Origin of the sequence: Mycolicibacter sinensis (genome assembly GCF_001667375.1) — a bacterium.
Lineage (GTDB): Bacteria > Actinomycetota > Actinomycetes > Mycobacteriales > Mycobacteriaceae > Mycobacterium > Mycobacterium sinense_A.
Map to the genome: position 1 here is coordinate 1 of NZ_LZIN01000025.1, position 45,269 is coordinate 45,269.

Genomic DNA, 45,269 nt, shown 5'->3' on the forward strand with positions numbered 1-45,269 from the left:
ATGTTCACGATGTTGCGAAACGCCGTCTGCATCTGACCCATGGTGTCCATCGAGGTCCGCTCGGCCAGACCACCCCAACCCGCACCCGAGATGTTGGTCGACGACGCCCACATCCGCCGGGCCTCATCCTCCACCGTCTGAGCGTGCACATCGAAACGCCCCGCCATCGCACGCATCGCGTCCGGATCGGTCATAAAACGTGTTGCCACTGTTGTCTCTCCTTGTCTTGAAGTTCGTTGGTCGTTGTTTCTAGTGGTTACCTGGTCGCCGGATAGAGCCCCCGGTCATGTCCGGCTGTGCACAAAAGAACGGCTCTCCTCCCATCAGCCCGCCGACGCCGCGTTGGCGGCCTCGGTGGCGGCGTAGGAGGTGGCACTGCTGTTGAGGGTGGCTACGAACATCTCGTGGATCGCTGCGGCCTGCGCGCTCACCTGCTGGTACATCGTCGCGTGGGCGGCGAACTGTGCAGCGGTCAACGCTGAGACCTCATCGGCGGCGGCCGGAACCACGCCGGTGGTCGGGGCGGCGGCCGCGGCGTTCTGCGCGTTCAGCGCCGCACCGATTCCGCTCAAGTTCCCGGCCGCGGCGGCCAGGGCCTCCGGTTGCGCGTTCACGAACGACATTGGATTTCCTCCTCGGATCGCCGTCAGCAATCTTTCTGCCACTGAGCCTAAGCGCTGAAAACGGCCGATACGGCCCTTGATACTTACTGTTCATCTGGCCGAAGCAACTGTTCACCTGGGGTAACGAAGGGGTAACCCGGGGCCGGTGTCGCCGCCCGCGAAAGAAAGCCGACCTGCTGAAACACAATCTTGCGATTTCCCGCCGTGGACGCTGGCGTGACGCCGCACCGGGGCGCCCGCAACGGACCCCGCGATTAAAATCTGGCCGCGGCGAAATGCCGCCGGCCGCCCCGGCGTGACCCCGCCAGCAACTGCCCGACGCTGTTACAGGCGTCACAGCGGTGACTGACGGGACACGGCTCAGCGAACCGGGGTGGCCGTTCGTTCCTGCGTCGGCGCGCGCCGCAGCTCGGTGGCGGCGACCTGCACGAACACCCCGGTGTCCTCGGCCATCAGCAGGCCGCGGCCGCGGGGCAGCGGGCCGCCCTTCATCTTGCCGCGGATAAAGCCCTCGTCGGGGTCGGCGTCCATCACCAGCAGTGGCGCGTTGGCCTGGTGCAGGGCCCGCAGCAGCGGGTCGCTGCCCGCCGAGGACCAGCCGCCGAAAGTCCGGGTGGCGATCACGTGCAGGCCCACATCCGCCGACCGGGTCACCCAGGGGGCGGCCTTCTGGAAGGGCGAGTCGAAGCCGGGCGGGAACTGCTGGATGTCATCGATGATCAAGAAGATCTCCGGCCCGCTCCACCAGGTGCGGGACAGCAGCTCCTCGGCCGACAGGCCCGGCGGTGGCTCACGGTTGGCCAGCGTGGCGTTCAACTCGGAAATGAGCGCGACTGCGCCATCCAGGTTATAGGCGAACTTCTCCACGTAGTCCGAGCCCAGGGTGGTCAACAGCTGCCGACGGGGGTCGATCAGCCACACCTGCGCAGACGGCTGCCCGGTGGGCGGCGCGGTGCTGGAACCGGGCGCGTACAACCGCTCGATCTCGCTCATGATGGTGGCCAGCGTGGTGGTGCGACCGCTTTCCCGGCGACCGGTCACCATCAGGTGCCCGTTCTCGGCGAAGTTCAGATAGACCGGCTGCAGGTCGAGTTCGGAGATCGCCCAGGCGATGCCGCCCGCGCCCACACCTTCGCGCTTGTCGTTGGCCGCGACCGCCCGCACCTCGTCGAGGCCGAACCGCGCCGGCAGGCGCCGTACCGGGCGCACCCGGCCCACCGCGACCTGGCTGACCGCGGCGCCGACGCTGTCGGACTCGAAGATGTGCTCGTCGGTGCCGGCCATCGCCGGCCGGGCGATCAGCGTGTGCAGACCGGACTGGGGATCGCTGTCCAGTCGCACGTAGTTGACCGCGACCATGCCGCGGCCCGGCTTGACCGGGACGTCCTTGGCGAACCGGGAACGCACCAGCTTGGCGTCCTCCACCGCGGCCAGGCGCAGCTCGACCCGGGATCCGAAGCCGCTGCGGACCGGCGGGCGCAACTCCGACTCGCGGTCGGCGGTCACCACCACGTGCACGCCGAACGACGGTCCCTGGTTGATGATCTGGTTGACCTGCTCGACGAGCACCTCGTTCTCTTCGGACAGCGCCCGGTAGTTGTCGACCACCAGGTAGACGTCGCCGAACCCATCGTTGGGCACTTTGCCGGGGGCACCGTCGAACTTGCGCCGCCGGAACACATCCATCGAGGCGACGTCGTTCTCCAGGAAGCTGCGCTTGCGGGTCCGCACCAGCGCCAGCAGTTCGGCGACCGTGCGACGCACGCCGTCGGGGTCGGTCGGCCCACAGACGCTGCCCACGTGCGGCAGGCTGGCGACCGTGGTCAGCGAGGTACCGCTGTAGGCCAGGCAGTAGAACTGGACCTGTTCGGGGGTGTGGGTCAAGGCCGCCGAGGAGATCAGTGTCTGCAGCGCCGTCGTCTTGCCGGCGCCGCCCGCGCCCAGGATCAGCACATTGGCGCCCGGTCCGGAGGTGTCCACCGTCCACGGCGGCTGGTCGTGCTTGTACGGCCGGTCGATGACCCCGATCGGGAACACCAGGTCGCGCCGGGTGCCGTAGTCCTGCTGCCAGGGGTGGCCCAGGTAACGGTTCACCAACTCGTCGACGGCCACCGGGACGTCCAACGGCGGCTGCCACAGCCGGTAGGGCTCGAAGTCGATCTGGCGCAGCTGGTCGATGATGACGGTGCCGACCTTGGGCGTCCGGATGAAGTCCTCTTCCTCGGCGAGCAGCTCCTCGGCCGGGGTGGCGGTGATGGCCGGGGTTTCCTCGGCCGCCTCGAGCTCAGTCCCGCTGACGCTGACCTCCAGCGGGGTGAACGCGGTGGTGAACAGCTGCGGCCGGATGTAGTCGATGGAGTGCACCTGCGGCAACGCCTCGTCGTCGAGGACCCCGCCGCGGTGGTAGTCCCGCCACAGGAATTCGGCCTGGAAACGGATGACCTCTTCCCCGCTCTTGCGGAAGTAGCCCAGGCCGGCCTTGCCCGGCAGGTTCACCGCGTTCGGCACGCCGGCAGCCTGTGCTGCACCGGCCGTCTGCGCCTTGAGCACCAGCCGATAGCCCATGTTCTCCATCAGCTTCTCGGCGCGGCTCTCGATGGTCTGCGACGCCATCATCAGGTGCACCCAGTAGGCGCGGCCCTGCCGACCGATCGAGTCGAGCACCTCTACCGCCGTCGGCATGATGCGGAACCACTCGTAGAACTCGTCGATCACCACGACGAGCATCGGCAGCGGCGGCAGGCTGTAGTCGCCGCGCGCCCGCATCCGGGACCGAATCTCGTTGTACTCCTTGGCGCCGTCGACGCCCGCGCTGTCGCACATCGACTTGCGGCGGGCGATCTCGCCCCACATCGCCTCCAGGAAGCGTTCCATCAGCGCCTGGTCGTCTTCCAGGTCGGTGATGATGCGCGACACGTGCGGTACCCCGGAGAACGGCTTGACCGCCGAGCCGCCCTTGAGGTCGGCCAACACGAACTGCAGCTCGTCCGGCGGGTGGGCCAGCAGCAGCGATTCGATCACCGTGCGCACCAGCGTCGACTTACCCGAGCCGGTGGTTCCCGACATGACGCCGTGCGGGCCGTCGCCGCCCTCGTCCAGCGACTTCATGTCGAGGAACAACAGCTCACCGTTGTCGGAGCGGTTGCCGAACGGCACCCGCAACCGGGACCGGGTGCCCTCCTGCTGCCGGCTGGTCCACAGCTGGGCGAAGTCGATCCGCCCGGCGTCCTCGATGCCGTAGTAAGACAGGATGTCGCGGGCCCCGATGTGGTGAGTCACCCGCTGACCGATCTCCTCGTAGGCCTCGGCCAGCCGCCAGTGCGCCATCCGCTGCGCGAACTGCTCGGCGTCGGACGGACTGACCTGGTCAGCCAGGGCGAAGAACCACTCGTTGTCGTCGATGACCATCCAGGTGTCACGGTCGCGCGGCAAGGCGTTGATGATGCCCTTGTCGTCCAAGCGCAGCACCCGCTGCGAAACGCCCCGCCACTCGGGTGCGCCGGTCAGGTCGAAGAACGTGACCCCGTCGATGCCCTCGGTGGTGTTGACGTACTCCCACTGCGGATCATCGCCGTCGACGATGATCAGGTGGTGCGGCGTCGGGGTCTCCGCCGACGAGCTGGCGTGCCGCGGCATGAACGAGCCGCGCCCGGAGAACAGCTCGGCGTGTTCGTTGGCGAAGTCGCGCACCGAGCCGTACACCATGCGGGCGTTACCGGCGGCGTCTTGGCGGCGCGGGTCGCCGAAGTGCGGCAGCCACTTCACCCAATCCCATTGCTCCACATCGGAAGTGACGACAATCATGCGGAGGTGGTCAGGTCCGTGCGAGAACGCCAACTGGCAGATGATCGCGCGCATCAGCCCGAGCACGTGCTCGCGATCGCCGACCAGCGAATACCAGGGCTCGACCAGTAGCGAGACCATCTTGGGCAGGTTGTAGACCACACTCTGATAGCGCCCGAACTCCTGCAGCGCCTTGCCGGTCACGGGTTCGAGCTCGATGTCGGTGGGCATGTTCTGCGGCTCGCCCCAGGTGACCTCGGGCCGCGTCATGCCGACCCCGACCCGAGCCAGGCCGAAGTTGAGGTCCTTGCCGTTGGGCTGGCGCTCCCACATCCGCGAAGATCCGACCGCGGCGGTCAGCGTGGACGGCGCCGGGTGGTACCACCGGTAGTTGGCGTCCATGCTGTCGGCGGACTCCGCGGCCGACTCCCGCAGCCGGTCCAGCATGAGCATGAACTGGGCACGCATCGCGTCGAGCTTGGGCCGGCTCAACTGCTGGGCGCCGCCGCCGAAGCGGCCGCCGAACATCATCATCGCGATACCGCCGATCATGAAGATCGGGAAGATGGCACCGGCGCCCAGGAACATCCGGGAGCCATTGGCCACCGTCATCGACACCATGCCGACCAGCAGACCGACGACCAGCACGCCGACCACCACCAGCCACCACGGCTTGCCTTCCGGCGGCGGGACGCTCAGCGGCGTCGGCAAGACGATGTTCTCCGGCTTGACCACCGGAGCGCGTTCCGGCGTCGGCCGGGCGTATCCACGTTTCACTTGGGTACCGCCAATTCTGCAGGGTTCATATCGGTTGGCAGGGTGTCGTGGCGTACCAGCGCATCCTGGCGGGACAGCGTCGGGCCGTGTGCGAGCAGCCGCAATGCCACCGACGGTGCCAAAGCAGGCTCACCGACCAGGCCCAGTGCCTTGCGCTCGTCGTCGCCGGGGACGCCGAATCGCACACCGGAAGCGGACAACCACCACAACGATTCCCGGGTGGAGGCGTCCGGGTCGTTGCCGGTCACCGCGACGAAGTTGCCGTAGCCCGGACCGAAGTAGACCCGGTCGGCCTGCGGCATGCTTTTGTCGTTGGTCTTCACCAGTGACACCACGCGGCTGATCTGCTTCTGCGGCACCGGGATCGTGGGGCCGGACACCACCTGCACCCGGGCCCGGCTTTCGCCGTTGGAGCGCTCCCACCACCAGCAGGTGGAGGGGTTCTCCTTCATGTCCACCACCTTGAGCGGTCCCTCCGGGTAGGCCGACAGGTCCAGCCCGGTGACCACCGGCATCTTCGCCAGCACCGGCGGCGCCACCACGGCCGGCGCACCGCCCGCGGTCGCCCCGGCGTTCTGCAGTATGCGTGCCACCACCGGCGACACGGTCTGGACACCGTTCATCAGGACCACCGAGTACTGCTGCGGACCAGCCAATTGCGGAGTCGTGAAGACGGTTCCCACCGGACCAGGTGCGTTGGGGAAGGCCGGCGGACGACCGGCGTCGGGCACGAACGGCACCGCCAGCTCCGGCCCTACCGGCAAGGCGTCGAACAACGCCTGGCTCATCGGCCGGGCATGCTCGACCTGTTCGGGCGTCAGACCCAGTGGCAGCAACACCGCCCGGTCGGCGGCGTCGATGCGCGAGCGCCGGCCCTGCCGCACGACCCACGAGTCGTCTCCGTAGCGCAGCACCACCGAGTCCGGGCCGTCGAGCACCCGGCGACGGGAATCGGGGTCGAGGTCGGGGCTGCCGTCGATCACGGTGACCGTCACCGGTGACGTCACTCCGACACCCTGGACATTGGCGACGGTGTCGCAGATCAGCCACGACGAGGACGTCGGTGAGGTCGGCTGAATGTCCGACGGCGCCCCGGGGATGCCGACAAGCGGGCCGTGCGGCTGCTCGGCGATCTGCGCGGCGCGCACTTTGTGGGGGTTGTCGGGCCGACCGGCAATCAGCCGGGCCGAGGCCAAATTCAGCGCCGGATATAAGGTGCCACCGACCCGCACGTAGAGGGCACCCGAATCACGGTCGGCGATAATCGGCGATTCGTTCAGCTGGCCCGACGGGCTCAGAAACGACCACAGCAGCGCTCCGAGACAGATGACCGAAGCTGCCGAGACCGAGGCGACCACGGCTAGCGCCTGCCGCCGGCCCGGTTCCACCTCCATCCGAACCTGCCAGCGGGTCAACGCCATCGCGGTGCGTCGCGCCAGGAATTGGTACCCGGTCATCTGGGTGCGTGTCGACAACCCAAGGCCGTAACCGGGCCCCCGCTGTTCGTCAGCCACGGTGCGTCCCAACCCCCGCCCGTTGCACTGCTTTATTGGTGGTCATCTACCCCTGCCTGATCACACGTTTCTTCTCTGCGCATGCTAGCCCTGTTGCGCAGCGCTCGCCTGTTGCGCAGATTGCAATCCGGCGGCGGTGGCGAATTCGGTTCGCCGGTTCTCCCTCGAATTATGGACGCATTAGGTAAACGGTCAGTTACGCGCGAGATTCGGATGAGTGCGCCGGCGCGCCGGCCAGGGTCAGCCCCGGTGCTCGCCGGGAAAAAATCGCGCCGATCCCAAGGCCGCCGCCGCCCGAGACGCGCCGAGGGCTCGACACCGCAATGACGGCAGCTGTTCGGGCCACGATCCGCATCTGCGATATCTGAGCTTCCTGCCAGAAGCCTGTGCATTTGGTGTCAGAGCGGCAGAGCAAGAGGCTCCCGGCTGTACTGTCGCGGCGTGACAACGATCGACGGACAGGGCGCTGAAGGGCAGCTCGACCCACGGGGTCCTGCCACCTCACCAGCAACGAAAGAGACAACCCACCACGTCAAGTACTCCGCCGACGTCGTCGACGTCGAGTTGGAGCTGGAACAGGGCTACCGCACCGAGATTCATAAGAACCACGACGACACCGTCGACGTCGAGACCTATGGCGGCGGCTTCGACCTGTCCCGTCGCGCGATTGCTCCGCGTCTGCGCGTCGGCAAAGACAGGTGGTTCAACCTGCTGTGGTTGATCCCGATCGGCTTCGTCGGGCTGGTGGCGATGATCGCGATCGGCAAGGGCGTTCGCAATATCCCCGGCGTGGAGGACTTCATCGCCCAATACCCGGGCAGCACTCCCTCGTCCGCGGTCGAAGATGGCCTGCCCGCCTGGATCGGCTGGACGCACTTCTTCAACCTGTTCATGATGATTTTCATCATCCGGGCCGGTATTCAGATCCTCTGTGACCACCCGCGCCTGTACTTCAGCCGCAACTCCACCCCCGGTAAAGACGAATGGCTGCGGGTCGGGCCGCCGGTCCCCGACGACCCGTACTGGACCGCCAACGCCGACACCGTCGCGCTGCCGGCGCAGTTCGGCCTGCCCGGCTTCCGGCACTCGATCGGCCTGGCCCGCTGGTGGCACCTGGGCACCGCCGTGCTGTGGCTGCTCAACGGCGCGATCTTCTACGTGCTGCTGTTCACCACCGGGCAGTGGCGGCGTATCGTGCCGACCAGCTGGGACATCATCCCGCACGCCGCCTCGGTGATGATCCAGTACGCCTCGCTGGACTGGCCCGACGACCACACCTGGACCAACTACAACGCGCTGCAGTTGATCTCGTACTTCGTCACGGTGTTCATCGCCGCGCCGGCCGCGTTGATCACCGCGCTGGGCATGTCCCCGGCGCTGTCACAGCGCCTCGGGCTGATCAGCAAGCACATGCGGCTGAACCTGCAGATCGCCCGATCCCTGCACTTCGTGGTGCTGGTCTACTTCCTGATGTTCATCCTGGTGCACGTCACGATGGTGTTCGCCACCGACGCCTTCGACAACCTGAACCACATGTTCGCCGCGCGCGGGTGCGCCCCGGGCGCCGGGCCCGAATGCCACAGCGCCACCGGGTTCTATGTGTTCTGCCTGGCCGCGGTGGTGTGCATCATCGGCTGGGTCGCCGCCACCCCGCTGACGCTCCGCTACCCGCGGGTCGTCCAGAAGGTCGGCTACGCCCTGATCGGACCGTTCCAGCGGACGCTGGAGAAGCTCAACCCGCAGCCCGGCACCTTCACCGAGGACGACATATCACCGTTCCACTGGCGCAACGGCCGGCTGCCGGAGACCGTCGAGTACAAGGAGCTGGAGGCCGGCGACTTCAAGGACTGGCGGCTGAAAGTCTATGGGCTGGTAGAGAATCCGATGGAGTTCTCGCTGGAGGACCTCAAGGCGCTGCCCTACCACGACCAGATCACCCAGCATATGTGTGTGCAGGCCTGGTCCGGTGTGGCCAAGTGGGGCGGCGTGCAGATGTCGACGATCATGAACATCGTCAAGCCGTTGCCGGAGGCGAAGTGGGCCGTGTTCTACTCCATGGGGCTGGGCGCCACCGGCGGGATCTACTACAACGCACACCCGGTCGACCAGATGTGGCATCACATGTCGATGCTGGCCTACAACATGAACGACCAGCCGCTGCCCTACATGCACGGCCGACCGCTGCGACTGCGCAACGAATTGCAGCACGGCTACAAGCTGGTCAAGTGGATCAAGGGCATCGAATTCGTCGCCTCGTACGAGGAGATCGGCAGCGGTCACGGCGGCTACAGCGAAGACCACAAGTTCTTCGGACGCCACCAGACCATCTGACGCACGCTTGACGCGTTGAGGGGCCGGCCCATCAGGGCCGGCCCCTTGCTGCGTTGCAGGCCGTTGCGGAGATGTCCAGCTACCCGGCACCGAATCCGCACGTAGCTGCCAGCCCCGCCGTTTAATATCCCGCATGTTAATCCTTTATATTGCGGATACGGACGGGCGAGGTATCGGGTCATGGCGCACGCCGAGGAGAACCACCGAAACGATCGAACAGCGCTGGCGGACTACCGTGCCGAGCTCAAACCCGCACACCACGTGGTGGATCACGAGACCTGGGCGGGCGGCCTCGGCGAGAAGAGGGCCATCGCCCCGCGGCTGCGCGTCGGACGCGACAGGTGGCTCAACCTGCTGTGGCTGATCCCGATCGGCTTCGCGACGCTGGTCGCCGCCGTCGCCGTGGCGAAGTACCTGGTGGGTTTCCCGGCGGTCGAGGACTTCGTCCACCGCTATCCGGGCACCGTCGCCCCCGCGGGCAGCACCCCCGGGATACCCGCCTGGGCCGGCTGGCAGCACTTCTTCAATCTTTTCCTGATGACGTTCATCATCCGGTCCGGCATCCAGATCCTCGCCGACCATCCGCGGCTGTACTTCAGCCGCAACGCCACCCCGGACACCGACGAGTGGCTTCGCATCGCCGGGCCGGTCCCCGACGACCCGATGTGGACGGCCAAGCAGGACTCGGTGGGTCTCCCCGACCAGCTCGGTCTACCCGGAATCCGTCACGCCATCGGTCTGGCCCGCTGGTGGCATCTGGGCACCGATGTGTTGTGGCTGGCCAACGGGGCGGTGTTCTACGTCCTGCTGTTCAGCACCGGACACTGGCGGCATCTGATGCCCACCAAGGACGTGCTCCCCAATGCAGTCTCGGTGGGCATCCAGTACCTGTCGCTGAACTGGCCCGACGACAACGGCTGGGTGGCCTACAACAGTCTGCAGGTACTGGCCTATTTCACCACGGTGTTCATCGCCGCCCCGGCCGCGGTCATCACCGGGCTCGGAATGAGTCCCGCGGTGTCCATGCGGCTGACGCACATCAGTAAGCGGCTGAGCATCCAGCTGGCCCGCTCGCTGCACTTCCTGGTGATGGCCTACTTCCTGGTGTTCATCGGCGTCCACGTCACGCTGGTGTTCGCCACCGACGCGGTGCGCAATCTCAACCACATGTTCGCCGCCCGCGACGGCTCCGGACTGGCCGGATTCTGGGTGTTCGTCGCGGCGATGACGGTGACAACCGTGGCCTGGGTGTGGGCCACCCCGTTCACCTACCGCCACCCGCGGGTGGTGCAGCGGGTCGGCTACGCGCTGATCGGCCCACTGCAGCGGGTGTTCGAGTACGCCAACCCCAGGCCGGGTGCGTTCACCGAAGAACACATCTCACCGCACTTCTGGCACAACGGCACCTACCCCGAAACCGTCGAGTACAAGGAGCTTCTCGCCGGCGACTTCACCGACTGGCGACTGCATATCCACGGACTGGTCGAGCACCCGAGAGATTTCTCCCTCGATGAGCTGAAAGCCCTGCCCTACCACGAGCAGATCACCCAGCACTTCTGCATTCAAGGTTGGTCGGGGGTGGCCAAGTGGGGTGGCGTCGCGATGACGACGATCCTCGACATCGTCAAACCACTGCCCGAGGCCAAGTGGGTGGTGTTCTACTCGATGGCCCCCGGATCCGACGGCGGTCTCTACTACGACGCCCACGACATCGCGCAGATGGACCACCACCTGACGATGCTGGCCTACCGGATGAACGACGAACCGCTCAGCTACGGCCACGGCGCACCACTGCGACTACGCAACGAACTGCAGCACGGCTTCAAAATGGTCAAGTGGCTCAGGGGAATCGAGTTCGTCGCGCACTTCCGCGAAGTCGGCGGAGGCTACGGCGGCTACAACGAGGATCACGAGTTCTTCGGGTACCGCCAGACGCTGTAACCGGCCCGTCGGCCGGGCCGTCGTAGGGTAAGTCCGAGCAACCGAGCGACGGGAGAATCCATGCGGAATCGCGGTATCGGAAAGTCAGTCCTGTCCATGGTGGTGGCCGGGCTCGCCGTCGGCGCGGTCGCGACCGCCTGCGGTGACTGCGAAGGCGATACCGAGGAGGGCGCGGTCGGCGAGGCCACCGAAGCCCCAGCCGCCCCGCTGGCGCCGATCGCCCCCGGTGAAGCCGCCACCGTGCCGGATCCGACCACCGGCCCCGAAGCGCCGCTCACCAGTGCCGCACCCGCCGTCGAGCGTCCCGCACCGCAGGGTGAAGCCCAGACCGCGCCGGTACCGGCGGCGCCCCGGGTTCCGTCGGCCCCCGCTATCCCCGCTATTCCGGCGATTCCGGCCATTCCGGCGATCCCCGCTATTCCGGCGATTCCGGCGATTCCCGCCATCCCGTAGCCGCGCGGGGGTTTCTGGGGCGCCGGGTCAGATCCCCGTCCAGGCCGAGTCCAGGCGCTCGGCCACATCGATGATCTGGGCCTGCTGAGACTGCGGGCTCTCGATCTCGTCGGCGACGTAACTCGCGATGAACCGCCGGATCTCCGCGTCGACACCGGCGAAGATCCGCAGCAGCTCACCGCGAATGGACGTCGACGACACCTCCACGGTGATGTCGGACGACCGCGGTTTGGGCACGTCGATGATCAGCAGCAACGGCTCGGCGGCCCGCGCCGTGGCCCGCAACGCGATGTCGCCGGCGACGGTGAACCGCTGCTTATCCAGCCGCAGGTCGATGAGCAGGTCGATCTCCAACGGAATGTTGATGGCGAAGGTGAGCAGATTACCGAGACTGCGCGCAACCCGGGGCTGCTGGATGCGCACCTTGGCGCTGACCCGGGCGATCCCGCCCGGTCCCTGACGCATCGGGGGCATCTCGAACTCATCGCCGGCGATCGCGGCGAACGCGGCTGCCACGCGCTCTTCGGTGACCGCGATCTCGAAGAACTTCCGCCCGAACTCTTCGTAAGTCAGGTAGCTGAGGTTCTGCATAGCTTGATACCGTCTCACGTCCACATCGGTTACGGCCGCTGATCGGCGTGCGCGTCGTCGCCATCTTCGCACTTTCTGCTCTGGCCAGGGCGCGGCGTTCGGTCATCGGCACCGCCCCGGCCGGGAGCCGCAGGGCTCCGGCCGGCGCCGTTCTGATCCCGGCACCGGTGAGCATGGACCGGGGTCAGCTGCCCCACACCGCCGGGATAGGTCGCCGGCTCGAGTGCGGCGCACCTGCTGCGATATCGGTCAGAATCGGTAGGACCTCGGTGCACCATGTGCCGAAACCGGTGCGACCCAACGGGAATCGCTGGCCCTGTCAGCCATGGCAACGATACCCGATGCGCAACAGCAGTTTTCGGCGCTGACCCCTGTATCGCATAGCCAGTTATTCCATTTGCCAGGCCTTTTCACTCGCATTTGAAATAGGTTCCATTTCAAGCACTCTCAAATAACGCCGAGACAACGTCTACCTGCACTTCTCGACGTTCTCGACGGTCGAAATGCGGTACAGGCGGCCCATTTTCATCGTTCTACCTGGTGTTTTCTGTTGCGGCGTAATGTCTAACATGTTTCACTTCAAACGTGATGCCTGACACAGATTTTGGTGGGCGCTGAAAGCCATTGTTAATGTGCCTGGTCATGTTTGGTCTCGACGCGCTGATGGCGCTCATCCAGCAGGTTTCCGGCACGCCGTACATCACCGGTGGGGACAGCCCCGCGGGAACGGACTGCTCGGGCCTGGCATCGTGGGTGTCCAATGTGGCCACCGGCCGGCCCGCCTTCGGCGACCGGTTCCACACCGCCAACGAGGAGTCGGCGCTGCTGGCCCGCGGCTTCCAGTACGGCACCGCGCCCGGCGCTCTGGTGGTGGGCTGGAACAGCCACCACACCGCGGTCACGCTGCCCGACGGCACCCCGGTGGCCAGTGGCGAGCCCGGCGGCGTGCGGATCGGCGGCGGCGGCGCCTACCAGCCCCAGTTCACCCACCACATGTACCTGCCGATGAACACTGACGGGCCAGAGGCGCCGCCGATCGAAGCCCCCGTGCAGTTCGCCGCTCTGGAGGAGCCCCCGGCTCCCGAACCGCCCGCGGAGCCGATGGGCTTCGAATTGGCCCCGCCACCGGAGGCCCCGCCCGCCGAGGCGCCGCCGTTCGATGCGCCGCCGTTCGACGCCCCAATGGACCTGCCGCCCGGTGAGGCTCCGCCGATGGACGGCCCGTTTGCGGGCGAGCCGCCTGCCGAGCCGGGCCCCGCGCCGAGCGACCAGGAAGCGCCCGCGCCGGCTTAACCCGCCGACGCCGTTGCCTCGCTGCGGCGTCGTGCCAGCAGCCATGCCAGCCCGCGCCCTTCGCCGTCCGTGATCAACTCAAGATCGGCGAAGGCCACCCGGAGCTCACCGGGTGCGACCCGGAACCGCCCGGCGCTACCGCCGACCTGGCTGAGCGCGGTGATGGCCAACAGTCCGCCCGGCGCCAGGCGCGCGATCATCGACTCGTCCAGCCGCCGGTCGCGGAACCGGGCACAGTAGATGACGTCGGCGGGCGGCCCGTCGGGCAATCCGTCGTCGAGGTCAGCCACCTCGAAGCGGCACCGGTCGCCGAGACCGCTGCGGGCCGCCAGAGCGCGGGCCTGCTCGATCGCCACCGGGGATACGTCGAATCCCCGGACCTGCAACCCCCGCCCGGCCAGCCAGACCGCACCGGTCCCCTGCCCGCAAGCGACGTCGAGTGCATGGCCGGTGGTCGGGAACTCGTCCCAGTAGGCCTCGAACACCGCGGCCCCGCCTGTTGCAGCGGGCGCCGGCGCGTCCAGGTCGGCGTATTTCGCGTCCCAGCGGGCACGGTCGTCGTCACTCATCGCCGTGGACGATACTGCGGTGGTGGAACTACCGGTCACACTCGGCGGCTATCACGCCAAGCGGTGCGCCCGCGTCACCCATAACCTGTTCACCCCCGGTGCCGCAGAGCCGGCCGTTGCCTCGCCGGAGCTGGTGGCGTTGCGTGAGGCCGGGGTCGCCTTCGAGGCCGCGATTCTCGAGAAGTTGCGGGACCGCTACGGCGATTCGGAGCGGCTGGTGGTGCTCGACTCCGGCGCCGGCCGAGCCGAGCAGCGGCGGCGCACCCTGGCGGCGATGGACGCCGGCGTCGAGGTGATCGCCGGTGGGCTCCTGCCACCGGTCAACGGCCGCACCGGCCTGCCCGATGTGCTGATCCGGTATCAACGCGGCTATCTGCCGGTCGACATCAAGAACCACCGCACCCTAAGCACGTCGAAACGCTCCGAGGTGGCGGTGTCGACACTGTCGGCGCCGGATCAACTGCTGACCTGTCCCGGCTACAGCGATCACGGGGCACGCTGGCGTGACGATGTCATGCAGCTGGCGCATTACACCCGGATGCTGCAGGAGCTGGGGTATCACCCCGGCGTGCACCTGGGCGGCATCATCGGCAGCTCGGACCTCACCGAGCTTGTCGGCGAGATAAACGGGATCACCTGGTATGACCTGCAAGCCGAGACGATCATCACCTACTCTGCCCGCGACCCGAACCACCGCAAGAAGCGTTCCGCCCTGCAGCGCTACGACCACGAATTCGCTTTTCGCCTCCAAGTCGCCCAGGCTGCGGCGGCCGGACGGGAATTGGTGCGGCCCTACCGGATCGGCGACTGCGACACCTGCGATTGGTTCGACCACTGCGCCACGGTGGCCGGGGACGAGGACGCATCCTTCGCGATCGAGACCGGCCACCTCAACGTCCGGGAGTGGCAGTATCTGTACCGGCAGTGCGGCGACGGAACGACCTTGACCGTCGCGCAGTTGGCCGAGGTCGACCCCGACGCCCACGCCGAGGCGTTCGGTGTCCAATCGGTCGGCACCCAGAAGCCGGCCGACCGGCTGGCAAAGGCGGTCCGGCGCGCCCGGATGAGTTGCGCCGGAATTGATTACGAGCAGCGCCGGCCAAACCTCCCCGCGGTGCCGTCCGCCGACATCGAGGTCGACTTCGACATCGAGTGGGACAGCGACGCCAGGATCTACCAGTGGGGTCTGCGCATCCGCGACGGGCAGGACGACACCACCGCCTACTACGACCCGGTGGTCTCCTTCGCGCCGCTCGATGCCGGCGGCGAATCCGAGCTCGCCGATGAATTCGCCTTGCGCATGCGGCAATTGCGCGACCGCGCCGAGCGGGAGGGCAAATCCCTACGCGTCTTTCACTGGCATCATCCCGAGCTGTCGAGCACCCGCAGATTCACTGCCGTCGCCGAAGCCCTCGACGGGCTCACCTGCGATCTGCGCCAGTGGTTCGACGCGGAGTACTTCGCGCGCACCTCGTCGTCGATCAAATGCGTCGCCGGGTACTTCGGCTTTCAGTGGGAGGTCGATGACCCCGGCGGTCTGGCATCTCAGCTGGCGATCGACGTCGCCCGCGGCCACGGGCCGGAGGCCGAAGCGGCCCGGCAATGGTGCCTGCGCTACAACGAGTGCGACGTCGCAGCACAAGCCGCGATCCGCGACGGGCTGCGCGCCGACGGCGGGTGAGCCGGTTCAGCCCTGGGGCTGCACCGACGGGCAGATGTTGGCGTGCGCCGAGTCCACCACCTGGCGGGCGATCGGCTTGGGGATCTGCAGGTAGACCGAGACCTGCTCGACGATCAAACTGGTCGGATGCTTGGGGAACTCCAGGCAGGCGGTGCGCCCGGCGGCCAGCCGCGGCGCTTCGCTGCCGGGCGGGAACTGCGGGCGGATGGCGTTGAGGTAGGCCAACTCCCCCGCATTCGGGTACGTCGACTTCTGGGCGGAGCACAGCAGGATGTCCGGGCTGTTGCCGCAGTAGTCGGGGTCCCGGGGATTGACCGGGTCGGCGTGCGCCGCGGACGCAGCACCGATCAGCGCGGCCAGCGCAGTCGCGGCCAGCGTTGTCGCCAGGGCGGTTGATGTCACGTCCAGCGCCTTTCTGTTCTCGGCGCTGACGCTAGCAGCTATCCGGCCTCCATCGAGGGCGCTTGCCGGCCTCGGATCTCCGACCGGTCATCCCGGCCCGGCCGTGCTCGCCGTAGCATCGCCGTTATGAGTTGGGTCGCCTGGTTCACCGCACCGCTGGCCGCCGCCGGCTTCTCGGTGGGTGCCGTTGTGGGCGCTGCCCCGTCCCACGCCGACGACGCCGGGTTCATGAACTACCTCAATGCCCACGGCTACACCGCCCGCTACGCCGGGGACGAGCCGATAACCGAGCCCAGTGTGCGGGCGCTCGGGCACATGATCTGCGAGAACCTGCGCGTGGGCCGCAGCGTGGAAGTTCAGCAGCCGCATTATCCGGCGTGGCCGCAGTTCGCCCTAATCGCGGAGGCCGCACAACACGAGCTGTGCCCCGGCGCGTAGCAGCACCGGGTGTCGGCGGGGTGCGCCGCGGGTAACTCCGTGCCATGAGGCTGCGCAGAAGCAACATCGGGGCCGGCGGGTTCCGCCGGATCGGACGGGGCCGCGGCTTCTCCTACACCGACGGACAACGGCCGGTCGACGACCCGGAGGTGCTCGCCCGGATCAAGGAGCTGGCCATCCCGCCGGCGTGGCGCAACGTGTGGATCTGCCCCTACCCCAACGGACACATCCAGGCCGTCGGAACCGACGCCGCCGGACGCCGGCAGTATCTGTATCACCAGCAGTGGCAGGACGAGCGAGCCGAGGAGAAATACGACCGGGTGCTGACCCTGGCCAAGATGCTGCCGCAGTGGCGCGCCGATGTCCTGGTCGACCTGCGTGGCCGCGGGCTGAAACGCGATCGGGTGCTCGCGGTCGCCCAGCAGCTGATCGACCGGGGCTATTTCCGGGCCGGCGGCGAGGAGTACGCCCAGGAGAACGGCAGCTTCGGGCTGGCGACCCTGCTGCGTGACCACGTCCGGATCCGCAGCGGCTGCGTGAACTTTGACTATCCGGCCAAAAGCGGGGTGCGGCGGACGGTTTCGGTGGACGATCCGCTGGTGGTCCGGGCGGTGCGGTCGTTGTTGCGTGCGCCGACCGATATCCCCCGGCTGCTGGTGTACCGCACGCCCGAGGGCTGGTGCGAGGTGCGCGCCGACGATCTCAACGAACGGTTCCGGGCACTGACCGGTGAGCAGTTCAGCGTCAAGGACCTGCGGACCTGGCATGGCACCGTGCTGGCGGCCGAGAGTTTCGCCGCTGCCCGTGAGCCGACCTCGAAAACCGTTCGGCGCCGGGAGATCGCCGCGGTGATGCGTGCGGTCTCCGAGGAATTGGGCAACACGCCGGCGGTGGCCCGCAGCTCCTACGTGGATCCACGGGTAGTGGAGGCCTACGAGCGGGGGGTCACCATCCGCGCGGCGCTGGACCGGGCGAGAAAGCGCGCGAAGACGTCCGGGGCCGGGCTCGTCGCCGAGGATGCGACGGCGCGGTTGATCAGGCGCATCGATCGGGCACGGCGCTGAGCGTGCGCATCCACCGCGGCAACATCGTCTTCACCCCGACGCCGCGGGACTTCGTCAGCTGCTGCCCGGTTTCACCGACGCGCACGTGCACGCCTGCCAACTGCCGATCACCGGATTGCAGTCCGGCACCGAGCTGATCGACTGGCTGGACACGCTGGCCCTGCCCCAGGAGGCCGCCCTGGCCGACACGGCCTACGCCGACTCGGTATACCGCCAGTTCGGCGAATCCCTGTTGCGCAACGGCATCACCGGCTCGATCGTTGTGGCCCATGCTATTTATCTCAACGATCGCGAGAAGAAGGTGATCCGTGACACCGGCATGCTGGTCGCGCATTGTCCGCACTCGAATCTGAACCTGCTCAGCGGTGTGATACCCCTCGCGCAGTACCACGACCTGGGCATCCGCGTCGGTCTCGGCAGCGACGTCGGGGCCGGCCACACACTCAACATGTTCGACAACATCGTCGGCGCGGTCCAATCCGGCGCGATGAGCTACCTGACCGGCCAGGCGTCGCGCCCGGTACCGGCAGCCGAGGCGTTCTACTGCGCCACCAAGGGCGGCGGCAGCTTCTTCGGCAAGACCGGCAGTTTCGAGCCGGGCTATGCGTTCGACGCGCTCGTCGTCGACGGCTCAAGGTGGACGCAGCACCGGCAGATGAGCCTGCCGCAGCGTGTGGAGAAGCTCATCTACTGCGGCGATGACCGCAACATCGAACACGTCTACCTCAACGACCGGCGGTTGAGATGACACAGATGACGCGGTAACGCACCGGTCCCGGCGCTCACGCTGACCTATGCGACTCGGTAGCCGTCCTGGCCCACTGTCCTGCGATATCCGAGGTCAGTTCACTAAAGTGCAGGTGGTGGACAGACGGAAGATCGCCCGGCATTGCGGCCGCGGCCTCGCCATCGTGGCGTCGCTGGCGGTCTCCGCCGCCCTGATCTACGCCCAGAGCACCCACCCGCCGGCGCCGGAGCCCACCGAGACGGCTGACGCCGCAGCACCGCCCGCACCGCCCCCCGCCGGAAAAATTCGCATGGCCGACCCCGCCGAGGCCGCCGCACTAGCCGCGAACGTGCCGATACCGAGCGAAGGCCAGCAATTCACCTTCCCGCTGCCGGCCGGGGTAGCACCCGAGAACGGCCTGCAGGTCAAGACCATCTGGGCGGCCCGCACCATCGGTGTGCTGTTTCAGGAGATCAAGACGATCTACGGGTACCGCCAAGATCCGTTGCGCTGGCATCCGGACGGACTGGCGATCGACGTGATGATTCCCGATTACCACAGCGAGGCCGGCATCCTGCTCGGCGACCAGATCGCGGGCTATGCGCTGGCCAACGCCAAGCGCTGGGGCGTCAATCACGTGATCTGGCGGCAGAAGCTCTACCCCGGCGTCGGTGGCGGCAATTGGACGTCCGACTACGGCAATGAGACCGCCAACCACTACGACCACGTCCACATCGCCACCAACGGCGGCGGCTACCCGACCGGGCACGAGACGTACTTCGTCACCTCGATGACCCCGGCACCCCCGGACTGAGCGGCGCGGCGCAACTCACCCAGCCACGTGGTACGTCGAACGTGTGTTCTAATAGGTGTCCAGGTCCGGCCCGCTCGTCGCGCGGGCGACGATGAGAAGGAGTTCGCCGCAACCATGACCGCATCGACTTTCGCCGTAGCCGCCCCGACCGTCACCGACTACGCCCCCCGCGTGGATCTACCTGCGGAGAGCGCATCGGCCCCGGACGCTCCTGTTGCGGCTTCCGAAGCAAAAGCACCGACCAGGAAGACAGCCGGCAAGAAGGCCAAGACCTTCGAGTTGACGCTCACCGTGACGGGTACCGCCGACGGCGAGTGGCGCGCCGAGATCAAGCAGGGCAGCACCTACGTGGTCCGCAATGTGGTGGTTGCGGCGGCCGCCGTCTCCCGCGCCGCCAAGGAACTGCACGAGGAGCTGTACACGCCGATCGAGGCATTGATGGACGAGGCGCGTTCCCAGCAGGCCGCCCGGGTCGCCGCCCTCGAGGCCGAACTCGAAGCAGCGCGCAAGGCCCTTGCCGACTTGGACTGAGGGTTGGCTGCATCGAACGATCGGCGTCAGTCGACCTTTGGGCAGTAGAAGTGCGGGCTGTCGCGGTATTCGACCGGCGGCAGGTTGCGCGCCGGGGTCTGCACCAGGGGTGCGTCCACCGGAAGGCGGCCCGAGGCACGATCCAGCGCCGACCGCTTGCGCGGATGCATCAACGCGCGCTTGGGACCGTACTTCGAGACGAACGTGATCGCCTTGCAGAGGTAGCCGTGCACCCGCTCCTGGCGCGCCGACCAGGTGTAGCCCATGAGTTCACGCACCGGCGGGTCGTAGAGCGCCACCGTCATGAACGTCAGGAAGCGCTGCATCACCTTCAGATTCAGCGCCCACAACCAATCCGGAATCCACTCCAGCGACGGGTGTTTGGGCATGGTCGATAAGTCCATGACCTCGCGGGCAGCCCAGGTGTTCTCCAAGACGTTGCGGCACATGTGGTCCCAGTACTCCTGGAAGTCTTCCCAGGTCTTGGGCACCGGCCGCATGCTCATGCCGTACATGCGGTACCAGGTGATGTGCTCGTCGAAGAGTTGTCGCTTGTCGTCCTCGCTCAGGCCGCCGGCGAATTTCTCGGCGGCCAGCAGGGTGGATTTGAAGAACGTCGCGTGCGCCCAGTAGAAGACGTCGGGGTTCAGCGCGCTGTAGCGGCGTCCCTGGTCGTCGACGCCGTTGAGGCCGATGTGGTAGTCGCGGACCTCGGCGCCGGTCTGGGGGGCGCGGTAGCCGTCGAACACTACCCCGCCGATCGGGTAGATCGACCGCATCAGCCGCGGGATGCGCTCCATGAAGAAGATCGAGTGATCTTTGACTGCGGCGCCCAGTTGCGGGTGCATGTTCTGCATCGAGCCCGCCCAGGTTCCCTGGAACAGGCCCGTCCATTGACCAAAATACTTCCAGGTCAGCGAGTCGGGACCGAGAGGAACCGGTGGCGCGTCGTAGCCACCGCTGCTCACTGGACAGCCCGACGCCATCTCCGCATCGCTGGCCGCCGGGCAGCTATCCGTCATTTCGTGAGTCACGAGCGCGCACTCCCAGTCTCTGTTGGCCCTTTTTGGACAACACATGTTGTCAATATGGGGACCAGCTTAGGAGCACTAGGTGACTCCGGTCAACGATGGGGCCGACGATGCTGCGCGTCTGGACGACGCGCGGTGCGCTGAGCGGCATGGGCGCCCTCAGTCGCCGGCGCCATTCAGGCCGCCCCGCCGTGATTACCGGCGCACGGCGACCATCCTGGCGCGGCGCGCTTATCTCCCGAAACGCAGATAGATCAGCCGGGAATGCCAGATGCCACGGCAATGTTGGGTGTCTATGTTGAACGACACCAATTGAGGGGCTGGAGGATTCATGCCCGGTGACAACCCCGCAGGAGACTATTCCGCGCCAACAACGGGGCGATCGTCAAGGGAATGTTTGCCGGCATGCGTGGGCTGTTGCTCCACACCGTCGGGGCGAGATCGGGAGCGCCCCGAGTAACACCTCTCTATCGCTTTGATTTCGAGCACGGCGGTATGTCATCGGCGCGGACGGCGGAAGCCCGAAAGCGCCTGCCTGGGTACAAGACCTGAAAGCGGCGACGCAGGCCAGCGTAGAGGTCGGCTCAGACACGGGCACCGGTACGACCATCCACAAAGTGCGAGTGCATGAGTTGCCCGAGCCCGCGTCTGGGACGCGCTACGGCAAGAAATCCCCCATGTCGATCGCTTCCCGGCCAACACCGAACGAGTGATACCGATATTTGAGCTTTCCAGAGCATGATCGCCACGACGAATTTGAACGTGATGCCGATGGCTGAAGTCGGCTCTCGCCTTGTCGGCCTGACCGAGTGTCGATGTTCCCGGCGCCCCTACCGTGAGGTTAATTCCCAAGCGGGACAGTGCAATACGCGGTAGAGGAAAGCCCGCCGTACCAGAGGCAGTATGAACTATTTTGAGCTAGTCGCGTATCGCCGGAACCGTTGGTCGGCCCAGTGGTTCGGATTTGAAACGTAGCGCCGAGATGTCGCCTGGGCATCTGGGTGGGACTCCCAAGGCTGTGCGCGTGCGGCCCGGTAGGAGTGAGCGCGTCGCCGAGCCGGCCGGGCACGGTCCAGCTGCCCGGGACAGGCTGTTAACCGCCGCTGCCAGAGCTTGAAACGACGAGCCGATCATGGCCGAAGAGCCACCGCACCGGCCCGTAAACGATCTGTGGGCCGGCAAGGGGTTACCCCTGCCGGCCCACAGCTTCGTAAGATCAGACCGCGGTCACTCCGGTGGCCTGGGGGCCCTTGGCACCCTGCCCTACCTCGAACTGAACTCGCTGGTTCTCCTCCAGTGAGCGGTAGCCACCGCCCTGGATCTCGGAGTAGTGGACGAAGACGTCCGCACTGCCGTCATCGGGAGCGATGAAGCCGAAGCCCTTTTCGCCGTTGAACCATTTCACGGTTCCTTGCGTCATATTTCCTGTACTTCTTCCGTTTATCTTCGCGAATGCAGAACACATTCGCCTGCCAGCGTAATCCATAATTAGGGATTTCGGCAATCCATCTTCGGCGGTCGCGCTGCGACGAGGGCACCCACCGGACGAGCAGTCCGCGGTGATCGAAGGTGCCATCCGCGAGTGATGTCTCCGATTGGGACGGGAGGCCGCGTGCGACGACAGGCGGGACTTGGCCACCGCGATCTCGAGCGCGATGGCCGGGAGGTGGTCGTGTACCGCTTGTGCGGCGATCCGGTGCGCCCCGCTGGACGGTCTAGCAGACGAGCTCAATAGCCCTCTGACCTGCAAAACTCTGTCGGGCTGACAGGATTTGAACCTGCGACCACTTGACCCCCAGTCAAGTGCGCTACCAAACTGCGCCACAGCCCGCCACCGCCGGACAAGCCCGGCAGCAGGTCGAAAGCCTACCGCAAGCAACCGGACGGCCCGAACCCGCGTGAGGGCATCGGCCGCGGATTAGAAACGCGTAGGCTCGCCACGCGAGCTGCTCTCTCGGCAGCGCCACAACCCCAGGAACCGCGACTGATGCAGATCCCCTTTGTCGAAGCCTTGCTCGGCATGGTCGATCGCCGCCCGGACCCGATGCACATCCCCGGGACCACCCAAGACTCCGTGACCGACGACGTCGTCGACGCCGTCGACATCGGCGATACCCTGCTGCTCCTGGAGAAGATGGAGAACCGGCTGGTCCGGCACACCTTGCGCCATCCGGACGTGCTGAGCAGCGAACAGCTGCGCAGGCTGCGCTACCTGCTCAATTTCGCCCGGCTCGAGGACTTCGAGCCCGGCGCGGCGGGCCCGGGCGGCACCCGGGGCCGCGGCGACGTCTCCGTCGGCGCGGAGCTGGCCCCGTGGCGAGCCAAGGTAGCCGACGCGCTGTACGGCCCGCTGCGCGAGGAACGCGACCCGGTGATCGCACTGACCGCAGCCCGCGATGCGCTGGGCGGCCTCGCCGCCGGCCAGGACGAGCAGCGCGGCCTGCTGATCGAGCACCACGGCAATGACTTCTCCCAGGCCGAGCTCGACGCCGAGGTGGGCCACAAGAAGCTGGTCACCGTCCTCGGCGGCGGCGGGGGCGCGGGCTTCGTCTATATCGGCGGCATGAATGCGCTGTTGGAGGCCGGACCGGTCCCCGACTACCTGATCGGCTCGTCGTTCGGTTCGATCCTGGGATCGGTGGTCAGCCGCGCGTTGCCGATTCCCATCGAGGAATACGTCGCATGGGCCAAGACGGTGTCGTTCCGCGCCATCCTGGGGCCCGAGCGGCTGCGCCGCCGCCACGGCCTGACCGGGGTGTTCTCGCTGAACTTCGATCAGTTCGCCGACGCGATGTTCCGCCGCGAGGACGGCGAGCCGATGCGGATGTCAGATCTGGCCATCCCCTTCGATGCGGTGGTGGCCGGGGTGCGCCGCCAGCCCTTCGCCGCCCTGCCGGCGCGGTATCGAAATCAGCGACTCGCCGCCCTGCAGCTGCGGTCTTTCTCCCACCTTCCGATCGGCCTCGGCCCGCAGCTGGCGACCCGCCTGTGGCAGACGGCCGCCTTCATCGACCCGCGGGTGGTGAAACCGCTCATCATCAGTGGCGATAATCCGGACTACGACGTCAACGTCGTCGACGCCGCCTCGTTCTCGTCGGCGATCCCCGGGGTGCTGCACCATGAGACCAAGGACCCGGCCATGCAACCGCTGTTCGACGCGCTGCTGGCCGACAACGACGTCGGGGCGCTGGTGGACGGCGGTGCGGCCAGCAACGTTCCGGTCGAGCTGGCCTGGAAGCGGGTGCGCGACGGCCGGCTGGGCACCCGCAACGCCTGTTACTTGGCCTTCGACTGCTTCCATCCGCAATGGGATCCGCGCAACCTGTGGCTGGTGCCGATCACCCAGGCCATCCAGCTGCAGATGGTGCGCAACGCCCCCTACGCCGACCATCTGGTCCGGTTCTCCCCCACGCTGTCGCCGGTGAACCTGGCGCCCTCGGCGGCCACCATCGAGCGGGCCTGCCAATGGGGGCGCAAAAGCGTCGAACGCGCGATCCCGGTGATCTCGGCACTGCTGGAGCCCATCTGGTGGGAAGGCGAGAAGCCCGCGGTGGCGCCCGCCGCGGCGGTGCACCAGAAGGCCGCGCCGATGACCACGGTCATGTCCGCGATCCGCGCACCGCGGACCCGCTTTCAGCGGTGGCGCAACCGCGACGCGATCTGATCCGCTCAGACCGCCAGCAGCCGATACAGCCCGATCAGGCCGACCACGATGATCACCGCCCGGAGCGCATTCGGTGACAACCGGCGCCCGTAATGCCCGCCCAGATATCCCCCGATCAATGAGCCGACCGCGATCAAACCGGCTGCCGGCCAACTGATCCGGTCGAATGCGGTGAAGATGTAAGCCAGTGCGGCGACGACGTTGACCAACAGCGTCAGCAGCACCTTCGCCGCGTTCATCCGCTGCATCGACTCGTGCAGCAGCACCCCCATCACGCCGATCAGCAGAATGCCCTGTGCGGCAGAGAAATAGCCGCCGTAGACCGCAACCGCGAACGTCCCGATCGTCAGCGCCGCCAACCGGCCGCGGCTCAACTGCTCCACCGAGCGGCCGGCCTCCTGCGCACGGCGCTGGGCCACGTTTTGGATCTTCGGGCCGACCACCACCAGGACCAGCGCCGCGATCAGCAGCACCGGAACCACCCGGTTGAACACGCTCTCGGGCAGATGCAACAACAGATAGGCGCCGCAGATCGCACCGATCACCGATCCGGGGATCTGCCAGCGCAGCCGGTCCCACTGCCCGCGCAGTTCCCGACGGTAGGCCCAGGTGCCCGATATCCCGCCGGCCACCAACCCGATCGAGTTGGAGATCGTCGCGGTCAACGGCGGAAACCCCAGCGTCACCAGCGTCGGGAAGGTGATCAGTGTCCCGGAGCCGACCAGCGAGTTGATCGCCCCCGCCCCTACCCCGGCCAGCATGATCAACACCATCTGCGAGACCGACACCCGCAGCACCCTACGCTGATCGTGCGAAGGATTTCGGGCAGCCGCGGTGGAAGGTGAGGCGATGATGCGCACGTGGGGAAAGCTGGCCGCCGGTGCGGCTTGCGGGGTGCTGGTCGCCGGCGGGGCGATGCCGGCGGCCCACGCCGGGCCGGAGGTGCCGTCGGGCCAGTACGCTTTCAGCGCCCAGCACGGGCCGTCGCAGCGGTCGGCAACCTGGACGTTCACCCCGTGCGGGCCGACTTGCACCACCGTCGACGGCGAACGCTGGCTGCAGAACGCGGACTTTCACCTCAACGGTGGCCGGTGGGAGTACAGCGGCCGGGGCAGTATGGACTGCCCGGTGGATCACACTCCGCTGCCGGTCTCGAAAACCGTCAGCTTCGATGCGGTGACCCTCGCCGGCCAGTGGACCACCGCCACGCTGGAGCAGTGCGGTCGAGGACCGGCCGGCGGCGTGGTCGGACAGTGGGAATTCCAGCTCACCAAAACCGGATGATCCCAGTCAGCGAGAACGCTTGGCGCCCCGCTTCTCTCGCACCCGCACGTTGACCCGGATCGGACTGCCCTCGAATCCGAAGGTTTCCCGCAGCCGTCGTTCCAGGAACCGGCGGTAACCGGCCTCCAAGAACCCTGAGGTGAACAGCACGAATGTCGGCGGACGCGCCGTGGCCTGGGTGGCGAACAGGATCCGCGGCGCGCGGCCGCCCCGCGCCGGCGGCGGTGTCGCCGCGACCACTTCCTTGAGCCAGGAGTTGAGCTGTCCGGTCGAGATCCGGGTGTCCCAGGACGCCAGTGCGGTCTCTAACGCGGGCACCAACTTCTGCACGGCCCGACCGGTTTTCGCCGAGATGTTCACCCGCGGCGCCCACGCCAGCCGGGCCATGTCCCGGTCGATCTCCTTGTCCAGCAGGTAACGGCGATCCTCGTCCACCAGGTCCCACTTGTTGTAGGCCAGCACCACCGCCCGGCCGGCCTCGACCACCATCGAGATCACCCGCTGGTCCTGTTCGGTCAGCGGCTGCGACGAATCGACCAGCACGATCACCACTTCGGCGGCGTCGATGGCGCCGTGGGTGCGTACCGAGGCGTAGAATTCGTGTCCGCTGGCCTGCCCGACTTTGCGGCGCAGCCCGGCGGTGTCGACGAAACGCCAGATCTTGCCGTCCATTTCGATCAGCGAGTCGACCGGGTCGACGGTGGTTCCGGCGACGTCGTGCACCACGGAGCGCTCGTCGCCGGCCAGTCGGTTCAGCAACGAACTCTTGCCGACGTTGGGCTTGCCCACCAGCGCCACCCGGCGCGGGCCACCCCCGCCGCCGGCGGTCTCGGCGACCTCGGGCAGCTTGGCGATCACCTCGTCGAGCAGGTCGGCGACGCCGCGCCCGTGCAGGGCGCTGACCGCGTACGGTTCACCCAGCCCCAGCGACCACAGTGCCGCCGCGTCGGCCTCGCCGCGCTCACCGTCAACCTTGTTGGCGGCCAAGAACACCGGCTTGCCGGAGCGGCGCAGGATCCTCGCCGCGGCCTCGTCGCCGGCGGTGGCGCCCACCACTGAATCCACCACCAAGATCACCGCATCGGCGGTGCGCATCGCCACCGCGGCCTGCTCGGCCACCAACTGCTGCAAGCCTTTGGCGTCGGGTTCCCAGCCGCCGGTGTCCTGCACCACGAAGCGGCGCCCGGTCCACAGCGCGTCGTAGGACACCCGGTCGCGGGTCACCCCGGGCAGGTCCTGCACCACCGCCTCGCGCCGGCCCAGGATGCGGTTGACCAACGTCGACTTGCCGACGTTCGGGCGGCCCACCACCGCCACCACCGGCGGGGGGCCGGCGTCCTCGACGAGATCGTCGAAGCCACCGTCTTCGCCGATCTCCCAGTCGCTTTCGTCGGACCAGGTGCCGTCGGATTCACTCATCGGATCGCCCCGCAGCGCTGCTCGACCAATTCCCGCAGGTGGTCGACCACCTGCGCCTGCGTCATCTCCCCGGTGTCGACGATCACCGCGTCGTCGGCGGGCCGCAGCGGCGACACCGCCCGGGTCGAATCCAGTTCATCGCGGCGAAGCACGTCGGCCAGCACGGCCGGATAGTCATCGCCCAGCCCGGCGGCCACGTTCTGGTCATTACGCCGCCGGGCCCGTGTCTCGGCGGAGGCGGTGAGGAAGATCTTGACGTCGGCGTCGGGCAGCACCACGGTGCCGATGTCACGGCCTTCGACCACCACACCGCCGGCTTCGCCGGCCAACTGCCGTTGCAGGTCGACCAGCCTGGAGCGCACCGCGGGAATCGCCGAGACCCCCGAGACCGCCCGCGTCACCTCGTCACCTCGAATCTCACGCGAAACGTCTTCTCCGCCAAGGTAAGCGCGGTCACCATCGGGGTGGGAGTCCACCGCGACGTCGACGCCGTCGGCGACCCGGGAGACCCCCTCGGCGTCGTCCAGGGCGACCCCGGAGCGCAGCACCGCCAGCGTGACGACGCGGTACATCGCACCGGTGTCCAGATAGCTTTCGCCCAGCGCCCGCGCCAATCCCCGTGCCACCGAAGACTTTCCGGTTCCGGCGGGGCCGTCGATAGCCACCACGACCCCGCCGCCCCTGTTCAGCGCATCCCGGTTCGTGTCACTCCCGTCAGTCGCTGCGCTCCCTCCGCGGGTTCCGCTCACAGTCCGACCGCCCTGTACAGTTCGCCGATCTCTTTGCGGCCCAATTTCCGGATGGTGCCGGGCCGCTGCTCCCCCAGCGCAACCGCGCCGATATCGGTGCGCACCAACTCCTGTACCGGGAATCCGACCGCCGCCAGCATCCGGCGCACGATGCGCTTGCGGCCCTCGTGCAGGGTCACCCGCACCAATGTCTTCCCCGGAACGGCGTCGACCACCGCGAAGTCGTCGACCTTCGCCGGCCCGTCGTCGAGTTCCACCCCCTCGCGCAGCTTCTTGCCGAGCCCGCGCGGCACCGTCCCGAGCACGGTGGCCACATAGGTTTTGGGGATCTCGTAGGACGGGTGCATTAACCGGTGCGCCAGCTCGCCGTCGTTGGTCAGCAACATCAGCCCCTCGGTGTCGGCGTCGAGGCGCCCCACATGAAACAGCTTGGCATCACCGCGAACCCGGTGCTCGACGTAGTCGCCGATGCACGGCCTGCCGCGGTCGTCCGACATCGTCGAATGCACACCGCGCGGCTTGTTCAGCGCCAGATACACCCGGGTGTCATCAACGGTCACCCGCGCCCCGTCGACCCGGATCACCGCCGCGCCCGGATCCACCCGGGTGCCCAGCTCGGTCACGATCTGGCCGTCCACCTCGACCCGGCCGTCGCGGATCATCTTCTCGGCGACCCGGCGCGAGGCGACACCGGCCTGCGACAGCACTTTCTGCAGGCGCACACCTTCGGTGTCGGGCTCGAAATCGGAGAACGTCATCAGTCGTGGTCCACATCGAAAGTCAGCGGCTGATCAGCCGCCGGCGCACCGCCGAGCTTCATGAAACGCGGTTCGCTGTCCAGAGTTTCGCTCAGATCGTCGATCACGTCGACGTCGGGCAGCAGCGGCGCGATGTCGGGCAGGTCGGACAGCGAGGACAGACCCAGCCGCTCCAGGAATAGTTCGGTGGTCGCGAACGTCACCGCGCCGGTGTCGGCGTCCGCGCCGGCTTCGGTGATCAGGCCGCGAGCCAGCAGCGTCCGCATCACCGCGTCCACGTTGACGCCGCGCACCGCACTGACCCGAGCCCGCGTCACCGGTTGCCGGTAGGCGACCACCGCCAGGGTCTCCAAGGCGGCGCGGGTCAGTTTGGATCGGGCGCCGTCGAGCAGCAGGCGCTCCACATACGGGGCGTACCGGGCCCGGGTGTAGAGACGCCAGCCACCGCCGGCCTCGCGCAGGTCGATGCCGCTGTCACGTTCGGCGAGCTCGTCGGCGATCGCCCGCAACTTGGCGGTGATCCGGTACACCGGCTGTTCGGTGGCGGCCGCCAGGGACTCGACGGTCACCGGGGTGTCCACCACCAGCAGCAAGGCCTCGAGCACCCCGCCCAGCTCGGAGTCCTCGAGTTCGGGGGCCAGCGCGACATCGATGCCCAGGTCGGAGCCGGCGGGACCGGCAGGCTCGGACGGTTCCGAGATCTCGGGCAGGTGGTCAGTCATCAATTCGTCTCGCACTACTCGGCCGATTCTGCTTTCACCAGGTCTACTAACTCTTCCGCGGCCGGAGATTCACCGGTCCACGACACCTGGAGCACACCAAGTGGTTCTGACTGCTCGAATGCTACCGCCCGCGCCCGATACAGTTCGAGCAGCGCCAGGAAGCGGCCAACGATCTCGATCGGCGCCCGGCAGTCGGCCACCAGTTCGGCGAACGACGCCCACTGACCGGAGCCGCGCGCCTCCAGCAACCTCAGCAGCACCCCCGCCTGCTCGGGCACCGACACCATCACCTGATGCAGGTGCTCGGTACCCACCGTCGGGACCGGCCGCGGCGTGAAGGCGGCCGCCGCAATCTGGGCGAACGACTCGGCGTCGACGCCCAGCATCACCTCGGGCAGCAGGTTGGCGAAGCCGTCCTCCAGCGACACCGCGCGCGGATAGCTGCGCAGCGCGGCGGCCTCGAGCTCGGCGAACATCTGCGCGACGTGCTTGAACGCCCGGTACTGCAGCAGCCGCGCGAACAGCAGGTCGCGGACCTCCAGCAGGGCCAGGTCCTCTTCGTCGTCGACCTGGCCGGCGGGCAGCAGCCGGGCCGCCTTGAGATCGAGCAGGGTGGCCGCGATGACCAGAAACGCCGTCGTCTCCTCCAACTCCAGTTGCGCGCCGACCTCGCGGGTGTAGGCGATGAAATCATCGGTGACCTGGTGCAACGCCACCTCGGTGACGTCGAGGCGGTGCGCGAAGATCAGCTGCAGCAGCAGGTCAAAGGGACCCTCGAAGTTGGTCAGTCGAACGCGAAAACCGGTGGCAGCCGTTTCGGTGTCGGTCTCGGCGTCGGTACTCACGCGCCGAATCGGTCGATGACTTCGCGGGCCAGCGCGCGGTAAGCCAGCGCACCGCTGGATTTCGGGGCCCAGGTGGTGATGGGCTCGCCCGCCACGGTGGTTTCGGGGAACCGGACGGTGCGGGTGATCACCGTGTCGAACACCAGGTCGCCGAAGCGCTCCACCACCCGCGCCATCACCTCCCGGGAGTTGACCGTGCGCGGGTCATAGCGGGTCAGCAGGATGCCGCTGATCTCCAGCTTCGGGTTCAACCGGTCGCGGACCTTCTCGACGGTGTCGGTCAGCAACGCCAGGCCGCGCAGCGAGAAGTACTCGCACTCGGTCGGGATCAGCACCCCGTCGGCACAGGCGAGGCCGTTAACGGTGAGCAGCCCCAGCGACGGCTGGCAGTCCACCAGCAGGTAGTCGTAGCGGTCGAGCACCGGACGCAGCGCACGGGCCAGCGAATGCTCCCGGCCCACCTCGTTGACGAGCTGGATCTCGGCCGCCGACAGGTCGATGTTGGAGGGCACCAGGTCCAGGTTCTCGACGCGGGTCTGCATCAGCACGTCGTCGATGTCGACCCGCGGCTCGACCAGCAGGTTGTGGACGGTGTGCGCCAGCTCGTAGTGCGGCACGCCGAGCCCGGCCGACAGCGCGCCCTGCGGGTCCAAATCGACCAGCAGCACCTTGCGGCCGTATTCGGCCAGCGCCGCGCCGAGATTGATGGTCGAGGTGGTCTTGCCGACGCCGCCCTTCTGGTTGCACATCGCGATGACCTTGGCGGGGCCATGTGTCGAGCGGGGCTGCGGCTCGGGGATGTTCCGCGGTGGACGCCCGGTCAAGCCGACGGCGGAGCTGTCGTCGTCGCTCATGGCCGGTACGGCGAGGTGGTGGCGGACATCCGCAGAAGTCTAACGGGTGACCGGCGCCCATACCTGCTACATGAGCAGTCCTCAGGCGTGCCGATCGCCATAGGATCGCACTCATGAGCCTCAAACGACGCATCCCCTTCCTGCGGTGGTCGTTCCTGCGGATGGCGACCGGTGCCCGCAACATCACCACGACCGGCCAGATCGGCGACGGCCGCGAAGCTGCCGCCGTCGACTACGTGCTGTCGAAGGCCCGGCCCGGCGACATCGACGACGTGCTGGCCCGCATCGACGAGTTCGCCTACGAGAAGTCGCTGCTGATCAATGTCGGCGACGAGAAGGGCGCCCTGCTCGATGCCGCGGTGCAACGGGTCAACCCCGCACTGGCCCTCGAGCTGGGCACCTACTGCGGCTACAGCGCCCTGCGCATCGCGCGCGCCGCACCGGCGGCCCGGATCTATTCGATCGAGCTGGCCGAGGCCAACGCCGACAACGCCCGCCAGATCTGGGCGCACGCCGGGGTCGCCGACCGGATCACCTGTGTGGTGGGCACCCTCGGCGACGGCGGGCGCACCCTGGATGCCTTGACCGCACGGCACGGCTTCACCGCCGGTGCGTTGGATTTCTTGTTCCTCGACCACGACAAGGACGCCTACCTGCCGGACCTGCAGAGCATTCTGGACCGGGGCTGGCTGCACCCGGGCTCGGTGGTGGTCGCCGACAACGTCAAAGTGCCGGGCGCGCCGCGCTACCGCGAATACATGCGGGCCCAGCAGGGGTCGCACTGGGACACCACCGAGCACAAGACGCATGTCGAGTATCAGCGTCTGCTGCACGATCTGGTGCTGGAGTCGACGTATCTGGGGTAGGCCTCACCGTTCCGGGAACATCAGGCCCAGAAACAGCAAAACAGTCCAGGAAGTGATCGTTCCAGCACCGCGCCGCGTGCCAGGCGCCGTGCACGAAAAGCAGCGGTCCCGGATGGGCCTCGCCGTGCGGCCCCCCGCTCGATCACCTCAAGCATGGGTCGGCTCCTGCGCTGTCGGGACAGCGATGTGGGGTCTACGACGTTGCTGGGCAGCGACGGCTCGGAACATGACCTTGGGGCGTAGCAGCCGGCTCGGCGGGTCGATCAGGTTCATGACCCGGAAGAATGCCTCGGTGATGACGATGTCGGATTCCGCCGCGGCTAACAGGCGTTGGGTATAGCGGTTCGCCAGCCGGGTCCGCACCGAACGTCGGCCCTGGACCTGGGGCAACGCGAGGTCGGCTCCCGAGGCCATCTGCCATGCCGCATCGACCGCCTTGGCGGATGCCTGAAAGAACCGACGGGCTAGGTCATCGCTGCCGTAAGAAAGGCAGTCGCGCAACGTGACCGCCTCCAACGCGGCCACCGACATGCCTTGCCCGTAAACCGGGTTGAAACTGCACATGGCATCACCGCACACCAACAGGCCGGCCGGAAACCGGGCCATCGTGTGGTAGCGGCGACGGACACTGGCCGGATAGCGGTAGCGCGACACCTCGGTCAGCGGTTCGCCGGCTTGCAGTGCGGCGAGCATCGGAGGCGGGGCGAATTCTGCTGCGTAACGGAGCATTCCGGCGCGGTCAGTGGGCGGTTCGTGGCCGGCCAGCCCGGCCAGGGTGAGCATCCAGGTGTCCTGCTCGCATGCGAACAATGCCCCACCGGTCGGCCGCTCCGGCACCGCGCCGACCAGAATCAGTTTCTCAGTGAGGGTGCCCGGCGGTATCCGCAACAACTGGCTGGCATAGGCGACCGCCACAGTGATGTGTTCCTCCGCTGGGCGCCCATAGCCGTGGGCGCCCAGAAATGCCGGTGTGCGCCCGGCGCGGCCCATCGCGTCGATCACCAGATCCGCGGCCAGCTCCCGTTCACCACGTGTAGCACGCTCTGCGATCCGCACGCCGCTGACCCGGTCGGTGGTGGCCGCAACCAGTTCCACCACATCGTGGCCGTCCAGAATAGACACATTGCCCAGAGAACGCACCCGCTGGCGGACGTGGGCCTCCAGGAACGGACGGCTGGCCAGATAGGACACGAGCGGCTTGCCGAACGCGCCCGTCCGGTTCAGGTCGTGTCCGCCGAGCCGCAGCCAGACCTGGGACAGGTCACCGCCGTCGAGCAAATGCCCGCCGGCAGCGACAAGCTCGTCGAGCATGCCGGGAAACAGCGTGTTCAAGGCGGCCGCGCCGCCGGCCAACAGTCCGTGCACATGCCGCCCCTGCGGCACGCCGCGCCGCTGTGCGGATCCGTCGGGTAACTCGTCTCGTTCGACCACGACCACGCTGCGGTAGAACTCGGCCAGGACGCGAGCCGCCAACAGTCCGCCCATACTGGCGCCTAGCACGACTGCGCGCTCACCTAAGGGTGCCATCTCGAATCCTCCGCGACCCGACCCGGCAGCCTATGCCGGGCTGTGTTGAGGATTACGTCGCGGAGGTCGCGCCGCCTAGAGTAGGCGCCTACTCGATTTCTCCGCTTAGCTGCCCCTCCCAAGCGGGCGGTACCCCGCCGAAAGCCGCCTAACTCGCGGGAAACTACCGGGCGCGGGGGTGGGCGCCGGCCCACACTTCGCGCAGCGCGTTCACCGTGACCAGGGTGTAGATCTGGGTGGTCGACACCGAGGCATGCCCGAGCAACTCCTGCACCACCCGCACGTCGGCGCCGCCGTCGAGCAGATGCGTCGCAAACGAATGCCGCAGGGTGTGTGGTGACACCTTCGCGGTGATCCCGGCCCGCTCGGCGGCATCCTGCAGCACCTGCCAGGCGCTTTGCCGCGACAGCCGGCCCCCGCGGGCGTTGAGGAACACCGCCGCGGTGCCCCGTCCGCGCCCGGCCAGGCCCGGGCGGCCCCGCACCAGGTAGGCGTCCAGCGCCGCCACCGCGGGCCGCCCCACCGGCACCAGCCGCTGCTTGCCGCCCTTGCCCCGCAACAACACCGACCGGTCGCGCACGTCGATGTCGTCGAGGTCCAGCCCGACCGCCTCCGAGATGCGAGATCCGGTGGAATACAGCATTTCCAGCAGCGCCCGGTTGCGCAGCGTCAGCGGTCCGTCCGAGGCGCTGTCGCCGCCGGCCCCGGCCAGCAGCGCCAACACCTCGTCGATGGTCAGGCTTTTGGGCAGTCGCCGTCCCGGCGGTGGCGGCTTGACGCCGCGGGCCACGTCCACCGACGCCATGCCCTCGGCGGCGGCGAACCGGTGCAGGCCGCGCACCGCGATCAGCGCACGCCCGGCCGAGACCGCCGACAGCGCCGGCACGCCGTTCTCCGGGTCACCGCGCTGCAGCGCCACCAAGAATTCGGTGACGTCGCCCTCGCGCACGTCGGCCAGGTCGTCGATGCCGCGGGCCAGCAGATGCTCGCTGTAGCGCCGCAGGTCGCGCCGATAGGAACTCAACGTGTTGGCCGCGACCCCGCGCTCGATCGTCAGATGATCCAGGTACCCCTGGAGCTGCCCGGTCAGCGGGCCTACCGGCCGGGCCGCCGCGGTCATGACCGGCTCTGCCTGGCGGCGAATGCGGTCGGCCGGTCGACCCATTCGGCATCCACCGGACGTGGGGTCCCGAAACCCTGGCGGTACGCGTAAGCGGCCAGAATTCCCGCTACCGCAATCGCATTGACGATTTCGCCGCTGAACACCATCGCGGCCGCCTCGGCGATCGGATACCAGCGCAGCGTCAGATCGGCCTCCTCGTCGTGCGCTTCCGGGCGCTCGACCTCGGTAAGGCCGGTGGCCAGATACACCCGCACCGACTCGTCGGAAAAGCCCGGCGTGGAGTCCAAATCGACCAGCACCTGCCAGGTCGTCGCCGTCAAGCCGGCTTCCTCGACGAGTTCGCGCCCGGCGGTCAGGTGCGCCGGCTCACCATGGACATCGAGCAGCCCGGCGGGCAACTCCCACAGCCGTCGGCCGAAGGCATGGCGGTATTGGTAGATCAGCGGGATATTGCCTGACTCATCCATGGCGACCACCCCGACGGCGCCGTAGTGCTCCACCACATCGCGGGTGGCAGTCTTGCCGCCCGGCATCCGCACCTCGTCGCGGCGCAGCGCGAAGATCTTGCCGCTGTGCAGCAGTTGCGATGACGCGGTCTCGAAGACGTGCTCAGCCACGGGTTACGTGTTCTGGCAGGGGTTCTTGCCGCGGATCGGTCAACGGCCGGGCGCTGCCGCCGTGTGTGTCGGCTCCGTTCTGCGCATCGGGAGCGTCGTGAGGTTCGTGATGGGGCTCGGGGATCTCCACCGGCAGCCGCTCGGCGGCCTTGTAGTCGATGGCCGCGCCGACGAACGCGGCGAACAGCGGGTGCGGCCGGGTGGGTCTGCTCTTGAGCTCTGGGTGCGCCTGAGTGCCCACCAGGAACGGGTGCATCTCTCGCGGGTACTCGACGAACTCCACCAGCTTCCCGTCCGGGGAGGTGCCGGAGAACCGCAGCCCGCTCTCGGCGATCCGGTCCCGGTAGGCGTTGTTGACCTCGTAGCGATGCCGGTGCCGTTCGGAGACCTCGGTCGTCTGGTAGGCCTCGGCCACAATCGAATCCGGTTCCAGCACAGCAGGATAGGCGCCGAGCCGCATAGTGCCACCGAGGTCGGCGGTTCCGGCGACGGCATCCTGCTGGTCGGCCATGGTCGCGATCACCGGATCGGGCGTGTCCGGATCGAACTCCGCCGAGCTGGCTTGCGCGATCCCTGCGGTGCGGGCCGCGTCGATCACGATGCACTGCAGGCCCAGACACAATCCCAGCACCGGCAACGCGTGGGTGCGGGCATAGGCGATGGCGCCGATCTTGCCCTCGATGCCCCGGATCCCGAATCCGCCCGGGATCAGCACCCCGTGCATCTCCCCGAGCGCGGCGGACGCCCCGGCGGGGGTTTCGCACGCATCGGAGGCAACCCAGTTGATCTCGACCCGCGCGTAATGGCTGAACCCGGCGGCTCGCAACGCCTCGGTCACCGATAGGTAGGCGTCGGATAGGTCGATGTACTTGCCCACCAGCGCGATTCGCACCGTCTCGTGAGGTTCGTGGACCCGGCGCAGCAGTTCATCCCACTCGGTCCAGTCGACATCCTTGAACGGCAGGTTGAGCCGGCGCACCACGTAGGCATCCAGTTCCTCGCGGTGCAGCACCTTGGGGATGTCGTAGATCGACGCGGCGTCCGGCGTGGAGATCACCCCGTCGATGTCGACGTCGCACATCAGCGCGATCTTGTTCTTCAGCGGCTCGGGTACGTCGCGATCGCAGCGCAGGATCAGCGCGTCCGGGGTGATGCCGATGCTGCGCAGTGCGGCCACCGAGTGCTGGGTCGGCTTGGTCTTGAGCTCCCCCGACGGGGCCAGGTAGGGCACCAGCGACACGTGCAGGAAGAACACGTTGTCCCGGCCCACGTCGTGGCGGACCTGGCGGGCGGCTTCCAGGAACGGTTGCGACTCGATGTCGCCGACGGTGCCACCGATCTCGGTGATGACGACGTCGGGGCGCCGGCCGTCGGCGTCCGGCTCGGACATGGCCAGGATGCGGCGCTTGATCTCGTCGGTGATGTGCGGGATCACCTGCACGGTGTCACCGAGGTACTCGCCGCGGCGCTCCTTGGCGATGACCGTCGAATACACCTGCCCGGTGGTCACATTCGCCGACCCGGACAGGTCGCGGTCCAAGAATCGCTCGTAGTGGCCGACGTCGAGGTCGGTCTCGGCGCCGTCTTCAGTGACGAAGACCTCCCCGTGCTGGAACGGATTCATCGTTCCGGGGTCGACGTTGAGGTAGGGGTCCAGCTTCTGCATGGTGACCTGCAGACCCCGGGCGATCAGCAACTGGCCCAGGCTGCTTGCGGTCAAACCCTTACCGAGCGAGGACGCAACTCCACCGGTGACGAAGAGGTGCTTCGGCTCGGTTTGCGGGTGCTTTCGCAATGGTGGCAAAACCAACCTCCGTGACGACGGCGCAGGATTGAGGGCCTGCCGACCCACGGAATCTCACCCTAACATCGATAGCGGCCCCCGGCCGCTGACACGCCCAGCCACGCCCGGCCACGCCCAGTCACGCCGCCCGGCAGCGGTCACCGGGCCTATTGCGCGAGGGTGACCGATCCGGCGCCGTGACCGATGCCGTACTGCCCCGGATGTCCGCCGTTGATCAGGCTGCTCACCGCCATGACGGTGGTGATTCGCCCCGCCTCGAGGTCGACGTCATCGACCGTGCTCACCGCGTCGGCAACCGCGGAATCGGTGCGGGCCATCGCGACGGCCGCGGTGCCCGAGGCGCAGCCGTCCCGACCGGCCAGCACCGTCGCCGAACCGTGCGGGGCCAGGGCCGCTGCGAACCGGGCGACGCTCACCCCGCTGCTGCCGGCGTCCTCGGGCAGCGCTCCCCCGGTGATGACCACCGCCGAGTTGGCCGCTGCGAACCGTTGTTCGCGGTAGGTGATGAAGCCGGTATCGCGCAGCGCCGCCAGTACGGTGTCGCGCTGGGTGTCATCCGCGGGCTGGACGGCCGAGTTGCGATTGATCAGCAGCGCGATGCCGAGCAGGTCGCCGGCCTGGGCGCCCTGGTCGATCAGGTGGGTGCTCAGTTGGGCACCGGCGGGCACGATCCCGGACTCCACCACCGCCCGCAGCTTCTCCTCGGCATTGCCCTCGACGAACTGGGGCGTCAGCGCGACCGTTCCGGTGACGGCCCCGCCGGCCTGACCGATGATCCGCGCCACCGCCTCGACGTCGTCGTCAGCGGCGTCCGGAGTCCGGAAGATCACCGTGGACTTGCCGTTGAGCGCCTCGCGCACGATCCGGGGCGCCATCTGGGCGTCGAAATCGTTTGCGTTGCCGAGCCGTTCGCTCAGCGCGTTGTGCTGTTCGCGCTGCGCGTCGATCTGCGCGCGCAGCTCCTGCTTATCGGACTGCAGGCTGCCCAGCACCGGTCCCGACAGCAGCCCGGATCCCAGCACCACGCCGAACACCAATGCCAGCAGCACCGCGGTCAGCGACATCGCATGGTATCGAGGGGTGATCATCGCCGTGTCGGCCCGGTTCGCTTAGGTCACCCAGTGCTGCAGCCACTGCGTCAGGTGATGCCAGTAGTTGCTGAGCCAGTCGAGGACCACGGCGTCGGTCTGCGAGACCCACAGCGCGACGATGATCGCGACCAGCATGCTGAGCACCAGCAGTGCGATCGCGCCCGCGGAGACCCGGCTGCGGTACAGCGTGGCGACGGCCCGGGCATCCACCAGCTTCTCGCCGACCTTGAGCCGGGTCAAAAACATCGACGGGTTCGTCAGCTGACGGGTCCGGTCGAAGAACGTCTCGATGTTGGCCGTCTGCCCGGCCGTCACCAGCAGGGCCGCACCGTGGTGGTCGGCCAGCAGCAGTGCCAGGTCCATCGGGGAACCTGCCGCCGGGAACGTCATCGCCCCTATCCCGAGGTCCTGGATGCGCTCCAGGCCGGGCGCGTGGCCGTCGGCGTCGGCGGGCAGCACCACCTGCGATCCGCACCGCAGCACCTCGGCGCTCATCTGGTCGGGGTCGCCGATGATCAGCTGCGGGCGGTAGCCCGCCTTGCGCAGTACGTCAGCGCCGGCGCCGATCCCGATCAGCACGGGCTGGTATTCCTTGATGAACGGCTTGAGGCACTTCAGGTCGTCGGCGGCGTCGGGCTCGTCACCGACCAGCACCACATGCCGGCGGCGCAGGTCGACGTCGATCTCGGGGATCCCGATCCCGTCGATCAGCAGCGGGCTCTCGCTGCGGATGAACTCAATGGTGTTGCCGGCGAAGGATTCCAGGTGCGCCACCAACCCGGTCTTGGCCTCGAGCATCAGGTCGGCGATCTCGACGTCGCTGCGTTCGACGCCCAGGGCCAGGCGCCGGTCACCGGAGTAGACGCCGCCGTTGTGCAGCCGGACTTTGGCGCCGTCGCGGATCTTCTTGAACACCGTGGGGCCGGCCTCGTCGATCAGCGTGACGCCGTTGGCCACCAGCACCTCAGGCCCGAGGTTGGGGTAGCGCCCGGAGATGGACGCCGAGGCATTGACGACGCCGGCGATCTCGGCTTCCACCAGTGCGTCGGCGGTGATCCGGTCCAGGTCGAGAATGTCGAGGACGACGATGTCGCCGGGACCGACCCGCCGCAGCAACCGGTCGATGTCGTGATCGACCCGGGCGGTACCGATGACGCCGGGCCGGGAGGTGTTACGAGACAACAGCGCAGACATCTTCATGGGCGCGATTGTGTCGGGGAAAGCGCGGGAAAGCAGGGAGGCGCGCCGTAACACTGGCCTCACAAGTTCCGTTACGTCACACCAGTCACAGGGTCTTCGGGCTACTCGTGGGCGTCTGCACGCCGGTCATCCTGCGCGGCGTCCAGCAGTTCTCGGGCGTGCGCGCGGGCGGTGTCGGTCTCTCCCAGCCCGGCCAGCATCCGGGCCAGTTCGGCCACCCGGTCCTCGCCGTCCAGGCGCCGCACCCCGCTGGCGCCGTTACGCCCGCTGGCCTCCACCATCAGATGCACATCCGCATAAGCCGCCACCTGCGGCAAGTGGGTCACCACGATGACCTGGTGGGTGCGGGCCAGCCGGGCCAGCCGCCGCCCGATTTGTACCGCGGCGCGGCCGCCCACCCCGGCGTCGACTTCGTCGAACACCATCGTGGTGCCGGCCGAGCTGCGTGCCGACGACAACGACGAGGTGGCCAGCACCACCTCCAGCGCCAGCATCACCCGGGACAGCTCGCCCCCCGAGGCGCTCTTGGCCAGCGGCAGCACCGTCATACCCCGGTGCGCGGCCAGCCCGAACTCGACCTCGTCGATGCCGTCGGCGCCGGCATGCACGAGCTGCCCCGAGGGCAACCGCAGGGCGGCCGGGTCGTCGTCGACGGCCGGGCTGTGGCTGACACCGATGCTGAACTCGGCGTCGGCCATCGCCAGCCCGGACAGCTCGGCGCTCACCGCCTTGGCCAGCCCGCGAGCCGCCTTGCCGCGCGCGGCGCTGAGGTCGGTGGCGGTCTTCACCACCTGCTCGGCGAGGTCCTCGACGCGAGCCGACAGCGCCACCATCGTTTCTTCGGAGACGTCGAGCTGGGCCAGCCGGTCGCGGGACTGCGCCGCCCAGGCCAGCACCCCGTCGATGTCGGCGGCGTACTTGCGGGTCAGGGAACGCAGCTCGGCCTGCCGCGCCAGCTTGGCGTCCAGCGCGTCGGCGCCGGTAGGCAGCTCGTCGAGGTACCCGCCGAGTTCGCGGGCCACATCGTCGACCACCGTGAGCGCCTCGCCGAGTTGTTCGCCGAGGGCCTGTAGGGCGGCGTCGTCGGTGGCGGTCAGCGCCGCCTTCGCCTGCCCGAGCCGGTAGGTGGCCGACGTCGCCGCGTCGGCCGCGTCCACTGCGTCGTCTAAGCCCCCGGCCAGCGCCGCGCGCGCCCCGGACGCCGCGGCGCGCAGTGCGTCGAGTTCGGAGAGCCGGCGGATCTCCACCGTCAGCGCGTCGTCCTCCCCGGCCTGCGGGTCGACGGCATCGATCTCGCGCAGCGCGAAGGTGAGCCGGTCGGCTTCCTGGGCCAGTTCCCGGGCCCGGTTGTTGCGGTCGAGCAGTTCGCGTCGCGCCGACAGCCAGGCCTCCCGTGCGCTGCGGTAGCGCTGCAGCCGGGTGTCGACCGCGGCGAATCGGTCCAGTGCCCCGCGCTGTTCGTCCGGGCGCATCAACCGCAGCTGGTCGTTCTGACCGTGCAGGGTCAGCAGCCCGCCGGTGAACCCGCTCAGCGATTTGGCGGGCACCCCGCGGCCCCCGAGGTAGGCCCGCGACGGCCCGTCGGCGCTGACCGAGCGGGCCGCGATCACGCTGCCGTCTTCGTCGCGCTCGGCGCCGGAGACCTCCAGGATCTCGTCGATCTGCCCGGCCGCCGCCGGTGCCAGATCGGCGGTGCAGAACCGGCCTTCGACCACCGCGCGGGCCGCACCCGAGCGCACCCGGGTGGCGTCGGCGCGGGCGCCGCCGAGCAGGTGCAGCCCGGTGACCACCATCGTCTTGCCGGTGCCGGTCTCCCCGGTCAACACGGTCAGGCCGCGGTCGAATTCGGCGGTCGCCGCGTGGATCGCGCCCAGCGACTCGATGCGGATCTCAGTGAGCACTGAAACTACTGTCCGCGCCAGCCGGTCACCGGCAGCCGGAATTTGCGCACCAGCCGGTCGGTGAACGGCGAGGTGCCCAGCCGCGCCCACTTGACCGGGGTGACGCCGCGTTGCACCTCGAGCCGTCCGCCGGCCGGCACCAGCATCTTGCGGCGGCCGTCGCAGAACACCAGCGCATTGTGTCCCTCGCTCTCGACTTCGATCGCGATCGTCGAGTCGGGACTGGTCACCATCGGCCGGGCGAACAGGGCGTGAGCGTTGTTGGTCACCACCAGGATTGCATCCAGGTCAGGCCAGAGCACCGGCCCGCCCGCGGAGAACGCGTAGGCGGTCGATCCGGTCGGTGTCGACACCAGCACGCCGTCGCAGCCGAACGTCGACACCGGCCTGCCGTCCACCTCCACGACGACACCCAGGACCCCCAACCTCGGGCCCTTCTCCATGCTGGCCTCGTTGAGCGCCCAACCGCTGCCGATGATCTCCCCGTCGGCACGCACCACCACATCCAGCGTCATCCGGTCCTCCACCCGGTAGTCGCGGGCGATGATGTGATCGAGGACCCGGTCGATGTGATCGGCTTCGGCCTCGGCCAGAAAACCGATCCGGCCCAGGTTGACCCCCAGCACCGGGATGTCGGCGGCGCGGGCCAGTTCGGCGGCCCGCAGGAAGGTGCCGTCACCCCCGAGGACCAGCACCAGTTCGCAACCCTCGGCGGCCTGGGTGTCGGGATCCACCACGTCGATCTGGACGCCGAGTTCACGCATGTCGTCGGGCGCCAGGTGCAGCGAGCCCTTGTCGACAGCCTCGGCGGTCAGCACCCGCATCGTGATGCCGTGGTCGCCCAACACCTTCTCCACGCGGCGGGCGGTGTCGGTGGCCTCTTCACGCCCGGTGTGCACCACCAGCAAAACGGTGCGCTCTCCGTGCCCGGTATTCACTGGGGTCCCTTCGCAACGGCATCCTGGACGGCTGCATCCAACGCCGCACCGGTCAGCGGTGCGGCGGCGGCACGCAGATGCAGAAAGTACTCGACGTTGCCCGACGGGCCCGGCAGCGGACTGGCGGTCACCGCGACGGTGCCCCAGCCGAATTCGGCTGCCCGGTGCGCCACCGACCGCACCGCGTCGGCGCGCAGGCCCGGGTCCGAAACCACCCCGCCGGCGCCGACCTGCTCTCGGCCCACCTCGAACTGCGGCTTCACCATCGGAACGATATCGGCGTCGGGTGACGCGCAACCAGTCAGTGCGGGTAACACGGTGGCCAGCGAGATGAACGACAAGTCGGCGACGATCAGCTCGGCGGGCCCGCCGATGACCTCCGGGGTCAACCCGCGGACGTTGGTGCGTTCGACGACGACGACGCGCGGGTCGGTGCGCAACGACCAGGCCAACTGGCCGTAGCCGACGTCGACGGCGACCACCCGGGCCGCGCCCCGGTCGAGCAGTACCTCGGTGAAACCGCCGGTCGAGGCCCCCGCATCCAGACACGCTCGGTCGGCGACGGTGATCTCGAAGGTGTCCAGTGCGCCGATCAACTTGTGCGCTCCACGCGACACCCAGTTGCGTTCGCCGTCTTCGGCGACGGCCAGGGCGGCGGTGAGAGTCACGGCGGTGGCCGGTTTGACGGCCGGGATGCCGTCAATGGTGACTTTGCCGGCACCGATCAACTCCGCGGCCTGCTGCCGGGAACGCGCGAGTCCGCGCCGGACCAGCTCGGCGTCAACGCGAGTGCGCCGCGACATGTGCCCTCAGCCCTTCTCCACCGACTCCAGTGCCCGCACCAGGACCTCGTGGGCTTCTTCGAGCCGCTGCGCCAACGCGTTGAGATCGCTGTGCGCGGGCAGTTCGGCCAGCTCGGCTTCCCCGGGCAGCGCGGCCAGCAACGCCGCGATGCGCTCCCGGACATCATCAATCTCACTGTTCATGGCTGCCACCAACGCTAGACCATGCCAGTTGGGGCCCCTTAGGGCCAGGCCCCGAGCAGGGACCAACGTTGCAGAGCCTGCCCGGCGGTGTCGTCGGCGGACTCGACGGTGAACGGGCGCCCGGCCAGGTCGGCGTCGGCCACGGCGCAGGCGAGCGCACGCACGATCGACAGGCCGTCCGCGTCGTTCTCTTCGGGCTGCGACGTGGCGACGGTGACCGTGGCGCCGTCCAGGGTGACCTGCCACTGCGGCTGCGGGCCGATCGCCAGCCGGTCGGCGTCGAGATGCAGCGCCCGCAGGTCGTGGCCGATGTAGGTCGGTCGCTGCTCGGCGACGGCGCCGACGGCATCGCGTGCCGAATTGACGCCGGTGAGCACCATCAGGCTCGGCAGCGCGGCGGCGTTGGCCGCGGCGATGTCGGTGTCCAGCCGGTCACCGACGACCAGCGGCGCGTAGAACTCACCGCGGGTCAGCGCCTCGGCGAGCAAACCCGGGCCCGGCTTGCCGGCCACCTGCGGTTCGGCGTCGGTCGCGGCCCGCAACGCGGCCACCATCGACCCGTTGCCGGGCAGTAGGCCACGCTCCGACGGCAGGGTCTTGTCGACGTTGGTCGTCATCCACTTCGCGCCGGCCCGGATGGCCAGCGCCGCCTCGGCCAGGTCGGCCCAGCCGGTCTCGGTGGACAGGCCCTGCACCACCGCGGCCGGCTCGTCGGTCGCCAGCCGCACCGGTTCCAAACCGGCGGAAGCGATTTCGGCGGCCAGTGATTCGGTGCCGACCACCAGCACCCGGGATCCGGCGGGCAGTTGCTCGGCCAGCAGGTGCGCCGCGATCTGGGCGCTGGTGGCCACGTCCTCGCCGGCGGCGGTGAAGCCCAGCTCACGCAGGTGCGCCGCGACCTCGTCCGCGCTGCGCGAGGAGTTGTTGGTGATGAACAGGCCGCGACTCTGGATCTCGGCCAGCGTTTCGACGGCTCCGGCGGTGGGTTCGCCACCGCGGAACACCGTGCCGTCGAGATCGAGTAGCAGACAGTCGTATTCGTCTGCCAGCGAGCCGGCGCCGCCCAGTTCGGCGATCCGCTCCTCGACGTCGGTGACACCTTCGGTGTCGGCGGCTGCGGCCTTGAGGAACCATTCCAGGGCTTCGTTGCCGCGGCCCAGCGCCACCAGCGTTTCGGCGTGCGCGTAGTGCAGCCGGGCCACCGTCGACCCGGTGCGCTCGGGATCGGCCCGCGCGGCCGACAGCACCGTCAGCGCCTGCTCCAGCTGGCCCAGGTCGGCGCGGGCGCCGGCGACCACGATCCGCAGTTCGTCGGCCTCGTCACCCTCCAGTTGGGCGGCTTCGGGGCTGGCGGCCAGTTCGATCGCCCGTTGTGGGCGGCCCAGGCCACGTTCGCAGTCGGCGATCAACGGCAACAGCGCGGACTTGCTGCCCATCCGGCGCGCCGCGCGCAGCTCCGCCAGGGCCTGCGTCCAGTCGCCGCAGTGGTAAGCCGCGATCCCGACCGCTTCACGGATCGCGGTGATCCGCGTCGAGCGGGACCGCGCCGCCTTGGCGTGCTTGAGCGCGGCCTGCGGGTCCTCGTCGAGCAGCATGCCGGCGGCCACCAGATGACAGGCCACACCGTCGGCGGTGGCCTTGCTCAGGGTGCTCAGTTCCCGGCGCACTTCCGGCGCCAGCTGCTTGGGTTCGATCCCCTCCGGCAGCGGCGGATCGTCGTAACGTCGGGTGGATTCTTCGCCGGCCGGCCGCGGGGGCCGCGAGCCGCCGTCATCGTCGCGCCGGGGCGCGGTGCGACGATCCCGGTCCGGTCCCGAACCCCTGGGCGTCCGGCGCTGATCACCGGTGGGCGTGCGCCGCTGGTCGCCGGCTGCCCGTCTTTGGTGCGGACCGCGTGGGCCACTTCCGGTGCCCCCGCGCGACTGACCACGCCCGCCACTTGCTCTGTTGTCGACCACTGAAACCTTTCGCGTGAATCCTCGTGTAAGGATACGGGCCGCCGCGAATTGTCCGGTCAGCGCACCGACCCGCCAAACCGGGCATTCTTTGCCGACGCTCGCGGTGTCGCGCAAATTACCGAACCGGGCAGGGAACGACGGCGGTACCGCCGCGTTTTCGCCTCATCCGGGCCGGAGCGCTCAGTGAGCTGCACCCGCACCGCAATGCCTGGGGCGGTCCCTTCGGCGCTTCCGATACGAGGGTGCAACTGTTCTTACTTCGCACCGCCCGCACCAGTTCGGCCGGGTGATCCGATTGAGCAAGAACGCTTGATATCCGCGGCGGGAATTGGAAACGCCCCCCGATTTCTCGGGGGGCGTTTCGCTATGTTGTGTTCGGCGGTGTCCTACTTTTCCACCC

The 45,269-nt window shown here is 68.2% G+C and carries 40 protein-coding genes, 1 tRNA gene and 2 pseudogenes; 14 read left to right on the top strand and 29 right to left on the bottom strand.

Translation table 11 applies throughout. The annotated features are described in order from the left end of the window. The 4 genes from A5771_RS04750 to eccB form a co-directional block, all read right to left on the bottom strand. Positions 1-209 (bottom strand): WXG100 family type VII secretion target (locus tag A5771_RS04750; protein WP_082947064.1); only part of this gene is annotated, 209 nt, incomplete at its 3' end. 114 nt (positions 210-323) lie between these two features. Next, positions 324-623: a PE family protein gene (locus tag A5771_RS04755; RefSeq protein WP_064854056.1), complete on the bottom strand. Its 300-nt coding sequence runs from the start codon at positions 621-623 to the stop codon at positions 324-326. A 360-nt stretch (positions 624-983) separates the two neighbouring features. Then, complete coding sequence (gene eccCa / locus A5771_RS04760) at positions 984-5,183, bottom strand: type VII secretion protein EccCa (protein ID WP_064854057.1); 4,200 nt, start codon at positions 5,181-5,183, stop codon at positions 984-986. Then, positions 5,180-6,697, bottom strand: coding sequence for a type VII secretion protein EccB (gene eccB, locus A5771_RS04765; RefSeq protein WP_064854058.1), 1,518 nt, complete (start codon positions 6,695-6,697; stop codon positions 5,180-5,182). Before eccB ends, eccCa begins: the two co-directional genes overlap by 4 nt. 564 nt (positions 6,698-7,261) lie before the next feature. Here eccB and A5771_RS04770 point away from each other — a divergent pair. The 3 genes from A5771_RS04770 to A5771_RS04780 all read left to right on the top strand — a co-directional run bounded on the left by A5771_RS04770 (position 7,262) and on the right by A5771_RS04780 (position 11,422). Then, the gene (locus A5771_RS04770) at positions 7,262-9,028 is read left to right on the top strand and encodes a molybdopterin-dependent oxidoreductase (protein WP_064854059.1); all 1,767 of its coding nucleotides are present in this window, start codon (positions 7,262-7,264) and stop codon (positions 9,026-9,028) included. 180 nt (positions 9,029-9,208) lie between these two features. Then, positions 9,209-10,969, top strand: a complete 1,761-nt coding sequence (locus A5771_RS04775; protein WP_064854060.1) for a molybdopterin-dependent oxidoreductase — start codon at positions 9,209-9,211, stop codon at positions 10,967-10,969. A 60-nt stretch (positions 10,970-11,029) separates the two neighbouring features. Further along, positions 11,030-11,422, top strand: a complete 393-nt coding sequence (locus A5771_RS04780; RefSeq protein ID WP_131808891.1) for a hypothetical protein — start codon at positions 11,030-11,032, stop codon at positions 11,420-11,422. 27 nt (positions 11,423-11,449) lie between these two features. Here A5771_RS04780 and A5771_RS04785 read toward each other — a convergent pair whose 3' ends face one another. Continuing rightward, positions 11,450-12,013, bottom strand: a complete 564-nt coding sequence (locus A5771_RS04785) for a hypothetical protein (protein WP_064854062.1) — start codon at positions 12,011-12,013, stop codon at positions 11,450-11,452. 642 nt (positions 12,014-12,655) lie between these two features. Here A5771_RS04785 and A5771_RS04790 point away from each other — a divergent pair. After that, positions 12,656-13,306, top strand: a complete 651-nt coding sequence (locus A5771_RS04790; RefSeq protein ID WP_064854085.1) for a hypothetical protein — start codon at positions 12,656-12,658, stop codon at positions 13,304-13,306. On the opposite strand, the gene A5771_RS04795 is transcribed toward A5771_RS04790, so the two are convergent. Continuing rightward, positions 13,303-13,875, bottom strand: coding sequence for an SAM-dependent methyltransferase (locus A5771_RS04795; protein ID WP_064854063.1), 573 nt, complete (start codon positions 13,873-13,875; stop codon positions 13,303-13,305). The two genes, A5771_RS04790 and A5771_RS04795, sit on opposite strands and share 4 nt — an antisense overlap. Positions 13,876-13,897: 22 nt before the next feature. Here A5771_RS04795 and A5771_RS04800 point away from each other — a divergent pair, with 22 nt between their 5' ends. Beyond that, positions 13,898-15,556, top strand: a complete 1,659-nt coding sequence (locus A5771_RS04800) for a hypothetical protein (RefSeq protein ID WP_064854086.1) — start codon at positions 13,898-13,900, stop codon at positions 15,554-15,556. 6 nt (positions 15,557-15,562) lie between these two features. Here the strand turns inward: A5771_RS04800 and A5771_RS04805 are convergent, their stop codons facing one another. After that, complete coding sequence (locus A5771_RS04805; RefSeq protein WP_064854064.1) at positions 15,563-15,958, bottom strand: hypothetical protein; 396 nt, start codon at positions 15,956-15,958, stop codon at positions 15,563-15,565. 126 nt (positions 15,959-16,084) lie between these two features. Here A5771_RS04805 and A5771_RS04810 point away from each other — a divergent pair, with 126 nt between their 5' ends. From A5771_RS04810 to A5771_RS04830, 5 genes are all read left to right on the top strand, one after another. Next, complete coding sequence (locus A5771_RS04810; RefSeq protein WP_064854065.1) at positions 16,085-16,396, top strand: DUF732 domain-containing protein; 312 nt, start codon at positions 16,085-16,087, stop codon at positions 16,394-16,396. A gap of 44 nt (positions 16,397-16,440) precedes the next feature. Next, positions 16,441-17,460 carry a DNA topoisomerase IB gene (locus A5771_RS04815; protein WP_064854066.1) on the top strand — a complete coding sequence of 340 codons (1,020 nt, stop codon included), beginning with the start codon at positions 16,441-16,443 and terminating at the stop codon, positions 17,458-17,460. Positions 17,461-17,545: 85 nt separating this feature from the next. After that, positions 17,546-18,208, top strand: a complete 663-nt coding sequence (locus A5771_RS04820; RefSeq protein ID WP_064854067.1) for an amidohydrolase family protein — start codon at positions 17,546-17,548, stop codon at positions 18,206-18,208. A gap of 46 nt (positions 18,209-18,254) precedes the next feature. Further along, positions 18,255-19,001 (top strand): glycoside hydrolase, encoded by a 747-nt coding sequence (locus tag A5771_RS04825; protein WP_428844386.1) that lies wholly within the window; start codon positions 18,255-18,257, stop codon positions 18,999-19,001. A gap of 114 nt (positions 19,002-19,115) precedes the next feature. Next, the gene (locus A5771_RS04830) at positions 19,116-19,532 is read left to right on the top strand and encodes a DUF6319 family protein (RefSeq protein ID WP_165606147.1); all 417 of its coding nucleotides are present in this window, start codon (positions 19,116-19,118) and stop codon (positions 19,530-19,532) included. Between the two features lie 26 nt (positions 19,533-19,558). Here the strand turns inward: A5771_RS04830 and A5771_RS04835 are convergent, their stop codons facing one another. Further along, a complete protein-coding gene (locus A5771_RS04835) occupies positions 19,559-20,554 on the bottom strand; it encodes an oxygenase MpaB family protein (RefSeq protein WP_109401025.1) in 996 nt (331 codons plus the stop codon). Positions 20,555-20,932: 378 nt separating this feature from the next. On the opposite strand from A5771_RS04835, the pseudogene A5771_RS24620 reads away from it, so the two are divergent. Beyond that, a pseudogene (locus A5771_RS24620) lies at positions 20,933-21,115 on the top strand (nitroreductase/quinone reductase family protein); the annotation flags it as partial. Positions 21,116-21,779: 664 nt separating this feature from the next. Here A5771_RS24620 and A5771_RS23275 read toward each other — a convergent pair. Then, positions 21,780-21,983: a cold-shock protein gene (locus A5771_RS23275; RefSeq protein ID WP_009952110.1), complete on the bottom strand. Its 204-nt coding sequence runs from the start codon at positions 21,981-21,983 to the stop codon at positions 21,780-21,782. A 337-nt stretch (positions 21,984-22,320) separates the two neighbouring features. Further along, positions 22,321-22,394 (bottom strand) — tRNA-Pro (locus A5771_RS04845). Positions 22,395-22,550: 156 nt separating this feature from the next. Here A5771_RS04845 and A5771_RS04850 point away from each other — a divergent pair. Next, positions 22,551-24,227: a patatin-like phospholipase family protein gene (locus tag A5771_RS04850; RefSeq protein WP_064854069.1), complete on the top strand. Its 1,677-nt coding sequence runs from the start codon at positions 22,551-22,553 to the stop codon at positions 24,225-24,227. Positions 24,228-24,232: 5 nt separating this feature from the next. Here A5771_RS04850 and A5771_RS04855 read toward each other — a convergent pair whose 3' ends face one another. Beyond that, complete coding sequence (locus A5771_RS04855; RefSeq protein ID WP_207545388.1) at positions 24,233-25,015, bottom strand: sulfite exporter TauE/SafE family protein; 783 nt, start codon at positions 25,013-25,015, stop codon at positions 24,233-24,235. 61 nt (positions 25,016-25,076) lie between these two features. On the opposite strand from A5771_RS04855, the gene A5771_RS04860 reads away from it, so the two are divergent. Beyond that, the gene (locus A5771_RS04860) at positions 25,077-25,511 is read left to right on the top strand and encodes a hypothetical protein (protein ID WP_131808892.1); all 435 of its coding nucleotides are present in this window, start codon (positions 25,077-25,079) and stop codon (positions 25,509-25,511) included. Positions 25,512-25,517: 6 nt separating this feature from the next. Here A5771_RS04860 and der read toward each other — a convergent pair whose 3' ends face one another. From der to A5771_RS04890, 6 genes are read right to left on the bottom strand one after another with little or no spacing between them, the layout of a single operon-like run. Then, complete coding sequence (gene der / locus A5771_RS04865) at positions 25,518-26,930, bottom strand: ribosome biogenesis GTPase Der (protein ID WP_064854071.1); 1,413 nt, start codon at positions 26,928-26,930, stop codon at positions 25,518-25,520. Further along, complete coding sequence (gene cmk, locus A5771_RS04870; RefSeq protein ID WP_064854090.1) at positions 26,927-27,619, bottom strand: (d)CMP kinase; 693 nt, start codon at positions 27,617-27,619, stop codon at positions 26,927-26,929. The genes der and cmk overlap by 4 nt, the downstream gene beginning before the upstream one ends. A gap of 56 nt (positions 27,620-27,675) precedes the next feature. Continuing rightward, complete coding sequence (locus A5771_RS04875) at positions 27,676-28,437, bottom strand: pseudouridine synthase (protein ID WP_064854072.1); 762 nt, start codon at positions 28,435-28,437, stop codon at positions 27,676-27,678. Next, entirely contained in the window at positions 28,437-29,159 is a 723-nt protein-coding gene (gene scpB, locus A5771_RS04880; RefSeq protein WP_064854091.1) for an SMC-Scp complex subunit ScpB, read from the bottom strand. The genes A5771_RS04875 and scpB overlap by 1 nt, the downstream gene beginning before the upstream one ends. 14 nt (positions 29,160-29,173) lie before the next feature. Continuing rightward, positions 29,174-30,013, bottom strand: a complete 840-nt coding sequence (locus A5771_RS04885) for a segregation/condensation protein A (protein WP_428844387.1) — start codon at positions 30,011-30,013, stop codon at positions 29,174-29,176. Then, positions 30,001-30,858, bottom strand: coding sequence for a ParA family protein (locus A5771_RS04890; protein WP_064854074.1), 858 nt, complete (start codon positions 30,856-30,858; stop codon positions 30,001-30,003). Before A5771_RS04890 ends, A5771_RS04885 begins: the two co-directional genes overlap by 13 nt. Before the next feature lie 113 nt (positions 30,859-30,971). Between A5771_RS04890 and A5771_RS04895 the strand changes: the two genes are divergently transcribed. Continuing rightward, positions 30,972-31,724 (top strand): O-methyltransferase, encoded by a 753-nt coding sequence (locus A5771_RS04895; protein ID WP_064854075.1) that lies wholly within the window; start codon positions 30,972-30,974, stop codon positions 31,722-31,724. 147 nt (positions 31,725-31,871) lie between these two features. Here A5771_RS04895 and A5771_RS04900 read toward each other — a convergent pair whose 3' ends face one another. The 12 genes and pseudogenes from A5771_RS04900 to A5771_RS23835 all read right to left on the bottom strand — a co-directional run. Then, positions 31,872-33,209 carry a 2-polyprenyl-6-methoxyphenol hydroxylase-like oxidoreductase gene (locus A5771_RS04900; RefSeq protein WP_342707858.1) on the bottom strand — a complete coding sequence of 446 codons (1,338 nt, stop codon included), beginning with the start codon at positions 33,207-33,209 and terminating at the stop codon, positions 31,872-31,874. A gap of 205 nt (positions 33,210-33,414) precedes the next feature. Then, positions 33,415-34,371, bottom strand: a complete 957-nt coding sequence (xerD, locus tag A5771_RS04905) for a site-specific tyrosine recombinase XerD (RefSeq protein ID WP_064854077.1) — start codon at positions 34,369-34,371, stop codon at positions 33,415-33,417. Further along, positions 34,368-34,991 (bottom strand): NUDIX domain-containing protein, encoded by a 624-nt coding sequence (locus A5771_RS04910; RefSeq protein ID WP_064854078.1) that lies wholly within the window; start codon positions 34,989-34,991, stop codon positions 34,368-34,370. Before A5771_RS04910 ends, xerD begins: the two co-directional genes overlap by 4 nt. Further along, on the bottom strand, positions 34,984-36,786 hold the full coding sequence (locus tag A5771_RS04915; protein ID WP_064854079.1) for a CTP synthase: 1,803 nt from the start codon (positions 36,784-36,786) through the stop codon (positions 34,984-34,986). The genes A5771_RS04910 and A5771_RS04915 overlap by 8 nt, the downstream gene beginning before the upstream one ends. A 155-nt stretch (positions 36,787-36,941) precedes the next feature. Beyond that, the gene (locus A5771_RS04920) at positions 36,942-37,883 is read right to left on the bottom strand and encodes a copper transporter (protein WP_064854080.1); all 942 of its coding nucleotides are present in this window, start codon (positions 37,881-37,883) and stop codon (positions 36,942-36,944) included. 21 nt (positions 37,884-37,904) lie between these two features. Then, positions 37,905-39,086, bottom strand: coding sequence for a putative cytokinetic ring protein SteA (steA, locus tag A5771_RS04925; RefSeq protein WP_064854081.1), 1,182 nt, complete (start codon positions 39,084-39,086; stop codon positions 37,905-37,907). A 101-nt stretch (positions 39,087-39,187) separates the two neighbouring features. Then, a complete protein-coding gene (recN, locus tag A5771_RS04930) occupies positions 39,188-40,987 on the bottom strand; it encodes a DNA repair protein RecN (RefSeq protein WP_064854082.1) in 1,800 nt (599 codons plus the stop codon). Positions 40,988-40,992: 5 nt separating this feature from the next. Beyond that, a complete protein-coding gene (locus tag A5771_RS04935; RefSeq protein ID WP_064854083.1) occupies positions 40,993-41,925 on the bottom strand; it encodes an NAD kinase in 933 nt (310 codons plus the stop codon). Then, positions 41,922-42,728 carry a TlyA family RNA methyltransferase gene (locus A5771_RS04940; RefSeq protein ID WP_064854084.1) on the bottom strand — a complete coding sequence of 269 codons (807 nt, stop codon included), beginning with the start codon at positions 42,726-42,728 and terminating at the stop codon, positions 41,922-41,924. The genes A5771_RS04935 and A5771_RS04940 overlap by 4 nt, the downstream gene beginning before the upstream one ends. Positions 42,729-42,734: 6 nt before the next feature. Next, positions 42,735-42,911: a hypothetical protein gene (locus tag A5771_RS23280; protein WP_165606148.1), complete on the bottom strand. Its 177-nt coding sequence runs from the start codon at positions 42,909-42,911 to the stop codon at positions 42,735-42,737. A 38-nt stretch (positions 42,912-42,949) separates the two neighbouring features. Then, positions 42,950-43,987 (bottom strand): HAD-IIA family hydrolase, encoded by a 1,038-nt coding sequence (locus A5771_RS04945; protein ID WP_267887458.1) that lies wholly within the window; start codon positions 43,985-43,987, stop codon positions 42,950-42,952. Then, a pseudogene (locus A5771_RS23835) lies at positions 43,976-44,929 on the bottom strand (hypothetical protein); the annotation flags it as partial. The gene A5771_RS04945 and the pseudogene A5771_RS23835, both read right to left, overlap by 12 nt. Positions 44,930-45,269: the final 340 nt, after the last annotated feature.

Coding starts and splice junctions, on each gene's coding strand:
- A5771_RS04755 (WP_064854056.1), bottom strand. CDS start 623: ATGTCGTTCGTGAACGCGCAACCGGAGGCCCTGGCCGCCGCGGCCGGG.
- A5771_RS04775 (WP_064854060.1), top strand. CDS start 9,209: ATGGCGCACGCCGAGGAGAACCACCGAAACGATCGAACAGCGCTGGCG.
- A5771_RS04780 (WP_131808891.1), top strand. CDS start 11,030: ATGCGGAATCGCGGTATCGGAAAGTCAGTCCTGTCCATGGTGGTGGCC.
- A5771_RS04785 (WP_064854062.1), bottom strand. CDS start 12,013: ATGCAGAACCTCAGCTACCTGACTTACGAAGAGTTCGGGCGGAAGTTC.
- A5771_RS04790 (WP_064854085.1), top strand. CDS start 12,656: ATGTTTGGTCTCGACGCGCTGATGGCGCTCATCCAGCAGGTTTCCGGC.
- A5771_RS04795 (WP_064854063.1), bottom strand. CDS start 13,875: ATGAGTGACGACGACCGTGCCCGCTGGGACGCGAAATACGCCGACCTG.
- A5771_RS04810 (WP_064854065.1), top strand. CDS start 16,085: ATGAGTTGGGTCGCCTGGTTCACCGCACCGCTGGCCGCCGCCGGCTTC.
- A5771_RS04815 (WP_064854066.1), top strand. CDS start 16,441: ATGAGGCTGCGCAGAAGCAACATCGGGGCCGGCGGGTTCCGCCGGATC.
- A5771_RS04825 (WP_428844386.1), top strand. CDS start 18,255: ATGCGACTCGGTAGCCGTCCTGGCCCACTGTCCTGCGATATCCGAGGT.
- A5771_RS04830 (WP_165606147.1), top strand. CDS start 19,116: ATGACCGCATCGACTTTCGCCGTAGCCGCCCCGACCGTCACCGACTAC.
- A5771_RS04835 (WP_109401025.1), bottom strand. CDS start 20,554: ATGACGGATAGCTGCCCGGCGGCCAGCGATGCGGAGATGGCGTCGGGC.
- A5771_RS23275 (WP_009952110.1), bottom strand. CDS start 21,983: ATGACGCAAGGAACCGTGAAATGGTTCAACGGCGAAAAGGGCTTCGGC.
- A5771_RS04850 (WP_064854069.1), top strand. CDS start 22,551: ATGCAGATCCCCTTTGTCGAAGCCTTGCTCGGCATGGTCGATCGCCGC.
- A5771_RS04860 (WP_131808892.1), top strand. CDS start 25,077: ATGATGCGCACGTGGGGAAAGCTGGCCGCCGGTGCGGCTTGCGGGGTG.
- der (WP_064854071.1), bottom strand. CDS start 26,930: ATGAGTGAATCCGACGGCACCTGGTCCGACGAAAGCGACTGGGAGATC.
- A5771_RS04875 (WP_064854072.1), bottom strand. CDS start 28,437: ATGACGTTCTCCGATTTCGAGCCCGACACCGAAGGTGTGCGCCTGCAG.
- scpB (WP_064854091.1), bottom strand. CDS start 29,159: ATGACTGACCACCTGCCCGAGATCTCGGAACCGTCCGAGCCTGCCGGT.
- A5771_RS04890 (WP_064854074.1), bottom strand. CDS start 30,858: ATGAGCGACGACGACAGCTCCGCCGTCGGCTTGACCGGGCGTCCACCG.
- A5771_RS04895 (WP_064854075.1), top strand. CDS start 30,972: ATGAGCCTCAAACGACGCATCCCCTTCCTGCGGTGGTCGTTCCTGCGG.
- A5771_RS04900 (WP_342707858.1), bottom strand. CDS start 33,209: ATGGGCGGACTGTTGGCGGCTCGCGTCCTGGCCGAGTTCTACCGCAGC.
- xerD (WP_064854077.1), bottom strand. CDS start 34,371: ATGACCGCGGCGGCCCGGCCGGTAGGCCCGCTGACCGGGCAGCTCCAG.
- A5771_RS04920 (WP_064854080.1), bottom strand. CDS start 37,883: ATGATCACCCCTCGATACCATGCGATGTCGCTGACCGCGGTGCTGCTG.
- steA (WP_064854081.1), bottom strand. CDS start 39,086: ATGAAGATGTCTGCGCTGTTGTCTCGTAACACCTCCCGGCCCGGCGTC.
- A5771_RS04940 (WP_064854084.1), bottom strand. CDS start 42,728: ATGTCGCGGCGCACTCGCGTTGACGCCGAGCTGGTCCGGCGCGGACTC.
- A5771_RS23280 (WP_165606148.1), bottom strand. CDS start 42,911: ATGAACAGTGAGATTGATGATGTCCGGGAGCGCATCGCGGCGTTGCTG.